Genomic DNA, 41,496 nt, shown 5'->3' with positions numbered 1-41,496 from the left:
TGCTCGCGCAGCGCGGCCATGACCCTGCGGTCCACCACATGGGCCTGCGGCGAATCGCTGAGCACGTTGACCAGGTGACCGATGGCCCTGCCGGCCGCAAGGGGGACCGGCCCGTGGCGGCCTGCCCCTTGGGCCTCCACCACCGGGTGGAAGACGTCGCCATCTGCGGCCAGCAGCAGGTGCTGGTAGTCGGTCTCCAGGGAGAAGCTCGTCTGATGCGCGCTGGTCAGACGCTGAGCCAGGCTGATGCGCAGCTGCGTCGCGGCGGCCGCCAGGTTCGGAAGCGGCACCACTCGGCCCGCGGCACGCAGTGCGCGACCGTCCCAGGACGCTGCGGCCGCCGGGACCTCCAGCGCCGAGACCAGCACCAAGGTCTGGCCGCACAGCAGCACGTGGTCCACCGTCGGGGACTTCGCGCGACGCCTGCTGGACTTTGCCGCCGGCGGGACAGTCAGCCGCACGTCATTGAACAGTCTGGCCGCCGGAAGCGCAGAGAGCACATGCTTCTCCAGGATCTCCACTGTCCGCTGGTGGCGGCGAGCGGTCTTGGACCGGCCGAACAGACCGTGCGGGGCGAAGTGGCCGTGGACCCTCTGACTGGTCAGCGCCAGGCTCAGCGGCTCGGGACTCTCCAGGGGCGGTACATAGACCGGCGGCTGGTCGGGCTGCGCCGCTCGGCGCGGCCGACGACGCTCCCGGGAGCGTGACCCTGCCCGGCCGCTGGTCCGTGCCGCGCCGCTGCGCGTATAGGTGAAGCCCGCCCCTTCTTCGGTGGGCTCCGGACTGGGCGCCGACTCCGCCGCGCCGCCGCGCCGCCTGTCATAGTCCTGCCGGGACTCTTCGCTGCCCAGCACTTCCCAGGCCTCCTGGACGCGGTGGAACGCATCGGCGCTGCCGCCCCGGTCTGGGTGATGCTGCCGGGCGGCACGGCGGTAGGCGGCCCGGATCGCGCTCGCATCAGCTCCGGGCTCCACCCCCAGCACAGCGTAGTAGTCCAGCTCTCTCATCAGGGGCCAAGCCTACCGCTGAGGCGTAGAATCTCTCGGGTGAGCCGCTACTTCGACCACGCCGCGACCACCCCGGTGCGCCCCACGGCAGTGCAGGTGCTCACCGAACTGATGCCACAGCTGGCGAATCCGTCCTCCCTGCACGGGTCCGGACGCCGCGCCCGGCTGGCGGTGGACTCCGCCCGCGAGCAGCTGGCCGCAGCGTTGGGGGCCCATCCTTCAGAGGTGGTATTCACCTCCGGAGGAACCGAGGCCGACAACCTGGCGCTGAAGGGACTGTGGTGGCAGCGCCGTGCCGAGGACCCGCAGCGGCGCCGCATCCTGCTGACCGGCGTGGAGCACCATGCGGTGCTGGACACCGCCGAATGGCTGGAGGCTCACGAGGGTGCGGAACTGCAGCTGATTCCGGTGAACGAGACCGGGATAGTCGACGTCCACGCCCTGGAGAAGATGCTTGCCGATCGGCCGGAGACCATCGCGCTGGCCACGGTGATGTGGGCCAATAATGAGGTCGGCGCCGTTCAGCCGGTGCCCCGCATCGCGCAAGCCTGCGCGGCGGCCGGAGTCCCGTTCCACACCGACGCAGTGCAGGCCCTCGGATCCGTGCCGCTCAGCTTCGCCGAATCCGGGGCCTCTACCATGGCCGTCACCGGGCACAAGATCGGCGCTCCGGTGGGTCTCGGGGCGCTGCTGGTGCGCCGGGACGTGAAGCTCACCCCCGTGCTGCACGGCGGCGGGCAGGAGCGCGACGTGCGCTCAGGAACCCTGGACGCGGCGGGGATATGCGCCTTTGCCGCCGTCGCCGAGGAGGTGGTCGCCGGACGTGAGGAGGAAGCCGCGCGGATCAGCGGCCTGCGCAACCAGCTGCTGGAGTCCGCCGTCGGATGTGACGGAGTCACCCTGCGCGGCCCGGACCCCAGGAGCCACGCTGAGCTGAGACTGCCCAATAACCTGCACATCACCGTCGACGACGCCGAGGGCGACTCTCTGCTGTTCATGCTGGACATGGCTGGATTCGACACCGCCACCGGGTCGGCCTGCACCGCGGGAGTGCCGCGCCCCTCGCATGTGCTGCTGGCGATGGGGCTCAGCGAGGCCCAGGCGCGCAGCGCGCAGCGCTTCTCGCTGGGCTGGACCACCACGCAGGAGGATGTCGCCGCCCTGGCCCAGGCGCTGCCGGACATCATCGAGCAGTCGCGGTCGGCCGGAATGGCGGCCGGAGGCCGCTGAACCCCGCGCTGCGGTAGTTTGCTGCCATGAGCACTCCCACCCATCCTGCAGTCGCCCGGGTGCTGGCCGACCTGGCCGCCCACGGCCTGCACCCTGAGATCACCTGGTTCGACGACGCCGTGACCACCGCGCAGCGGGCGGCAGAGGCTCTGGGGGTCGACGTCGGGCAGATCGCCAATTCACTGGTCTTCACCCTGGACGAGGAACCGGTGCTGGTCCTCACCAGCGGGGCGCACCGGGTGGATACCGACTGGCTGGGCGCTCAGCTGGGCGGCAGCATCGGACGGGCCTCCCGCGACGTGGTGAAACAGGCCACCGGCCAGGTCATCGGAGGAGTCGCACCGGTGGGGCACCCGCAGCCGGTGCGCACTTTCGTGGACACCGCCCTGAATCAGTACTCCGACGTCTGGGCCGCAGCAGGCCACCCCAAAACAGTCTTCCCCACCAGCTACGACCAGCTGGTGCAGGTCACCGGCGGAACTCCCACTGACGTGGCTCCGCCGGAGCCGGCCGGTGCGGGCGGCAGCGAGATCCGCGATGACTGAGATCCGGGCGGTGCTTTTCGACTTCGACGGCGTGATCCGGCACTTTGATGCGGGCTTCGTGCCCGAGCTGGAAAGCACCTATGGGCTGGCGCCGGGCACTATCGCATCCACGGCGTTCGCCCAGCCGCTGATCACCGAGCTGACCACAGGCGCGATACCGCGCCGCGAGTGGCTGCGCAGAATCGGGGAGACGATCGGTTCTTACGAGGCTGCGGCGGTGTGGGGAAGCCAGCCCACGCATGCCGATCAGGACGTCTTGGCTCTTGCAGACCAGCTGCGGGCCTCTGGACTGCTCACAGCGGTGCTGACCAACGGAACCGATGAGGTCCGCGCCGAGGCCGAGGAGCTGGGCGTCGTGGAGCACTTCGACGCATTCTTCAACACCGCCGAGATCGGGTGGATCAAGCCGGACCGGCGCGCGTTCCAGCATGTGCTGGACGAGCTGTCGCTGACTGGTCCCGAGGTCTTCTTCACCGATGATTCGCTGGGCAAGCTCTCCGGCGCGGCCGAGCTGGGCATGACGGTGCATCACTACACCTCAGTGGTCAGTCTCTGCACGGCGCTGAACCCGCTGGTGCCCTGCGTTCTGGAGAATGCTGAAAGTTCTCAGCACCCGATGTAGAAAGTTCTCACCGGCCGATGCAGGAAGTTCTCAGTACGCAGAGTGCGGAAACTCCCGGGTGGCGTCCCTACGCCGCCGCTCGGTCAGCGAGAGCCTCGGCGGTGTCCCGCAGCCGGGTGAGCGTGCGCATCGCAGCAGCTTCCCCCAGCTGCGCCGACAGGTGCCGGTGAGCAGCGCCGAAGGCACCGACCGTGAAGGACGACAGCGATGACGCAGGCATGCCCAGCGCCTGCCACGGCTGGACCAGCCGGGCCGCCAGCTGCGAGACCTCCGGCAGAGCCCCCGGCTCCTCGGGATGCAGCAGCGACGCGACGATCTGCGCTCCGTCCTCCACCAGGACCGCGGCGCGCTCCCAGTCAGCCGAGGTGGCCCGGTGGACCGGGAGCGCGAAGCCGTCCACCTCAGCCCCGCGCTGGGAACGGAAGTCCTCAGTGTGCTCATTCTCCGCCCCAGAGCCGAAGTCGAGCATCAGCTCGTCCGCACCGGCCTGCCGCAGCGCCTCGATGACGACGCCGAGCATCCCGCGGGTCTCATCGCGCGGCAGCGAGCGGATGCTCTGATAGCCGCTGACGGTGGGCACCGACCCTGTCCGGACCCGGTGATAGTCGGGCTCCAGCAGCGTCACCCGCAGGCGCTGCGGGGCCACTGAGCGCCGCACATGCGCCACATGGTCGGCCGCGCCCGCTGCCAGAGACTGGGCCAGATCCCGACGGGCGCCGTGGTCGATGAGCACCTTCTCTCCGCCGGGAAGGTGCAGCAGCGCGGCCAGACTGACCGGCCCCAGGATCTCCAGGCCCACGGCGTCGGTGATGGCCTGCCCCGCTTCGGTCCGCTCCCCGCGCACCTCGGCCAGGGTGTCCACATCGGAGCGCAGCAGAGCGCGGGCGCGCTGATCATCGGCCCCGGGACGGGCCACCAGGCGCCAGCCGTAGGAGGTCAGCTCCGTATAGAGCTCCTGAAGCTGGGCGGCGGCGCGTCCGAGCAGACGGCCGTGATGGCCGCGGTCCGGCAGCTCGCACAGCGCCGCGAGGTGGGGTGCGGCGAGCTCGGAGGCCACCAGTTCGGCAGCGCGGCGAAAGTCCCGCCCGGGGAGCGTTCCCGGGACTGCGCAGCGAACCGTCATCGAGTCTCGCTCGCCCAGTCGAAGGGCGCGTCCGGGTCGGCGGCCGGACGCGAGGACTCGGAGATCGCCTGGTGGTGGCGGATCACCTCTTCGATGATGAAGTTCAGGAACTTCTCGGCGAAGTCAGGGTCCAGCTGCGCCTCCTGGGCCAACCGCTTCAGCCGCGCGATCTGCGCCTTCTCCCGGCCAGGATCAGCCGGGGGAAGCTTGTGCTTGGCCTTGAGCACACCGACCCGCTGGGTGGCCTTGAAGCGTTCAGCCAGCAGGTGGACCAGGGCGGCATCGATATTGTCGATGCTCGAGCGCATGGACAGCAGCTCGTCGAGGATCTCGGGATCCACGTAGTCGGCGGCATCCCCGGCACGAGGGTCGGTGCTCATGATTCCACCCTAGCCGGTGACTGCGCCGGTGCGCGGCAGCATACTCATATCATCCGGTGCAAGGCCCCACTGGGCGCGGGGGGTGCTCGCTTCAGGCCGCGGTGGGCGCCTGCTGCGGGGTGTAGTGCTTCGAACGGGCGGTGTCGATCGTGGCCTGCCCCAGCACGCGGGTGTCCTGATACATCACCGCAGTCTGTCCCGGGGCCACACCGGCCAGCGGCTCATCCAGCTCCACCACCAGGCGCTGGCCCGCCTGCTCATCGGGCTGCACCCGTGCCCGCGCGGGGACAGGATCGGCATGGGCGCGGATCTGCAGCTCGATGCTGAACCACTGCCCGGCCTCGGCCTCCGGCACCGGCCTGCCCGCCCAGCTGAGCCGGATGCCGGTGATCCGGTCGATCTCCAGCAGCTCCTTGGGCCCGGCCACCACGGTGTTCTCCTTCGGGCGGATCTCCAGCACAAACCGGGGTTTGCCGTCGGGCGCGGGCCGGCCCAGCTTCAGGCCGCGGCGCTGACCGACGGTATAGGCCTGGGAGCCCTCATGCTCGCCGATGTGGTTGCCCTCAGCATCGACGATCGGACCGCGCTGCATATCGATCTGCTCGGCCAACCAGCCGCGGGTATCGCCATCGGGGATGAAGCAGATGTCATGGGAATCCGGCTTCTGCGCCACCTCGAGTCCGCGCTCAGCCGCCTCAGCGCGCACCAGATCCTTCGACGGCGTCTCGCCCAGCGGGAAGTAGCAGTGGGCCAGCTGCTCCTCAGTGAGCACTCCGAGCACATAAGACTGGTCCTTGGTCCACGTTGCCGCCCGGTGCAGCTCGCGGCTGCCGTCGTGACGCTCCACGATCTTCGCGTAGTGGCCGGTGGCCACCGCGTCGAAGCCCAGCGCGATCGCCTTGTCCAGCAGCGCTTCGAACTTGATCTTCTCATTGCAGCGCATGCACGGATTCGGCGTGCGGCCCTGACTGTATTCGCTGATGAAATCGTCGACGACGTCGGCTTTGAACCGTTCGGAGAAGTCCCACACATAGAAGGGGATCCCCAGCTTCTCGCAGGCGCGCCAGGCGTCGGAGGAGTCCTCAATGGTGCAGCAGCCCCGCGAACCGGTGCGCAGGGTTCCGGGCATGCGTGAGAGCGCCAGGTGCACGCCCACCACTTCGTGGCCTGCGTCCACGGCACGGGCTGCGGCGACGGCGGAGTCGACGCCGCCGGACATTGCGGCAAGAACCTTCATCTCTTCTACGGTACCGGCTGAGACGGCGCAGGATGAAGGCGGCTACAGCTTCCCGGCCGCCTTGAGCCGGATATAGCAGTCGGCAAGCGCCGGCGGAAGCTCCTCCGGCACCGCCTGGATGACCTCCACGCCCCGGGCGGCCAGCTCCGCGGCGACCGCTTCGGCTTCGATCATCGCCCGTTCGGCCGCCGCAGCCAGGTACACCTCTCCGGCGGAGTCCCGACGCCGGGCTGCGGCCTGCAGCTGCGGATCCCGCACTGAGGCGACGACGACGCGGTGCCGAGCGGTCAGCGCCGGCAGCACCGGCAGCAGCCCCTCCTGCAGCGAGGGTGAGTCCACCGCAGTCAGCACCACCACCAGGGACTTCTGGGTGCTCACCGAGGCGATCTCGCCCGGCAGCTGAGAGAAGTCAGCCTCCACCAGCACCGGCTCCACAGCCGAGGCCGCAGTGCTCAGCACATGCAGAAAGTCCCCGCGCTCGGCCGATGATGCGCGGGCCACGGTCTGCCGGTGAAAGGCCAGAAAGTCCACCCGGTCCCCGGCCTGGGAGGCCAGCGCCCCCAGCAGCAGGCAGGCCTCAATGCCGGCGTCCAGTCTGGGCTGATCGGCGATCCGGGCTGCCGAGGTGCGGGAGGCATCCAGGCAGAGGATGACCCGCCGGTCGCGCTCGGGACGCCAGGTGCGCACCACCAGGTGCTGGCCGGCGGCATCCTGCCGGCGTGCGGTGGCGCGCCAGTCGATGGAGCGCACATCATCCCCGCGCACATAGTCGCGCAGGGAGTCGAACTCGGTGCCGGCCCCGCGCAGCTGCACTGCGGTGGCCCCGTCCAGCTCGCGCAGCCGCTGCAGCGCCGAGGGCAGGTGCTTGCGAGATCGGAACTGAGGAAGCACCCGCAGCAGATGCGGAACCCGGTGGGTGACCTGCCGACCGGCCAGGCCCAGCGGACCCACCGACCGGACAGTGAGGTGCTGGCTGGTCAGCCGCCCGCGGCGGGACGGGCTCAGCCGGACGGTGACGGTGGCCTCACCCCCGGGCGGGACCTCCAGCTCCTGGACGGCATCGACCGCTCCCGCGGTGGGCTGCCAGCCATCCTTCACCGCGCCGCGCAGGCGTCGTCTGCCCAGGTTCTGCACTGTGGTGGAGACGCTCACCGACTCGGCGAGCCGCACAGCTGGGGCGGGAACGCGCTCAATGCGCAGCCGCCGCGGTGAGGCGCACAGCACGATATCGGCCGCCGCTGAGAGAGCCAGCAGGCCCAGCAGCCACCAGAACAGGCCCGGGGCCAGCAGCACCACCAGGGTCAGCCCCAGGGCGGTCCACAGGAAGCGGTACGTCAGCACGGCAGCCCGATCAGCGCGGCACCGGGGTGGAGGCCAGGATCCCGTGGAGCACGTCGTCAGCGGCCGTGCCGTCCATAGCGGCCTCCGGGGTCAGCGCGGTGCGGTGACGCAGGGCTGGCAGCGCCAGCGCCTTCACGTCGTCGGGAGTCACATAGTCCCGGCCGGAGAGCCAGGCCCATGCCTTGGCGGCGCTCATCAGTGCGGTGGCCCCGCGCGGGGAGACCCCCAGCTGGAAGCTGGGCGCGGCCCGGGTGGCCCGGGCGATGTCCACGATGTAGCCGACCACCTCCGGGGAGATCTGCACCGCGCTGACCGCCTGTCTGGCCTGCAGCACATCGTCGGCCGAGGCCACCGGGCGGACCCCGGCGTCGGCCAGGTCGGAGGGATTGAAGCCTGCAGCGTGCCGCCGAATGACCTCGATCTCCTCCTGTCGGTCTGGCAGGTCGAGGGTGACCTTCAGCAGGAAGCGGTCCAACTGCGCCTCCGGCAGGGGGTAGGTGCCCTCATACTCCACCGGGTTCTGGGTGGCGGCCACCAGGAACGGGTCGGGAAGTCTGCGGCCCAGGCCGTCGACCGAGACCTGCCTCTCCTCCATGGCTTCCAACAGGGAAGCCTGGGTCTTCGGCGGGGTCCGGTTGATCTCATCGGCCAGCAGCAGATTGGTGAACACCGGTCCGGGGCGGAAGGAGAAGTCTCCGGTGGTGGAGTCATAGACCAGCGAGCCGGTGACGTCTCCGGGCATCAGGTCCGGGGTGAACTGCACCCGTGAGGACTCCAGCTGCAGGGCGGCGGAGATGGTCCGCACCAGCAGCGTCTTGGCGACGCCCGGCACGCCCTCCAGCAGCACATGGCCGCGCACCAGCAGCGCGATCATCACGCTGGTGACTGCCGCATCCTGTCCCACCACCGCTTTGGCGACCTCCTGGCGCACGGCGGTCAGCCGCTCTCGCAGCTGCTCGTCGCTCAGCCGCGCTCTCTCAGCACCCGGCCCGGGCTGGCGGGCAGGCTGCTGCTCTGCTGCGCCGTCGTCGCTGATCCCCGGCTCACTGCTCACCTGTGTCTCCTTCGTCTCATACGGGTCGTCTCCCTCAGATCATCCTCCAGCTGCGCCAGCTGCTGAGCATAGGCGCTGAGCTGCCTGCTGGTGCGCACCTGCGGGTCCAGCAGCAGCGAGCGAACGCGCTCGTCGTCTCCGCCGAGCTGCGCGGCGGCGGCCTCGGCCACCAGGTCAGCGGCCGGGCGCGGTCCCAGGCGCAGCAGCCGGGAGATCCGCAGCAGATGGGCGCTGCGCAGGATTCGGGCGGCTTCTGCGGCGGCGTCTGCGCGCTGGTAGAGCCGGCCCCGGCCGTAGGCCGTCTCATGGGCGGGCACACTGACCGGCAGCGGCTCGGAGACCACCGGTCCGCGGCGCCGGCCGGCCACCACCATGGCGATCAGCCCGCAGATCAGCAGCCATGCGGTCACCGGCCACACCCACCCGGGCAGGTGGTCCCATGGTGAGTCCCACTGCTGGATGCCGGTCGCATCGGCTCCCGAGGGGGTGTACCAGATCAGATCGGTGGGGCCAGACCCGGGGTGGGCGCCGAGCAGCCCCAGAGCCACAGCGGCGTGACCCTGGGAGGCGATGTGCTGATTGGTGAAGGCCGACGGGGCGGAGAAGGCCGGGCCGTAGCTGGTCTCTGCCAGCGCATAGGCCGGGCCGCCGGAGTCAGGGGAGCCGTAGGGGAAGCAGCCGCGCTCAGCGGTCAGAGTGGCGCCCGGGGCCTGCAGGGACTCTCCGGCCAGTCCGGCTTCCAGGCGGCACTGGTCACCGGCCTCTGTGGGCTCAGCGGTGCCGGCGGGCCCGGCCGGGATCTGCGGGCCGGCGCCGACCTGAGGGCCGAGTGCGGCGCTCAGCAGCTGGGGGTCATCGGAGATCCACAGCACCTGTCCGCCGTCGTGGTGATGCTCACGCAGCCGGTCCAGAGTCTGCTCATCGGGCTGGAAGCCGCGCATCAGCACCGCAACCTGCGCCTGCGGGTGGCCCTCGACCAACTCGGCGGCAGCTTCGGCCGAGGTGGCCCGGTGGATCCGTACGCCTTCGTCCTGCAGCACCTGCGCCAGCGCCGCATAGCCGTCCAGGTCCGTATTGCCCAGCCCGTAGACCTCAGTGTCCTCAGCGGCGAGCAGCTGCGCGGCGATGGCGGCGAAGGCGCCCACCGCCAGCAGCACAATCCAGAACTGCCAGCGGGAGAACGCCGAAGCGGCCGCGGCGGAGGAGCTGACGGCGGTGGCAGTCACTGCGGCACCACCAGCCGCGGTGACCCCGGATCCGCCGAAGAGATCGGCTGGGCGGACTGGAGCCGCTCGTCCAGACGGCGCATCTGCTCGTCATCCTGCCGGCTCAGCCGGTGCCCTCCGTAGCGGGAGAGATTGAACTGTGCCGCCGCCGCGCTCAGCCCCAGGTGACCGTCGCCGTCGAGTGCGCCGAAGACTCCGGTCAGCTCCGCGGCGATCTCGGTGGCGGTGCGCCCGGCAGTGCGGCGCAGCACCCCGCGCTCCTCACCGGAGCGCACCAGGGCCCGGAACCGGTCGCAGGCGGCGGCATCATAGTCCCCGGCCGCGGCGTGCTGATCTGCGCGCTGGCGCAGCATCTGGGAGGTCATCCCCTCCTCGATGTCCATCGGCTGCCGCGCCGGGTCGCCGCGCTGCAGCCGGGGCCGGACCAGCAGGATCGCCACGGCGACCGCGGCGGCGATGCCCAGCAGCACAATCAGCGGCCCGGCCGGGATCTGCAGGCCTCCGATGCTCAGCGCCTCCTGCTGCAGCCAGCGCAGCAGCCGGTCGATCGCCTCCCGCAGCGGTCCGGAGAACTGCTGCTGGTAGGCCGGATCGGCCAGCTCCTCTTCGAGCATTCTGCGGGCGGTATCACGGTCATACATATGCATCACGCGCCTGCTGCCTGTACAGGTGCCCGGTCAGATGCTCGGGGGAGCCGGGGATCATCTGGTCGGTGTCTGCAGCGGACCCGGCCGCGTGCAGCAGCACCACATCCAGGGCCTCCTGCCGGAACCGTGCGTTGAGATAGAGCGCCGCGATCGCTGTGGCGGCCAGGGCCACCATGACTGCGGCGACCACCGCGTCGTAGAGCTGCCCCAGTCCCAGCACCGCCAGCGCCAGCCAGTCGTTCTGCCCCTGCGGGGACTGCCAGGCCAGCTCCGCGCCCAGGCCCAGCACCAGGCTCGCCGGCAGGGTGGCCACCATCATGGCGATGCCCCCGATCAGATACAGCAGCGCCACCGCACCGATGTGCCGCCACCACAGCCCGCGGTTGAGCCTGAAGGAGCGGGCCACCGCACTGAACGCATTGCGCCGCTCCACCACAATCACCAGGGGGCCGAACATGAAGGCCGCCGTCACCCAGCACAGCAGCAGAAACAGCGCCGGAAGGACCACCACGACGCCGACGAACAGCGTCAAACCCACCAGCAGCGCAGCAGCCACCAGCACCACCAGCGCACCGGCGCCCAGCGCCAGACCCAGCAGCACCAGGTGCAGCAGCAGCCAGCCGATGGTCCCGGCTCGCAGCCGAAGGGTCTGGCCCAGAGTGGTCGGCAGCCCGTAGGCGGCCCGCAGCGACGGGATTCCCAGCAGGCCGAAAGACAGCGCCAGAAGCAGCGTGCTCACCGAGCCGGTGAGCATCAGCAGCAGCCACAGGCCGACGTCGCCCATGGCCGCCCACACCAGCTCCGGATCTTCGAAGGCGGTGGGATCGGTCATCATGCGCACCAGATGGTTGGAGGGGAGCACCAGCAGCAGCACGGCGGTGACGGCAAAGTTCAGCAGGCCGGCCACCAGCGGCAGGCCCAGCACCGCCCGGGGGCTGCGCCGGATGACAGCGATGGCTGCGGAGAACACTTCATCCTGAGACATCACCCGCAGCGGGAACACCGCCGCGCCCCGGGCAGCCTCCGCGCTTTCGCCCGCTTCCGGCACGGCCGAGCCGGCGCCCACAGCCCGCACGGAGCGGGAGCCGGGGCTGGGCGCCGTCGTGCTCCAGCGGCTGGCTGTGCTCACCACACCCTCCTTGCGTCAGGCCACGGGAACACCCTATAGCGGCGCGCTGACCGGCGCATCGCAGCCGAAGTCCGCGCGGTGGCGCCCGCGGTCCGGGTATGTGCATATATCCTTGGGAAACGCATGAGGCGCGGCAGGCGTGCAGCATTGACAGCGGTGAGGAAGGACGAGTCATGAAGGCCCGCATCCTGGTGGTCGACGACGACGAGGCTCTCTCGGAGATGATCGGCATCGTGCTGCGGAACGACGGCTTCGAGCCCACGTTCTGCGGCACCGGCGACGGCGCCCTGGAAGCATTCCGCGCAGCCGACCCGGACCTGGTGCTGCTGGACCTGATGCTGCCCGGGATGGACGGCATCGAAGTCTGCCGGCTGATCCGCGAGGAGGCCACCACGCCGATCATCATGCTCACCGCCAAGTCTGACACCGCCGATGTGGTCCGCGGACTGGAAGCCGGCGCCGATGACTATGTGCCCAAGCCGTTCAAACCTGCGGAGCTGGTGGCGCGCGTGCGTGCCCGGCTGCGCCCGGCCGACAACGGATCGAGCCGCAGCGAGACCGAGACGCTGACCATCGGGGACCTGACCATCGACGTGGCCGGCCATGAGGTGCGCCGCGGCGAGACCAAGATTTCGCTGACCCCGCTTGAGTTCGACCTGCTCTCCACCCTGGCGCGGAAGCCGTGGCAGGTGTGGAACCGGGAGATGCTGCTGGAGGAGGTCTGGGGCTACCGCCACCAGGCTGATACCCGTCTGGTCAACGTGCATGTGCAGCGGCTGCGCTCCAAGGTGGAGAAGGACCCGGAGAACCCCGAAATCATCCAAACCGTCCGCGGCGTCGGATACAAGGCCGGGGGCTAAGGAGCGACGGCGGCCATCACTGAGCAGACCACCTCGCAGCAGCCGGAGAGCCCGGCCGCCCAGGGCACCCGGGCCCCGGAGAGCCGTCCAAGTGCCGGCACGCTGCGCAGCCTGAGCCGGCGCCTCAGCCGCCTGCCGCGCCTGTGGGCGCGCTCGCTGATGGTGCGCGCGGTCTTCTTCACCGGCCTGCTGACCCTCATCGGCACCGGCCTGATCGCCTACTTCCTGGTCCAGCAGGTCACCACCGGCTTCTACCAGGAGCGCTTCGACCAGGTGGAGGCCGAAGCCACCAATGAGCTGATCCAGATCCGCAACAGCTTCGACGCGCTTCCCCCGGTGGACCGCGCCGAGGTGGAGGCCCAGGTCACCGGGGTGCTGGACAATATCGGCGACGGCTCAGCTCTGCCCCGCCGGTTCCTGCTGCTGCCCCTGGAGCAGCCGGAGGACCTTCAGGTCGCGCCGCGCAATTCGGGAGGCATCTCGGAGAACGTGATCAGCGAGGAGCTGCGGGAGGCGGTGCTGACCAGCGGGCAGGAGGCCCAGCACTGGCAGCCGGTGGCCATCGAGGACCCGGAGGGCGGCTCGGCCCCCGGCGTCGCCTTCGGCATCTACGTGCAGATGCCGCCCGGGGAGCCCTACGGGCTGTTCTTCGTCTACGACTTCACCTCAGTGGAGGAGAACGTCAACTTCGTCTACCGGGTCTTCCTCGTGGCCATCGGCGTCATCCTGCTGATGAATATGGGAATCGCCGCCTGGATCACCCGCACCGTGGTCAAACCGGTCTCCCAGGCCGCAGAGGTCTCAGAGCGCATCGCCGACGGCCAGCTGGACCAGCGTCTGGCAGTGGTCGGGGAGGATGAGATCGCCCGGCTGGGACTGTCCTTCAACCGGATGGCCTCCACGCTTCAGGAGCAGATCACCCAGCTGGCGAACCTGTCGAAGATGCAGCAGCGCTTCGTCTCCGACGTCTCCCACGAGCTGCGCACTCCACTGACCACGGTCAGCATGGCGGCCGGAATGCTGTATGAGTCCCGCGACGAGTTCGACCCGATCAGTCAGCGCTCCGCGGAGCTGCTGCACCACCAGGTGGAGCGGTTCCAGGCCCTGCTGGCCGACCTGCTGGAGATGTCACGGTTCGACGCCGGCGCCGCCGAACTGGCTCCCAGCGACGTAGATCTGCGCGCCCTGGCCGAGGAGGTGCTCGCCGCCGCCGTTCCGCTGGCCGACCAAGCCGGGGCTCAGCTGAGCATCGTGGTGCAGGGGGAGGACTTCATCGCGGAGGTGGATCGCCGCCGCATCGACCGGATCCTGCGCAATCTGGTCAACAACGCCATCGAACACTCAGAGGGCCGGCCGGTGGATCTGATCATCGCCTCCAGCCCCACGGCGGTGGGCATCGCCGTGCGCGACCACGGCATCGGCATGAGCCTCGAGGAGGTCTCCCACGTCTTCGACCGGTTCTGGAGGGCCGATCCGGCCCGGGCGCGCACCACCGGAGGATCCGGGCTCGGGCTGTCCATCGCCACAGAGGACACGCGTCTGCACCAGGGCAGTCTGGATGCCTGGGGGCAGACCGGCCAGGGGTCCTGCTTCCGGCTGGTGCTGCCCCGCCGCCAGGAGGAGCCCTACCGGGCCGCGCCCCTGGCGCTGCCGCCGAGCTATTCGCCCGATGAACGTCAGCCGATCACCGTGGACTCCGAGCGGATCACCGCAGAGGTGTTCCACAACCGGATCAGCGAGCAGTCCCTCTACCGCCAGGAGCCCGACTCATGAGCCGCTCCACGCTGAAGCGCGCCGCGGCCGCCGTCGTCGTGATGGTGATGCTGGCCCTCACCGGATGCTCGCCCACCCTGCCCACCGACGGGCCGGTCGGTCGCGCCGAGGCCCCGCCGCCGGAGGACTACGACTACGCCCGCGAGCCGGTGCCGCCCCAGCCCGGCGACGCCCCGGAGGACATCATCCGGGGGTTCATGCAGGCCGGCGCGGGACCGCAGAACGACTACGAGGTGGCCCGGCAGTACCTCACCGAGGAGGCCGCCCAGCAGTGGTCGGCCGATGCGCGCACCTTCGTCTACGCCAGCGATCCCACTATTCAGCCGGCTGAGGGTGAGGCCTTCAGCGTGGATATTGAGGTCGACCGCTATGTGGACGGCAACGGCAGCATGTCCCGGCCCGGGGGAGTGGAGACCTTCCACTTCGAGGTGGAGGAGGTCGACGGCGAGTGGCGGATCTCCGACGCCCCGGAGGGCAAAATCCTTGACACCGGAACCTTTGACGAAGTCTTCACCGACTACACGCTCTACTTCTACGACACCCAGGAGCGCTACGCCGTACCGGATGTGCGCTGGTTCATCAGCCGCCAGGGGCTGGCGGCCGAGATCGCCAACCGCATCCTGCAGGGGCCCGCGCCCTGGCTGGAGGAGGGCGTGGTCTCCGCATTCGGGCCCGGGGCCACCATGGGCAGCCCGTCGGTGCCGGTCTCCGAGCTGACCGCCACAGTGGACCTGGATGCCGCGGCCATCGCTGGAGCCTCCGACCGTGACCTGGCTCTGATGCGCCACCAGCTGAACCTGGCGCTCTCCCAGCTGTCCACCGTGCGGGAGACCGAACTGACGGTCAACGGCAGCCCGCTGCAGGTGCCCGAGCCCGGGGACCTGCCGGAGGATGAGCAGCTGGACATCGAGACCCAGCCGCGGGCAGGGGAGTCCCAGATCGGGGTGCGGGACGGCACGCTGGTGCGCCAGACCGGACGCGCCACCAGCTCCATCACCGGGCTGCCCGACATCTCAGATCTCGATCCGCGCTTCCCGGCGGTGCCCAGCTCACCGCCGGAGCCGGTCTTCGCCTTCATGGACGGGGACCTCACATCCCTCTACCACGTCCGCCCGGACACCGAGGAGCCGGAGCTGCTGGTTGAGGCCGAGCGTCTGACCCGCCCCTCGATGGACAACTTCGGATGGACCTGGACTGTCGCCCATGACGACGGCGAGCCCACTATCCGGGCCTTCTCCTATGAGGCCGACTCCGAGCCGGCCCGCGCAGAGATCACCGCCGACTTCCTGGGCGGACGGGAGGTGACCTCGCTGCGCATATCGCAGGACGGCACCCGTGCCGCACTGGTGGTGGAGGACGCCGGGGTGCGCACTCTGTTCATCGCCTCTGTGGTGCGCGACGGCTCCACCGGTGTGCCCCGGGGCCTCGGCGGGCACTACATCCTGAATGCTGATGTGCCGGTCGAAGAGGTCCGCTGGGCGGAGAACGACGCCGTGATGGTCTGGGAGCCCTGGGACCCAGACGAGGAGGAGGCGCCCGCTCCGGCTGAGGTGCAGCGCATCAACCTCTCCGGAACCCTCTCCGAAGAGGAGGAGGCCGTCAGCGGCCTGCTCAACGTCTCCGTGGGGGAGGGCCAGTCCAATATCTACATGGAGCAGGCCGGAGACCGGGTCTACTCCCGAGTCGGTGAAGGCTGGCAGGCCGAGGACGAGATTGACGTGCGGGACCTCTCCTATCCCGGCTGATCCCGGCTGAGAGTTATCCCCAGATCCGGCGCACTCTCCCCAGCCCGGCTGCGAGGCTGAGCGGCGGCGGCCGCGGCGGGTGAGGCTGAGACCATGCTGCGCCGTCTGGATGCGATGTGGTTCTCCCCAGCTGCCCGGAGCCTGCGCGCCGCCGTCGGCCGTGCAGCCGATCTGGTGATGCCCGCCTGGTGTGTGGGATGCCGCGCCGAAGGGTGCGATCTGTGCCCGGCGTGCGACGAGGAGATCCGGCTGCGCACCCGCCGACCCTTCCGCGCCGAAGCCGCAGCCGAAGCGCTGCCGCTGCTTGAGGATCTGCAGGTGCTGCCGGTGTACAGCGCCGCGGAGTACTCCACGCTGATCGCGGAGGCGATGCTGGCCTTCAAGGAGCATGAGCGGATCCGGCTGGCCGGGGCGCTGGCGCCGGGACTGGGCCGCGCTCTGGCCGCGGCGGCACAGAGCTGCCGCAGCGAGCAGCCGCTGCTGATCTGGCCCCCGCCCTCACCCAGGTCCCAGCTGCGCCGCGGCCGGCACCCGCTGGGCGAGCTGCTGGCCCGTGCCCGCGTCCCAGAGCATCTGCGCCCTGCTGCGGGCCTGCTGCGGCACCGAGTCAGCGCCGCAGATCTGGCGCCGGCAGGACGCGGCCAGAAGACACGGTCCAAGTCAGCCCGGAGGCAGGCCGCAGACCGGTTCCGCCTCACCGCGCAGGGGGCCGAGCAGCTCCCGGGGGCCGAGGTGATACTGGTCGACGACGTGCTGACCACCGGCTCCACCCTCGCCGCCCTCTACCGCGTGCTGACCGAGGCCGGGGCTGCGGTGCCGGCAGCGGCAGTCCTGGCTGCATCCCCTGGAACGCCACAGGACACCGGAGTCGATGCAGGTCAGGAATGAATTGCCGACAGCCTCTTCCGGGACTCTGCTTTTCGGCATAGCCTGAAGTATGGGTACTTGAGAAAGAGTCCCATCGCAGCAGCGGTGGGCTCGCCGCAGAGTCCTTCATCCCGTTGCTGCGCATACCAGCACGGACGCCAAGGAGGACACTTATGGCTCTGCAGACCACCTATACCGGCCGCAACATCACCATCCCTGACCGGTTCAAAGAGCACGTCGACTCCAAGAGCGAAAAGATCGAGCACCTCGCCGACAAGGGACAGCGGCTGGAGGTCAAAGTCTCCAGTGAAAGCTCGCACCGCCGGGCCGACACCACCATCACCGTGGAGCTCACTGTTGTGGGACGGGGCCGCGTCATCCGCTCCGAAGCCCAGTCCGAGGACAAATTCGCCGCCTTCGAAACAGCATTCAACAAACTTCTGGAACGTCTCCGCCGGGCCCGCGACAAGAAGAAGAGCCGGGCCCGCAGCGACAGCGTCAACGGCCACCACACCCCCTCGGTCGGCGAGGCGCTGGCAGGCCTGACCCCGGCCGACTCGACCCGCCCGCTCTACGAGCAGGTCCTCGACGCCGAAGCTGCCGATGACACTCCGCCTCAGGAGGACGAATGGGATGAGCCGATCCGCATCCGGCGCAAAGTCTTCCCCGCCCAGCCGATGAGCGTGGACGCCGCCGTCGACGCTATGGAGCTGGTCGGTCACGACTTCTACCTCTATATCGACGCTGAGACCGGCCTGCCCTCGGCGGTGTACCGCCGGCGCGGCTGGACCTACGGAGTCATCTCCCTGGACCCGGAGATGACCGCCGAGACGCCCGCCACCGAGGAGCGTGCCTACCGCGCCACCAACGGCACCACGCGGGCCCACGTGCAGGCCGCCTGAGCCGGCCGAGCACACCCCGGCCCGGAGGCGGCAGCCGCAGCATCAGGCCGCAGCTGCCGCTTCCAGGGCCCTCGGCCCCGGGACCGGTGTTTCGCCGCAAGACTCAGGTTGGCCGTACACTGGCAGATGGTCTGGTGTGTCCCAAGCACGCCCGATGACGCTGAACGTACCTGACGGAGAAACCGACTGTGCCCACCCTGCTGGAAAAAGTCCTCAAGACCGGGGAGAAGAAAGTCCTCAAGCGGCTGCGCGGCTACGCCGATGCAGTGAACCTCTTGGAGGAGGAGTTCAAGGAGCTCTCCGACGCGGAGCTGCGGGGAGAGACCGACCGGTTCAAGGAGCGCCTGGCCGACGGCGAATCCCTGGACTCGCTGCTGCCGGAGGCCTTCGCCGCCGTCCGGGAGGCCGCCGACCGCACCCTGGGTCAGCGCCACTACGACGTGCAGATCATGGGCGGGGCGGCGCTGCACTTGGGAAATATCGCCGAAATGGGCACCGGTGAGGGCAAGACGCTGGTGGCCACCGCCCCGGCCTACCTCAACGCACTCTCCGGCGAAGGCGTGCACGTGGTGACGGTCAACGACTATCTGGCCAAGTACCAGGCAGACCTGATGGGCCGCGTCTATCGCTTCCTGGGGCTGACCACCGGTGTGATCACCAACAACCTGAGCCCGGCCCAGCGCCGCGAGGCGTATGCCGCCGACATCACCTACGGGACGAACAACGAGTTCGGCTTCGACTTTCTCCGCGACAATATGGCCCAGTCCCTGGATGATCTGGTCCAGCGAGGACACCACTACGCGATCATTGATGAGATCGACTCCATCCTGATCGACGAGGCGCGCACTCCGCTGATCATCTCCGGCGCCGCCTCCGGGGACATCTCCCGCTGGTACACCGACTTCGCCAAGCTGGTGCAGACCCTCACCCGCGACGAGGACTACGAGGTCGATGAGAAGAAGCGCACGGTCGGGGTCCTCGAAGCCGGCATCGACAAGGTGGAGGACTACCTGGGGATCGAGAACCTCTACGAGACCCAGAACACGACCCTGATCCAGTACCTGAACAACGCCATCCGCGCCAAGGAGCTCTACAAGCGCGACACCGACTATGTGGTGGTGGACAACGAGGTGCACATCGTCGACGAGCATACCGGGCGTGTGCTCAAGGGGCGCCGCTACAACGAGGGCCTCCACCAAGCGATCGAAGCCAAAGAGGGCGTGCGCATCAAACCCGAGAACCAGACTCGGGCCACGGTGACCCTGCAGAACTACTTCCGCGGCTACGAAAAGATCTCCGGCATGACCGGCACCGCGGAGACCGAGGCAGCGGAGTTCATGTCCACCTACAAGCTAGGTGTGGTGCCGATTCCGCCGAACAAGCCGCGCCAGCGGATCGATCACAACGATCTGGTCTACAAGAACGAGGTCATCAAGTTCGACGCCGTGGTCAAGGACATCATCGCCCGGCACAAGAAGGGCCAGCCCATCCTGGTGGGCACCGCCTCAGTGGAGAAGTCGGAGTATCTCTCCAAGCTGCTGGCCAAGGCCGGCATCCGGCATGAGGTGCTCAATGCGAAGAATCATGAGCGCGAAGCCGCCATCGTCGCGCAGGCCGGCCGCCTGGGCGCGGTGACCGTAGCCACCAATATGGCCGGCCGCGGCACCGACATCATGCTCGGCGGCAACGCCGAGTTCAACGCCGTGCGCGAGATGGAGAAGCTTGGCCTGGATCCCGAAGCGGATGCCGAAGAGTACGAGGCGAAGTGGGACGAAGTCTTCGCACAGGTCAAGGCAGAGGCCGATGCAGAAGGCGAGAAGGTCCGCGAGCTCGGCGGACTCTACGTGCTGGGCACCGAACGCCACCAGTCCCGGCGCATCGACAACCAGCTGCGCGGCCGCTCAGGACGCCAGGGCGACCCCGGTGAGTCCCGGTTCTACATCTCGCTGACCGACGACCTGATGCGGCTGTTCAACCAGGCGGCCGCCCAGCGGATTATGAACTCCCCGGCCATGGATGATGAGGTGCCGGTCGAGCACAAGCTGGTCTCCGGGGCGATCGCCAATGCCCAGCAGCAGCGCGAGTCGCAGAACACCGAGACTCGCAAGAACGTGCTGAAGTACGACGACGTGATGAACCGTCAGCGCGAAGCCATCTACTCCGACCGCCGCCGCATCCTGGAGGGCGACGACGTCCACGAGAAGGTCCAGCACTTCATCGAGGATGCCGTGGGGCTGATGATCGATGAGAAGACCGCCGCCTCCTCCGCCGAGGACTGGGACCTGGAGGGGCTCTGGGAGGAGCTGAGCGGCCTGTACCCCATCAGCCTGGAGATCGAGGACCTGGTGGAAGAGGCCGGCGGAATCGACCAGCTCACCGTCAAGCTCCTCAAGCGGGAGATCGTCTCCGACGCGAAGATCGCCTACGAGAAGAAGGAAGAGGAGATCGGCTCGGAGCCGCTGCGCCACCTGGAGCGCCGAGTCCTGCTGTCCGTCATCGACGAGAAGTGGCAGGAGCACCTCTACGAAATGGACTATCTGAAGTCCGGCATCGGTCTGCGCTCCATGGCCCAGCGCGACCCGCTGGTGGAGTACCAGCGGGAGGGCTTCCTGCTGTTCCAGGCGATGGCGGAGAGCATCCGCGAGGAGTCGGTGCGCAAACTGTTCGCCGCCGAGGTGCAGGCCGTCACGCCGAAGCCCGAGTCGCCCGCCCTTCCGGGGGTCAAAGACGGACGGGTGGCAGCCGCCGGCAAAAAGATCGCAGTTCCCGGCCTGAAGGACGCCAAGCCCTCCGACTGAGACCTTTGGGCCCTGAGCCCCGGGTCAGCCCAGCTCCATGGCGGTGACCCGCCATCTGCGCCGGTGGGCCTGCAGCCGCAGGGCGCAGGCCCGGGTCCGCTGCTCGTCGTGGAACACCACGGCAACCTCCCAGACCCCAGGTCGCAGCCGGCTGGCGCGCTCCGCCCCGAAGCGCAGCGGCCGGATGCGCACCGGGGAGTCATCCCGGTGGCGGGCCAGCATCTCTGCGCGCTGGCGCACCTTGTGCAGCACTTCATCCTCCAGCCACCGGCTCATCTGCGGGACCGGCCGCAGACCGGCCAGCACTTCGGTGGTGGCCTGACAGACGATCCGGCTGATCGCCACCATTTGGCGCCTTTCCTGCCGGCACGAGGCCAGCTCGTCGGGACGGCGCCCGTCCCCGGCAGCCGAAGAGGCCGCCGATACCGAGTCCGCCGCGCCCATGGCGGCCAGCACTCGTGGGATCTCCGCTTCGCGCTGCAGCCGCAGCCGCGGAACCGGACGGTCCTCAGCCGCACTGAGCTGCGCCTCGGCCGCCTGGACCGCATCCACCATGGGATCAGCGGCGCGCAGCGGCCGGGGGCCCCGGTGCGCTGCCGGCAGAGTGCCTGCATCTGCAGCCGCGCTCATGACCAGACTCCTGCCTCAGTTTCACTGCTGGTCGCCGCCGTGACGGCCGGGCCGGGCCGGCGCAGCAGCGTCCCTGCCCGCAGCGCGCCCGGCTCCGGGCCGATCGTGTGGCGGTTCGCCCGATACCAGCGAGGCCACTCGGCAGCCACCTCCCAGTCAGTGGCCATCGGACCCGCGTAGTCCGCGGCGATGCTCCACAGGGTCTGGCCCGGCCGCACGGTGACGGTGGCCTCATCGTCGGGCACGGTGCGTGTGCTGGTGCCGAGATGGCGAAGAGATGCTCGCTCAGGCCTGCGGGGAACGAAACTCATCATCAACCTCCACTCTGACGAACAATCCGATATGAGTACGTTTGATGTGGGTTGGTGACAACAGAGAGTACACGATGGCGGCGCGGGGCGCCAGGGTGGAGGTACTCTGATCCTGCCGAGGGCTGGTGAGCGCCCCGGCGGAGGGGAGGCAGCGCTGATGCGCTGGGAGTCGCTGTTCGCAGACCTGGAGGCGCAATGGGCCGCCAGAGAGTCGGAAGATCTGGACCAGCAGATCGCAGAAGCGCTGGAGCTGGAGCGCTCACGGATGCTGATGGCCGACCGGCTGCGTGCCGCCGTCGGCGGTGATCATCCGGTGCGGCTGCGTGGGGGCTTGGGGCTTCAGCTGCGCATCAGCGAGGTGGGCGCTGACTGGCTCTGGGGTCACGTCGCCGGACAGGCCGTGCTGGTTCCGCTTCAGGCCCTGGAATCAGTGGGCGGACTGGCGCTGCGGGCGGCCGCCGAGCCGAGTCGCACCCGTCAGCGGCTGGGGATCACCGCGCCGCTGCGCGCACTGGCGCGCGACGGCCAGCACGTGGTGGTGCACGGAGCCCAGGGCCCGCTGGGCGAAGGACTGCTCACCCACGTGGGGCGGGATCATATCGATGTGCGCACTGGAAGCCCGCCTGAGGCGGGCGACGGCGCATCCGGCGGTGAGCAGGCGCCGGGCAGCGGCGACCGGAACCCCGGCGCCCCGACGCTGACCATTCCGCTGAATGCGGTGGTGATGCTGCGCAGCCGGTGAGCTTCAGGAAGGCTGTTCGGCCTGACTGCGCCGGGCCTCGCGCTGAGCGGCGTACTGACGGTCGATGTACTCGTCCAGCTTCGCCTCCTCCACGCGCCACTGACCGCGTCCGCCGATCTGAATGCCCTCCAGATCGCCGCTCTTGATCAGAGCCCGGGTCTGTGACATCGAGATGTTCAGCGCCTCGGCCACATCCGGAAGGGTGAGGAACCTGCGCATCGATCCATCCTCTCGCAAATGTTTGGTGACGTTTGGTCCATTATGGCATCTCCACTGTGAATACCGTGCATTCTCGCACGTTCTCCACAGGGCGGTGCCGCCCCGGCACAGGTTCGACTACTGTGAAGAACGTGAGTCAGGTCACCCAAGAGAAGACAGCAACGTCATCGGCCCTGCGCCTGCGGCGCCCCTCCTGGCGGGACCCGCGGCTGCTCGTCGGTCTGCTCATCGTGCTGCTCTCCGCGGCCGGAGTGATGGGTCTGCTGGTATCCCAGGACCGCACAGTCGCCGTCTACGCGGCCGAGCGGCCGCTGAGCACCGGAGACCAGCTCAGCACCGAAGACCTGCGCACTGTGCGCGTGCGTATTCCCGACGCCGCCCAGCACTACCTCTCCGGCGAGCAGGAGGTGCCCGAGGGTATGCGGCTGACCCGGCGGGTGGAAGCCGGCGAGCTGCTCCCAGCCTCCGCGCTGGCCGAAGAGGACCCGTCCGGCCGGCAGGCAGTCACCGTGCAGGTGGACCACGACCTGGCCCGGGCTGTTCAGCCGGGCCGCCTGGTGGACGTCTGGGCGGTGACTCCAGCAGCTTCGGCCGAGCAGGAGCCGGACGTGGCCCTGCTGGCCGCAGGCGCCGAAGTCACCGATATCCGCGAATCCAGCTCCGCATTCGGCACTTCCGGGTGGGTCACCGTGGAGATGCTGGTCACCGCCGAGGAGCTGACCGATCTGCTGGCCGCCACGGGCAGCGGGGCAGTGGTCTCGGTGGTGCCGGCCGGAGAGGACGCCGTCTGATGCAGCGCTGCTCAGTGCTGGCCACAGGTCAGCTGGAGACTGATCACGTCACCGCCCTGGAGCGTCTGCACACCCCGGTCACCGTGGACCGCCGCTGCGCAGATCTGGCCGAACTGATCGCCGCAGCCCGCACCTACCGAGCCGATGCCGTGCTGCTGATCGGCTCCACGGAGAAGCTCACCGCCTCAGTGATCGCCGAGCTGCTGGGCCAGCGGCTGCGCGTAGTGGTCATCTCCGACGCGGCGGCCGAACGGGACCGGCTGGCCGCGCTGGGGGCGGTCACCTGTGCAGACAGCGTCGAGGCTGAGGCCCTAGCCCAGCTGCTGGCCGGCACCGGGGACGGCTCCGCAGGTGAGGGCACCGATCAGTTCCGCGAGGCTGACCACCGCGACGTCGGCCGCCGGTACCCCGCACCTGCTGGGGGACAGGAGGAGCCGGCCGGCAGCGGCACCGACGAGCAGTTCGAACAGCTGATGGAGAGCAGCGGCCTGGCGCCAGCGGCCGAACCGGTCGCTGAGGCGCAGCAGCGCGGGGACGCGACCGGTCCGGAGCGAGGGCTCAGCGCCGTCCGGCTGCAGGGCATCACCGCTGTCTGGGGCGCGGCCGGATCACCGGGACGCACCACAGTAGCGGTGAACCTGGCCGCAGAGCTTGCGCTGACCGGAGCCCGGACGCTGCTGGTGGATGCTGACACCTATGCCGCCTCCGTCGCGGTGCATCTGGGACTGATGGAGGAGTCAGCCGGGCTGGCCCAGGCCTGCCGCGCAGCCGAAGTGGGACGGCTGGACTCGGCGGCACTGGCGTCCGCGGTGACCGGGGTGACTCTTCAGGGACGCCGCCTGGATGTGCTGACCGGCCTGCCCCGCCCGGAGCGGTGGACCGAGCTGCGCCCCCACGGCCTGCAGTCGGTGCTCACCCAGGCCCGCGCCGACTACCAGCACATCGTGGTGGATATCGCCCCCTGGATCGAACCCGACGCCGGCGTCGATCCGGACTCCAGAGCCCCGCAGCGCAACGCCGCCGCCCGTACCGTGCTGGGGACGGCAGACACGGTGCTGACCCTGGGCAGCAGCGATCCGGTGGGATTCTCGCGGCTGATCAAGTCCGTTCAGCAGCTCGGCGAGCTGCTCCCGGAGGCCGCAGACCCCACCCCGGTGGTCACCCAGCTGCGGCGCGACGTCGTCGGACGATCCCCGCGCGGCCAGCTCGCCGAAGCGTGGCAGCACCTGGGGCCAGCCCCGGCGCTGCACGCCTATCTGGCCTGGGACCCCGCATCCTGCGCAGCCGCGCTGCGGGCAGGTCAGGTGCTCGCCGAGGCGGCAGAGGACTCCCCGCTGCGGCGGCAGATCGCCGCGCTGGCCGGCATCGAGATCCCGCCGCGGCGCCGTCTGCGGCTCCGGCTGCCCAGCCTGGGCAGGACACCCGGCCGCCCAGTCGAATCGACCGTCTCCAAACGGTAAGGTGATGGGTGTCTCACCGCCGAGGAATAAGGATGATGGCACCCCATGGCTGATCTGCCCCCCACTTTGTGGACCCGCGACGATGCGGAGCTCGACGATCTCGCAGACGCCTACTTCGCACATATCGCCGAGGAGGACCTCGCCAAGCTGGACCAGGAGCAGCGCCGCCGCCAGCTGGAGGCACACGTGAGCCTGGCCGGCTCCCGCACCGACTCCGACCCGGCGGTTGCGGTGAATACTCTGGGGCGGCGCAGCGTGGTGCAGGTGGTCACCGACGATATGCCGTACCTGGTGGATTCGGTCACCGCGGAGATCACCCGCTGCGGCCACGCCATCTCCCTGGTGGTCCACCCCATCCTGCTGACCACCCGCTCCACCTCCGACCGGGGGCTGAAGACGGTCAAGGCCGTGCCCACCCAGGCGCGGTCGCTCTCCTCCGGCGACACGCAGACCATGCCGTCACTGAGCTCCCTGCTCGATGAGAACGACCGCACACAGGTGGAGTCCTGGATCGCGGTGGAGCTGGACCGAGTCATCGAGCCCGAAGCGGCCGAAGAGCTCATCGCCGGGCTGCACCGAGTGCTCAACGACGTCCAGCTCAGCAATAGCGACCAGGAACGGATGATCACACAGGCGCATCGGGCCGCCGCAGAGATCCGCAAACTCGACAATGTCACCGACCGCGACGAGTCGGCTGAGCTGGTCGACTGGATGGGCGACGGCAATTTCCTCTTCCTGGGCTACCGCGAATACTCACTGACCTGGCCGGAGGACGGCTCCGCCGATCGCGCCCGTCTGGAGCCGGTGCCCGGCACCGGGCTGGGCATCCTCTCCGATGTCAAGGGCACCCCGAAGCCCAAGAGCTTCTCCGAACTCTCAGCCGCCGGCCGCGCCCGGGCCAGGCAGCCGAAGCCGCTGGTGATCACCAAAGCAAACTCCCGCTCCACCGTGCGGCGGCGCACCTACATGGACTATGTGGCGGTGAAGGTCTTCGACGCCGACGGCGAGGTCACCGGGGAGCGCCGGTTCCTGGGTCTGTTCTCCCAGCGGGCCTACACCCAATCCATCGCCACCATCCCGCTGCTGCGCTCGCGGGCCAAGCAGCTGCTGGCCCGGTCCGGCTTCAGCCCGGACTCGCACTCCGGCAGCGACCTGGTGCAGATCCTGGAGACCTATCCGCGCAATGAGCTGATGCAGATGGACATCGGCGAGATCGAAGACGTCGCATGGCAGATCCTGCAGCTGCAGGAGCGCCGCCGCGTGAAGCTCTTCCTGCGCAAAGACCACTACGGCCGGTTCATGACCGCGCTGCTCTACCTCCCGCGCGACCGCTACAACACGGCGGTGCGCCGTCGCGTGGAGAACGAGCTGATGGCTCATATCGACGCCGAGTCCATCGACTTCAACGTCCGACTCTCCGACTCAGTGCTGGCCAGAGTCTTCTTCCGCATGCGGCTGCGCGACGACGCCGGGGAGCTGGAGCTGACCACCGACCAGCTGCAGGCCAAACTGGCCCGCGTGATCCGGTCCTGGGGCGAGGGCATCGCCGAGGAGGCCGCAGAACGGTACTCCGACGCCCACGCCCAGCGGATCTCCCACCGCTGGGGAGAGGCCTTCCCGCCGGACTACCGGGTGCTCTACGAGGTCCCCGACGCGCTGCACGACGCCGCGGAGTTCGAAACCCTGGAGGCCCAGCCGGAGCAGGGCCCCCGGCTGTACTTCTACGCCCCAGAGGGCGATGACCCCGCCGATATGCGGCTGAAGCTCTACCTCACCGAGTCCAAGACGCTCACCGACACCCTGCCGATCATCGATGACTTCGGCCTCTCCATCCTCGACGAGCGGGCCTACACGCTCACCACCGGCGACTCCGTCCAGTTCTACCTCTACGACCTGGGCCTGTGCTATCCCGAGTCGGTGGACCCGCACGCCACCATCGAACTGTTCAAAGAGGCCTACCAGCATGTGCTCACCGGCCGGGTGGAGTCCGATGTCTTCTCCCGCTTGGTGCTGCGGCTGCGGCTGACCATCCGTCAGGTCACGGTGCTGCGCGCCTACGCGAAGTACATGCGCCAGCTGGGCAGCCCGCACTCCTACGACTTCCTCGCCGAGGCGCTGCTGGCCCATCCGGAGGTCTCCCGGGCGCTCATCGGTTACTTCACCGCCAAATTCGACCCGCAGCTGGGCAGCTCCGCCGCTGGAACCGACACCGGCGGGGACTCGCGCGCCGACGCCGTCGCCGCCTGCCGGCAGAAGGTACTCGAGGCGCTGGAGCAGGTCACCACCCTGGATGCCGATCGTGTGCTGAGCACCTTCCTGAACCTCATCGACGCCACCGACCGGACCAACCTCTACCAGGGCCACGACTGGGTGTCGCTGAAGCTGCGTCCTGCCGACATCGACTCCGCGCCCCAGCCGCGACCAGCCCACGAGATCTGGGTCTACTCCCCGTATGTGGAGGGCACCCATCTGCGGTTCGACAAGATCGCCCGCGGCGGACTGCGCTGGTCGGACCGCCAGGAGGACTTCCGCACCGAGGTGCTCGGCCTGGTGAAGGCGCAGATGGTGAAGAACTCGGTGATCGTGCCCTCCGGCGCCAAGGGAGGTTTCTACGCCAAGCAGCTGCCGGACCCCCGCACCGACCGTGCCGCCTGGTTCGAAGCCGGCCGCCAGGCGTACAAGACCTTCATCCGCGGACTGCTGGACATCACCGATAAGCAGGTCGCCGCAGATTCCGACGACGGCACCAGTGTGCAGGTGGTGACCCCGGAGGACGTGGTCGCCCACGACGGCGGTGACTCCTATCTGGTGGTCGCCGCCGATAAGGGCACTGCCACCTTCTCCGACACCGCCAATGAGATCAGCGCGGAGTACGGCCACTGGCTGGGCGACGCATTCGCCTCCGGCGGCTCGGCCGGCTATGACCACAAGGAGATGGGGATCACCGCCCGCGGCGCGTGGGAGTCGGTGAAGTCCCACTTCGCCAGCCTGGGCCATGACACGCAGAGCCAGGACTTCACCGTGGTGGGCATCGGCGATATGGGCGGCGATGTCTTCGGCAACGGCATGCTGCTCTCCGAGCACATCCGTCTGGTGGCCGCCTTCAACCATCTGCATATCTTCATCGACCCCGATCCCGACGCCACCCGCTCCTTCCAGGAGCGACGCCGGCTGTTCGAAGCCGAGAAGTCGGGCTGGGACGCCTATGACCAGGACCTCATCTCAGCAGGCGGCGGAGTCTTCTCACGCAACGCGCGCAGCATTGAGATCACTGACCAGATGCGTGAGCGGTTCGGCATCGAAGCCGAAACCCTCACTCCTCCGGAGCTGATCTCCGCGCTGCTGAAAGCCCCGGTGGACCTGCTCTACAACGGCGGCATCGGCACCTACGTCAAAGCCGAGCACGAGACCCATGAAGAGGTGGGGGACCGGGCCAACAACGCCATCCGCATCAACGGCAGCCAGCTGCGCGCCAAAGTGGTCGCCGAAGGCGGAAACCTGGGGCTGACCCAGGCCGGCCGGATCGAGGCCGCGCAGCACGGTGTGCTGATCAACACCGACGCCATCGACAACTCCGCCGGTGTGGACTCCTCTGACCATGAGGTCAATATCAAGATCCTGCTCTCCGGGCTGATCGACTCCGGGCACTTGGAGGCCTCCGCCCGGGATGCGCTGCTGCAGGAGATGACCGATGAGGTCGCCGAGCACGTGCTGCGCAATAACCGGGACCAGAATGTGCTGCTGCTGACCGACAGGCAGCGGCTCTCCGACTGGTCGCCCAGCTTCGGGCGGCTGATCACCTGGCTGGAGGAGCATGCCGGTCTGGACCGCGAGCTGGAGGTGCTGCCCAGCGATGAGGATATGCAGCAGCGGCTGTCCGACGGCGTCCCTCCGCTGACCGCCCCAGAGCTCTCAGTGCTGGCCGCCTACGCCAAGATTCAGCTCAAGGGCGCTCTGGTGGCCTCGGATCTGCCCGCGGACCCATGGTTCGCCCAGGTGCTGGAGGAGTACTTCCCGCAGCAGATCACCTCGCGGTTCGCCCAGCAGCTGTCGCGGCACCCGCTGCAGCACCGCATCATCGCCAATGTGATCGCCAACGACGCCGTCAATATGGGCGGATCCACCTTTGTCTTCCGGACGATGGAGGAGACCTTCGCCTCAGAGGAGCAGGTGATGCGGGCCTTCCTGATGGCCCGGGAGATCTTCCGGCTCGACGAGTTCGACGCCAGCATGCGCCGGCTGCCGGTGGACTTCCCCACCTCATCCTGGGCGCCGGTGTACGTGGATATGCGGCGCCTGCTGGACCGCGCGGTGCGCTGGTTCATCAATAACCACATCCCTGCCGGCTCGCTGGCCGAGGACATCGCCGGCTACGCCGCCCACATTGAGCCGCTCTACGGCAGGGTCACCGAGCTGCTGGTCGGTGCCGACGCAGAGCGGGTGGCTGCCAAACGCGCAGAGGCCGAGGCCGAAGGCATGGACCCCCAGCTGGCCCAGTGGTACTCCGAACTGTTCGAGGCCTTCTCCCTGCTGGATGTGGCCGCCCTGGCCGAGAAGCTGCAGCTGGATTCCCAGCAGGTGGCCGAGGTCTACTATGCGGTCTACGCCGATTTCGACGCCGACACCGTGCTGGAGTCCATCACCGGACTGCCGCGCAGGGACAAGTGGCAGGCGCTGGCCCGCGGGGCCCAGCGGGACGAGCTCTACCATGCGCTTCGGGAGATCACCGAGGCGGTCCTGACCACCACTGAGTCCGCCGAGGCCCAGCAGCGGCTGGAGAGCTGGAAGCAGGACCACGCGCCTTCGCTGCGCCGCTCGGAGCGGCTGCTCGCCGAAGTGCGCAGCCGCGATGAGCACAGCATCGCGTCCATCACGGTGCTGCTGCGCCATCTGCGCGGGCTCATCGGAGCCTGACCGGGGCGGCCATGGCGTCCTTCAGCGAGCGGCTGGACAGGAACCCCCACCTGAGACGCAGCGACGTCGAATGGTTCCACGCCCTGGTCAGTGACTGGCAGCTGCTCTCCGACCTGGCCTTCTCCGACCTGGTGCTGTGGTTCCCGCACACCGACGACGGCATGGTCGACCCAGCCGGGCGGTCATATGTGGCGCTGGCCCAGGCCCGGCCCTCCACCACCCAGACGCTGATCCACCGTGACGTGGTGGGCGACCGGATCCGCGCTGACCTGCGCACTATGGTTGAGCGGGCCTGGGTGTCCCAGGTCGAGACCAACTCCTCCGACCAGGGACAGCCTTCCCCGGCGCGGATGCGGGTCACCGCTATTCCGCTGGTTCGCGCCGGACGCACGGTGGGAGTGGTGACCCTGCACTTCTCGGTGGCGGCGCTGCGCACCCCCTCCCGCCTGGAGCTGACCTACCGCCGCTGCGCCGCGGACCTGATGAGCATGGTGGCCAGCGGGGCCTGGCCGGACACCAGCCAGGAGTTCACCGGATACTCCGGCGCCCCGCGTGTAGGTGACGGGCTGCTGCGGCTGGATGCCGACGGCAAGATCACCTTCGCCAGCCCCAACGCCGTCTCGGCCCTGCTGCGCCTGGGGATTCAGGAAACTGTGGAGGGCCGGTCGCTGGCCGGCATCGGTGCTGAGCTGCAGCGCGCCACCGGGGTGGCGGTGGACGAGTCCCAGCCGATGATGCTCACCGGCCGCAGAGCGATGCGCGCAGAGCTGGAGGCCCACGGCGCCGTCGTGACCCTTCGCTCCATCCCGCTGTTCCGCGGCGCCGAGCGCTTCGGGGCGCTGGTGCTCTGCCGCGACGTCACCGAGCTGCGTCGGCGCGAGAAGCAGCTGATGAGCAAGGACGCCACCATCAAGGAGATCCACCACCGGGTGAAGAACAATCTCCAGACCGTCTCCGCCCTGCTGCGCATGCAGTCGCGGCGCATGGAGTCCGCTGAGGGCCGCGAGGGGCTGCGACGGGCCCAGCGGCGAGTGGAGACCATCGCCATGGTCCACGACTCACTGTCCCAGGGACTGGAGGAGAGCGTCGACGTCGACGAGCTGATGCGCCGCCAGATGCGCCTGGCCGCAGAGATGGCCCTGGCATCGGAGTCCGCCGGCGCCCAGACGCTGGCCCATACCCAGCTGCACGGCAGCTTCGGTCAGCTGCCTCCGGATATGGTCACACCGCTGGCGCTGGTGATCACCGAGATCGTGGCCAACGCCGTTGAGCATGGGCCCGGGGACGGCCAGCAGCCGCTGCAGGTGGACCTGTATGTCCAGCGCCATGCCGACGCCGCCGGGCGGCAGCGTCTCGACGTGGAACTGACCGACGACGGCGTCGGAGTCCCCGCCGACGGCTGGGAACCCGGTCTGGGCCTGCAGATCGTGCGGACGCTGGTGCGCGGGGAGCTCTCCGGCTCCATCGAGTGGCAGCCCAGAGATCCGCAGGCTCCACGTCCCGGAACCCGAGTGGTCCTGCGCGCCCCCATACTGGGCCAAACAGCACAGCGGCCGCCCCTTCCCGAAGGAAAGGACGACCGCTGAGAGCTGATGAGGGGAGGGTCAGGGGCCGGTTGAGTCGCTTAGGATGCGCGCCTGGCCCTGGCGGCACGCCGCTTCAGGGCTCGGCGCTCGTCCTCGCTCATTCCGCCCCAGACGCCGGCGTCCTGCCCGGTGTCCAGTGCCCACTGCAGGCAGGTGTCCATCACAGGGCAGCGGCGGCAGACGCTCTTGGCCTCTTCGATCTGAAGCAGCGCGGGTCCGGTGTTGCCCACCGGGAAGAAAAGCTCAGGGTCCTTGTCCAGACACGCTGCTCGGCTGCGCCAATCCATGGCGATCACTACTCCTTGAGCCCGACGCCGTGAAGAGCGCGTCAGGCGTGGCTTGGGTGCATCGGCGGCTACGGTGAACGGGCCGGGATCTGGACTCTTCTGCGCGAGTGACTGCGAGGCTCCGGATCATACCGGTATCAGGTCCGCTCAGTTCCGTACTCGCTTGGGTACATATCAAGGCTGGCATGTTACGGCAAAGCAAACAAGACCTCTCACCCGGTAAATTTTGCGGAAACTATGTGTGATTGATCACATTCTCAGGCGGCGTTCGGGGAGAAACCTATACGCACAGCAGCGTTGATGCCCTTATCCAGGACCGTCTCGGCAGCGGTCACCAGCTGCTCCAGCTGCGCGGCGGAGCCGGCGCCCGGTGCCAGGGACAGCACGCCGGCCGCGATCCGGCCCGGCAGGTCAGCCGCCTCTGCGCCTGCCGCCTCCCACAGTTCAGCCGCCAGGACCGGAACATCCTGATACCCGGAGGCATCGAAGCTCGGCAGCGCCGTCAGATGCGCGAAGAAGATGGCCAGATCATCTGCCCGGTTCCCCGGCCCGATGGTATCCGCATCAATCAGTGCTGCCGGACGGGTCCCGTCCTCCGTGAGAAAGAGATTGCCCGGATGAAAATCACCATGGGTAGGCACTTCAGAACTCGGGTCAGGGTCCAGCGCCGCATCAATCCGGTCGCTCAGGCGCGCCAGGCGTGCCGGATCGGCGCCCATGGCGGAGAGCGCCGGGGCGAAGCTGCGGTGCCGCACCGCCGGCGCGGGGCGGGGGCGGAACTGCAGGGACGACGGCGCGAGGCTCTCCAGGGCGGTGAGCACTGCCTCCGGTGCGATCCGCACCCCCGGGGCAGGCGAGGTGGGGCGGTGCAGCAGATCGGTGACGCTGCGCCCTGCGGCCTGCTCGATCACCGCCACGCCGTCACCAGCGTCGGCGGCGCGCGGAGCCAGCCGGCATGCCTGGTGCCGCGCCAGCAGCTCGCCTGCTCGGCGGGGGCGCACCACCTTCAGATACATGGTCCGCTCGCCGAGGGCGGAGATCACCCGCACCCGGTAGACAGCCCGGCGCAGCGGCCGCAGCACCAGCATCTGCACCGCCGCCACCTCGACCTCCACGCCCAGCAGAGGGCCCAGGCGCTGGGCCAGTGCAGAAGGGTCCTCCGCCACGGCCAGTCCGGGCAGCTCAGGGTCGACCGGGTGGGCCCAGACGTGCAGCGTCCCGGTCGGGGACTCGCAGCGCACCGCTCCCAGTGCGTCACGCTGATCGTCGCTGAGTTCACGGGTGCTGGCGATCAGGGTGACCTCCGCCCCCTGGGTGCGCACTCGGAAGCGGGCGGAGACTTCAGCGGTTCCGTGTTCACCAGGGCGGGAGTAGACCCGCTCCAGGGCCCAGTCCTGCAGGTCCAGTCCGGAGGAGGCCAGGGCAGCAGCCAGCAGCTCCCCGGCCTGCTGGCTGCGCAGCAGCCGCTCCAGCTCCCAATTCATGGCGCCATTCTGGCACGTGATCGATGAGAAAACTCTCATGGCTTTTGCCGAGCAAAAATGGGGTCATCAATGAGAAAATGTCATGCGTGACCGCGCCCGCCAGCCCTGAGGATCAGCAGACGACTGAGCCGCTGCCTGCAGCTGAGGACCGCCCGGGCCGGTGGCGGCGGCTGCGCAGCTTCAGCGTGCGGGTGCGTATCCTCGCCGCCGTCATCGGCTTGGCTGCTCTGGCGCTGGGGGTGGCGGGCTACACAGCTTTCATCATCCAGCAGATCCAGGTGGAGGCGCGGATCGACGCGGAGCTGCAGGCCGATGCTGAGCAGTTCCGCCAACTGCATGAGGTGGGAGTGGATCCCGCCACCGGGGAGAGCTTCGCCTCGCCGGCAGACCTGGTCCGCACAGCCATGGAACGGATCATTCCCACCCGGAATGAGGGCATCGTCGGCATGGTCGACGGCAAGGTCCGCTTCACCTCTCCGGTGTCCCGGGTGTTCCTGGAGCGGGACAGGGAACTCGTGGAGCACCTGTATGACTATGCGGTCTCCGAACGGGCCAGCTACACCACCGTCACCACCGGGACGACCACCTACCGTGTGGCGGTGGTGCCGGTGCACGCCGCCGGCCAGGCCACCGATATCGATGGCGTGGATCACGAGGTGGCGGCCTTTGTGATGGCCTATGACCTCTCCGCAGAGAAAGGTGTTTTCTCCGAAGGCTTCCTCACCTATGCGCTGGTGGCTCTGCTGTCGCTGGTGGTAGTGGGGATTGTCGGATGGCTGGTCGCCGGACGGCTGCTGCATCCGATCCGGGTTCTGGCCACTACGGCCCGCCAGATCGGTAAGGAGGATATCTCGGAGCGGATCCCGGTCACCGGCAGCGACGATCTGGCGGCGATGACACGCTCGGTCAATGAGATGCTCGACCGGCTGGAGGGCGCCTTCCGCGCCCAGGACCAGCTGATCCACGACGTCAGCCACGAGCTGCGCACCCCCCTGACGATTGTGCGAGGCCACCTGGAGGTGCTCGACGCCGGCGACCGCGACGACGTCATCGCCACCCGCGAGCTGACCCTGGATGAGCTGAAGCGGATGAACCGCGTGGTCGACGACCTGACTACGCTGGCGCAGGCAGAGCACCCCGAGTTCGTGCACCCCTCACCCGTGGAGCTGGGGACCCTGACAGATGAGGTCTATGACAAGGCCCGCGGACTGGGAGATCGGCGCTGGCTGATCGACGCTCGCGCCGAAGGGGAGGCCCTGCTGGACCGTGAACGCATCACTCAGGCCTGGCTGCAGCTGGCGGCCAACGCGGTGAAGTTCTCCCCACCGGGATCGGTGGTCGCTCTGGGCTCGGAGATCAGCGACGGCGAAGTGCGCCTGCGGATGCGCGATCAGGGCCGAGGCATCGCCGAGGAGGACATCCAACGGATCTTCGACCGGTTTGAGCGCACCGACACCTCGACCCCCGGATCCGGACTGGGTCTTCCCATTGTGGATGCGATCGCCCGCGCCCATTCTGGAACTGTGGAGGTGGAGTCCGAAGTGGGCGCAGGAACCACCTTCACTATTGTGCTGCCCCACACTGCCGTTGACGGCCCGAGCCGGGAGGAGTCCACCGGATGACCAATATCCTGATCATCGAAGACGAGGACCGCATCGCATCCTTCGTGGAGAAGGGGCTGCGCGCTGCCGGATACGCCACCGTCCGGGCCGCCACTGCCGGGGAGGGCTTCGAATACGCGCTCAACACCAGCGTGGACCTGACGGTGCTGGACCTGGGTCTGCCCGACGAGGATGGTCTGCGGCTGCTGTCCCGGCTGCGGGCGAGGAAATTCACCGCGCCGGTGATCATCCTCACCGCCCGGGACGCTCCGGCCGACACCGTGGCCGGGCTGGAGTCCGGGGCTGATGACTATATGGCCAAGCCGTTCAGCATCGATGAGCTGCTGGCCCGGATCAGGCTGCGCCTGCGCGGGGGCTCGGCAGAGGAGCCCACCACGCTCAGCGCTGGTCAGCTGGTGCTGGACCTGCACTCACGCAAGGTCAGCGTCAACGGAGTGGAGCATGAACTGTCCTCCCGGGAGTTCGCCCTGGCAGAGACATTTATGCGTCACCCCGGTCGGGTCCTCTCCCGCGAGCAGCTGCTGGAGATGGTGTGGGGCTACAGCTTCGACCCGGGATCGAATCTGGTGGACGTCTATGTGCGCTACCTGCGCGCCAAGGTAGGCCCCGACGCAATCCGGACCGTCCGCGGCGTGGGCTACCGACTGGAGGTCTGAAGCAGCAGGCTCAGCTGTCTGCAGAGGGCGCAGACGCTGCTGACCAACTCTCCGGCGTGACCGGAGCCCAACCCGAGGCCGTGCTCAGCGGCGCGTGGTACGTCGACGGCGGCGCAGGGTTCACCGTGGTGGGGGGCGGAGCCTGGGTGGTCTGCGGCGGCGGAGGTGCCTGGGTGGTCTGAGGTGCCGCAGAGATCTCCGGACTCTCCGGGGTGGGAGCGGAGGTCGGCGTCGGTGAGGTGCTCGGCGCGGCAGCCGTGGTCGCAGTGGCTGCTGTGGTGGCCGAAGCAGCTGTGGTCGGCGCCGCAGTGCCGGCGGGGGAGGCACTGGTCTCAGCGGCGGTGGTGACCTCCATGGCCGGCCCGAGGTCCAGATCTGTGCTCTGATTGGTGGCGCTGACGATCGCGGTCCCGCCGCCGAGGGCCACAATGCTCAGCGCGCCGGTGATCACCCAAGGGGCCTGTCGGGGCATGATGTTCTCCGCTCCTGAATGCCTAGTTCTGCTGACCGTACGTCTCTACTCTGGACGGCTTCGGTGAGACATTGAGGAGAACACGATGAGAGAGCTCTCATCTGGTTGAATGGTCACCATGTCTGAGACCGCCCCCGGCACGCAGCGCCCGGCTGCTGTGTGGATCATCTGTGTGATTCTCCTTGCGCAGGGGGCCGCTGTCATCCTCTTGACCCTTGCCGAAGCGCTGGCGTCCCGCGCGCAGGTGCTGGACGCGGCCGGACAGATCGCGCTGGTGGTGATCTATGTGCTCTCCGGTGTGGTCCTGATGCTGCTGGGGTTCCGGATCCTGGCCGGCGCCCCGGCCGCCCGCACGCCGGCCATGGTGCTGCAGCTGCTGCTGGTGGTGCTCTCCTTCAGCTTCTTCGCCGGCGGTGCGGTGCTGGTCGGCGTGATCTTCCTGCTGCCTGCTGCCGCGGTGCTGGTGCTGCTGTTCACCCGGCCGGTGCAGCAGTGGCTGCAGCGGCCGGCGGCATGACACCCCAGGTCAGTCGCTGACCAGCCGGCGCAGCCGGGCGGCCACGTCCGCGTACTGCGGGCGGACCGCGTAGACGAAGCCGAGCCGCAGCAGCGCCGCCTGCTCATAGACCGCTGCAGAACCGCGTGGGACGCTGAGCTGTTCGGCGGTCTCGTCCACGCAGAAGCTCACCGTTTCGGCCTGCTGCCGGGACCAGAGCCCCTGCAGCTGCCGGAGAGCGGCGTGCGCACGCAAGTTGCCCAGATCCAGGGCAGGATCGGCCAGGCAGGCGGTGTCCACGTCCAGCAGGCCGGGACCAGCCTCGCGGCAGTAGAGCAGCTGCTTATCGTGCAGGTCACGGTGAGCCGGCCGAAGTTGCTCCTCGGGCAGATTCCGCAGCAGCCCCACGACGCGCTCGACCGTCCGTTCGGCTGCTGCGGCGTCGGGAAGCCAGGGTGAGACCAGCTGGTGCCAGTGGCGCAGCACCCCTGCCTCAGCCTCCGCGCGGTGCACCAGCGCCTTGGTGCCCCGCTGAGGCTCAGCTGAGGCTCCAGTTCGCCATGCCTCGGTGACTGCACACCAGGCCTGGGTCCATTCCTGATGGGTGAACTCCTCGGCATGGTGCAGGCTGCGGCCCTCCACGGCGCTGAAGGTCACTGTGGAGTCGGTGGACTCCAGCACCTCGGGGGTGCGGAAGGGACCCTGGAAGGCTGCCGCTCGGGCGATGCCGTCGGTGATCCCGGAGGCCTTCCCCCGCCGGACCACCTTGACGTACCGCGTGGGGGGATCCAGCCTCACCACCGCTCGTTTGCCGGGACGGTGGGAGATCACCGTGCCCTGGTCGGCCCAGTCGGCCAGGGTGCGGAGCTTCGGGTCCTGGCCGGGCTGCAGCAGCTGCAGCTGAGACCGGGACCACCAGCCTGCCCGGATGGTGCCGTCCTCCTGCTCAAGCTCCACAGCCAGCACGGCCTCGTCAGCGCCGGGCACCGGCCAGGCCCGCCGCAGCCGCATCACTCCCTCCTCAGTGGGGGTCTCGGGGTCCGGCAACGGCTGGGCGGCGCAGCGGCGCGGGATGGGGGCGGTGTCCATGGGGGATGCTGTCATCGGTTGAGTGCCTCCTCAGCGAAGGTCAGGGACCGGGCGGTCAGCGCGGGCCACGCCGGATCGCGGCGGCGGAAGAAATCGGCGGCGCTGGCCAGGTGGGCGTAGGCCTCCCAGGTGTTCAGCTCGGCACGGTCCACCTGTGCGTGCTCGGCATAGCCGGCCAGGAAGGCCTCCAGCAGCTCCGGCTGCTGATCTCGTCGGCACGCGGCGGCCCAGCTGCCCACATCACGCATCGGCCGTCCGGCACCTGCACGGTCGATGTCGATCAGACGGATCTTGTGGCTTCCCTCCGCTGCCAGGATCACCTGGTCCGGGGAGAGGTCCCCGTGCACCTCGGCCGCCGGCAGCTGCTCGAGGGGGGTCAGCCGCTCGGCAAGGCGCGCGGCCAGTTCCTCGGCATGCTGTGCCGCCCAGGGGGCGACCCGGGCGACTCCGGCGGCGGCCGGTCCAGGGTCGGCCGGGGTGCGGCGAAGCTCGGCGGGAGCTTCGGCGGCGTGCAGCCGGGCCAGGGCGGCGCCGGCGGTGACCGCGGCTGGTGGGTGCGGGACGGCGGCCAGGTCGCCTGTGCCCCACAGCGGGGTGGACACCGCTGTGCCGCGGCGGCCCAGCGCTTTGGCGTTGGTGACCGGTATGCCCAGATGGCGCCACCGGGCCGCGATGCTCAGCAGGGCAGCGGTGCTGTCGGAGAGCACACGCACCACTTTGGGGCTGCCGGCCCCTTGAACGCAGGCCACCACGCGGCGCCGGGGATTGAAGCGCAGGATTGACCACTGCGCCTGCTCCCCAGTCGCTTCCCGTGCGGCGGCAAGCTCCTTGGCAAGATCCGTGTCGGCCCACACGTCGCCGGAGTACAGCATTCCCGGCTCGGTGCGGTGGACCAGGATGTCCAGCGCGTGGTCGGCCGCGCGCTTCAGCGCCTTGCCGTATTTGTCCGGGTCATTGGTGAGCATGGTCCAGCCGGCCCGGCCGGACTGGTCGGTGTGGGCGGCCACCACCGAGTGGCCCGGTTTGATCCGCAGATGGGTGATGCGCACCGGCCGCTGCAGCAGCTCGGAGAGAGCGTCCGGGTCCAGCACCTCATGGGCAAACGGCAGACCTGCCGATTCGGCGGCCAACGCATCGGCGGCAGCAGCACTGGGAATCGTGGTGATGCTCATCTGGTGCTCGCCTTCCGTGCGGGGATCAGGACGTCATGGGCGCCGGGCAGGGGTCGGGCGTCGCTGCCCTGTGACTCGCCGGCCCTGCGCTGCGCAGCAGCCCACTGCGCCAGCTTGGACTGGGGGTCGGCCAGCAGCCGCTGCGGCTCCCCGTCCTCCACCACGGCGCCGTCCTGCAGCCACAGCACACGGTCCAGGCCCTGGATCATGGACAGATCATGGGTGATCGCCACAGTGGTCCGTCCGCGGGTGAGCTCCCGGATGGAGGACTCCACCACCGATTTCGAGGCAGGGTCCAGCCCGGTGGTGGGCTCATCCAGCAGCACAATGGGCGCGTTGCGGACCAGGGCGCGAGCGATCGCAATGCGTTGGCGCTGACCGCCGGAGAGGGTGTCGCCCCGGTTGCCCAGCACTGTCTGGTAGCCCTCGGGCAGCCGCATGATGAACTCGTGGGCTCCGGCCCGGCGGGCGGCGGAGACGACGTCGTCCTCCGTGGCGTCCTGACGTCCGTAGCGGATGTTCTCCGCGATGGTGGTGGAGAACAGCACCGACTCCTGCAGCAGGATGGCGATGTTCCGGCGAAGATCGACCTTGGCGACGCTGCGGGTGGAGTAGCCGTCCACCAGCACGGAGCCGGAGTCCGGGTCGGCCAGGCGCAGCAGATAGCCGGCCAGTGTGGACTTGCCTGCTCCTGAGGGCCCCAGCAGCCCGACCCGCTGGCCGGCAGGAATATGCAGATTGAGGTCCTTGAACAGCGGCACGCCGCGTCCGTCGGCCGCGCTGACTTCCCAGAAGCGGACCTCTCCGGAGACCTGACGCATCGGCATCGGGTCTTTCGGATCGGTGATCTCCACCGGCTCGTCCAGCAGTTCGGCGATCCGTTCGCCGGAGGCGGTGGCGCGCGCGATCCGGCCGGTGTACTTGGCCATATCGCGCAGTGGCTTCATGGCGACCTTCAGGTACATCAGGAACAGGACCATATCCCCGGGGGTCATCATGCCCATCAGCACCTGCCATCCGCCGAAGCCCAGCACCACCGCGGTGGCGATGCCCACGAACAGATCCGTGGAGCGCTCCAGCCGGGCGGCCAGGCGGCGGGCCCGGATGCCGGCCTTCAGCGCCTTGGCGTTGCCGGCGGAGAACCCTTCGGCCACTGTGTCCTCCAGCCCGTAGGCCTGCACCACGCGGATGGCGGCCAGCGCCTCAGCGGCATCGCCGACCAGCCGTCCCTCACCCTTGCGGGTGGCCCGGGATGCCGAGGTGATCTGCGGACTCAGCGCCCGCGAGGCCAGCATGTAGCCGCCGGCGGTGACCAGGACGATCACCGACAGCATCGGGTTGAGCACGATCACCACGATGAACAGCGCCACCAGAGTCAGCAGATTGCCCATCAGCGGCAGCCCGGCGGTGACGGCCACCTCCTGCAGTCGGCCCATATCGCCGACCAGGCGTTGGGAGGTGTCACCGATGGAGGCCTTGGAGTGGTACCGCAGGGACAGCGACTGGATGTGGTCAAAGACCTTGGTGCGCAGCGCCGCGGCCACCTTCACCCCGGTCTTGGCGAAAGCGATGGTGGAGGCGTAGTTGCACACGGCCCGGCCGGCGACGATCAGTGCCAGGGCCACTGCCCAGAAGGCGATGAGCCGGCCGACGTTGTCATCGGTGGCGGCCACACCGGCGACTTGAGCGCCCAGCGCCTCTGAGACGGTGTCCACCGCGTACTTCACCGGCCAGGGCTCCAGAATCCGGAAGACGACGTCGCCCAGCAGCGCGAGGAAACCGAGGCCGACCAGCAGCTTGTGCTGGTCGAGGAAGGGCAGGACCATCTTCAGCGTGCGCAGCAGCGCCTCGCGGTGAATCTTGGTGTCCTTCTTCTTCTGGTCAGACATTTAGGCGCGCACCTCCTGTATTCCCGCGCGGGAGGGCAGTGCGGCCAGCAGCGCTGCGGCTCGGCTGCCCCAGCTGTGGTGGGCCTCGGCTTCAGATCGAGCGGCCGCCCCCATAGCGCGGCGCCGCTGCGGTGAGTCGCCCAGCTCATCCAGCGCTTCGGCCAGGGCCGAGATGTCTGAGCCGGGGACCAGCAGGCCGGTGACGCCGTGGCGGATCAGGCCCGGCAGCTCTCCCACGGCGGAGGCCACCGTGGGAAGCCCCGCGGCCATGTATTCGTAGACCTTCAGCGGGGAGAAGTAGTGGGTGTCCCCGGGCTGGGGCGCCGGGTAGGGGGCGACGCCGGCATCCCAGCCGCGCAGCACCTGTGGAACCTGCTCCGGCGGCAGGGCGCCGTGGAAGTGCACCTGGTCGGCGACGCCGAGCTGGACGGCCGAGGACTGCAGCTGCTCAGCGCGCGGACCGTCGCCCAGGATCTCCAGGCGCCAGCTGCTGCGGTTCTGTGCGCCCGCGGAGGCGAAGGCCTCCAGCAGCGACTCGGTGCCGTGCCAGGGCTTCAGGGTACCGAGGAAGCCGACCGTGAACCGATCCCCTGGGCCGGCGCTGGGCGTGAACCGGTCGGTGTTGACCCCGTTGGGGGTGACCATCACGGCAGGTCGGGCCTGCTGAGGCTCGGGTGCCAGCAGGCAGCGCACCCAGTCGGCCACCGGCTCGCTGACGCAGGAGACCAGTGCGGCCTCGGTGACGCTGCGCAGTGTGGCGTCCATGGCCCCGGTGGTGTCGTGCAGGCTCCGGTGGGCGGCCTGCTCAGCCAGCAGGGGTGCGTTGACCTCCAGCACCAGCGGTGCACCGCTGCGCTGGCTGAGCTGGGCTCCGGCGGTGGAGAACAGCGAGTACCGCTCGTAGAGGAGGTCATAGCCGCCGTCGGCCGCCAGCGCGGCCATGCGGGCCGAGGCCCGGGCCACGGTCTGCTCCCGCTCAGCGGCTCCCTTGGCTCCAGTGACCGGGACCTCAAAGACCGGCAGGGTGCGCAGGTCCGACGGGACCGCCTCAGTGGAGGGGTCACCGGCACGGTTGCCGCGCTTGGTGCAGTAGACGGTGACCTCGTGGCCCAGCTGCCGGAAGGCCCGGATCATCTCCTGGGCGTGGACGCTGGCTCCCTTGGTGCCGAAGATCCCGATGCCTGGGTCGG

Annotated in this window: 35 protein-coding genes and 1 pseudogene (1 of these 36 cut by a window edge); 17 read left to right on the top strand and 19 right to left on the bottom strand. The window is 69.0% G+C overall.

Annotated elements, in window-relative coordinates:
* Positions 1 to 1,007, bottom strand: a 1,007-nt coding sequence (locus tag Q1K09_RS05200) for a J domain-containing protein (RefSeq protein ID WP_300343813.1), incomplete at its 3' end; no start/stop codon positions are given.
* A gap of 39 nt (positions 1,008 to 1,046) precedes the next feature.
* On the opposite strand from Q1K09_RS05200, the gene Q1K09_RS05195 reads away from it, so the two are divergent.
* Genes Q1K09_RS05195 through Q1K09_RS05185 form a run of 3 tightly spaced genes read left to right on the top strand, consistent with a single transcriptional unit; the run spans position 1,047 to position 3,404 of the window.
* A complete protein-coding gene (locus Q1K09_RS05195) occupies positions 1,047 to 2,237 on the top strand; it encodes a cysteine desulfurase family protein (protein WP_300343812.1) in 1,191 nt (396 codons plus the stop codon).
* 26 nt (positions 2,238 to 2,263) lie between these two features.
* On the top strand, positions 2,264 to 2,782 hold the full coding sequence (locus tag Q1K09_RS05190) for a YbaK/EbsC family protein (RefSeq protein ID WP_300343811.1): 519 nt from the start codon (positions 2,264 to 2,266) through the stop codon (positions 2,780 to 2,782).
* Positions 2,775 to 3,404 carry an HAD-IA family hydrolase gene (locus Q1K09_RS05185; RefSeq protein WP_300343810.1) on the top strand — a complete coding sequence of 210 codons (630 nt, stop codon included), beginning with the start codon at positions 2,775 to 2,777 and terminating at the stop codon, positions 3,402 to 3,404. The genes Q1K09_RS05190 and Q1K09_RS05185 overlap by 8 nt, the downstream gene beginning before the upstream one ends.
* A 67-nt stretch (positions 3,405 to 3,471) precedes the next feature.
* On the opposite strand, the gene Q1K09_RS05180 is transcribed toward Q1K09_RS05185, so the two are convergent.
* The 8 genes from Q1K09_RS05180 to Q1K09_RS05145 form a co-directional block, all read right to left on the bottom strand.
* Positions 3,472 to 4,527 carry a hypothetical protein gene (locus Q1K09_RS05180; RefSeq protein ID WP_300343809.1) on the bottom strand — a complete coding sequence of 352 codons (1,056 nt, stop codon included), beginning with the start codon at positions 4,525 to 4,527 and terminating at the stop codon, positions 3,472 to 3,474.
* Positions 4,524 to 4,907 (bottom strand): chorismate mutase, encoded by a 384-nt coding sequence (locus tag Q1K09_RS05175; RefSeq protein ID WP_300343808.1) that lies wholly within the window; start codon positions 4,905 to 4,907, stop codon positions 4,524 to 4,526. Before Q1K09_RS05175 ends, Q1K09_RS05180 begins: the two co-directional genes overlap by 4 nt.
* A 91-nt stretch (positions 4,908 to 4,998) precedes the next feature.
* On the bottom strand, positions 4,999 to 6,144 hold the full coding sequence (mnmA, locus tag Q1K09_RS05170; RefSeq protein ID WP_300343807.1) for a tRNA 2-thiouridine(34) synthase MnmA: 1,146 nt from the start codon (positions 6,142 to 6,144) through the stop codon (positions 4,999 to 5,001).
* A 42-nt stretch (positions 6,145 to 6,186) separates the two neighbouring features.
* Positions 6,187 to 7,485 carry a DUF58 domain-containing protein gene (locus Q1K09_RS05165; RefSeq protein WP_300343806.1) on the bottom strand — a complete coding sequence of 433 codons (1,299 nt, stop codon included), beginning with the start codon at positions 7,483 to 7,485 and terminating at the stop codon, positions 6,187 to 6,189.
* A 10-nt stretch (positions 7,486 to 7,495) separates the two neighbouring features.
* Entirely contained in the window at positions 7,496 to 8,452 is a 957-nt protein-coding gene (locus Q1K09_RS05160; protein ID WP_300343816.1) for a MoxR family ATPase, read from the bottom strand.
* Positions 8,453 to 8,535: 83 nt separating this feature from the next.
* On the bottom strand, positions 8,536 to 9,765 hold the full coding sequence (locus tag Q1K09_RS05155) for a DUF4350 domain-containing protein (RefSeq protein ID WP_300343805.1): 1,230 nt from the start codon (positions 9,763 to 9,765) through the stop codon (positions 8,536 to 8,538).
* Positions 9,762 to 10,406, bottom strand: a complete 645-nt coding sequence (locus Q1K09_RS05150; RefSeq protein WP_300343804.1) for a DUF4129 domain-containing protein — start codon at positions 10,404 to 10,406, stop codon at positions 9,762 to 9,764. The genes Q1K09_RS05155 and Q1K09_RS05150 overlap by 4 nt, the downstream gene beginning before the upstream one ends.
* Positions 10,399 to 11,541, bottom strand: a complete 1,143-nt coding sequence (locus Q1K09_RS05145; RefSeq protein WP_300343802.1) for a hypothetical protein — start codon at positions 11,539 to 11,541, stop codon at positions 10,399 to 10,401. The genes Q1K09_RS05150 and Q1K09_RS05145 overlap by 8 nt, the downstream gene beginning before the upstream one ends.
* Positions 11,542 to 11,714: 173 nt before the next feature.
* Between Q1K09_RS05145 and mtrA the strand changes: the two genes are divergently transcribed.
* The 6 genes and pseudogenes from mtrA to secA all read left to right on the top strand — a co-directional run.
* Entirely contained in the window at positions 11,715 to 12,401 is a 687-nt protein-coding gene (gene mtrA / locus Q1K09_RS05140; RefSeq protein WP_300343800.1) for an MtrAB system response regulator MtrA, read from the top strand.
* 102 nt (positions 12,402 to 12,503) lie between these two features.
* Positions 12,504 to 14,174 (top strand): MtrAB system histidine kinase MtrB, encoded by a 1,671-nt coding sequence (gene mtrB / locus Q1K09_RS05135; protein ID WP_366909023.1) that lies wholly within the window; start codon positions 12,504 to 12,506, stop codon positions 14,172 to 14,174.
* Positions 14,171 to 15,919 (top strand): LpqB family beta-propeller domain-containing protein, encoded by a 1,749-nt coding sequence (locus Q1K09_RS05130; RefSeq protein WP_300343798.1) that lies wholly within the window; start codon positions 14,171 to 14,173, stop codon positions 15,917 to 15,919. The genes mtrB and Q1K09_RS05130 overlap by 4 nt, the downstream gene beginning before the upstream one ends.
* 93 nt (positions 15,920 to 16,012) lie before the next feature.
* On the top strand, positions 16,013 to 16,807 hold the full coding sequence (locus tag Q1K09_RS05125) for a phosphoribosyltransferase family protein (protein WP_300343796.1): 795 nt from the start codon (positions 16,013 to 16,015) through the stop codon (positions 16,805 to 16,807).
* Between the two features lie 152 nt (positions 16,808 to 16,959).
* Positions 16,960 to 17,688, top strand: a complete 729-nt coding sequence (raiA, locus tag Q1K09_RS05120) for a ribosome-associated translation inhibitor RaiA (RefSeq protein WP_300343794.1) — start codon at positions 16,960 to 16,962, stop codon at positions 17,686 to 17,688.
* Positions 17,689 to 17,876: 188 nt separating this feature from the next.
* Positions 17,877 to 20,462 (top strand): annotated as a pseudogene (gene secA / locus Q1K09_RS05115) (preprotein translocase subunit SecA); the annotation flags it as partial.
* Positions 20,463 to 20,510: 48 nt separating this feature from the next.
* Here secA and Q1K09_RS05110 read toward each other — a convergent pair.
* Positions 20,511 to 21,116: an Rv3235 family protein gene (locus Q1K09_RS05110; protein ID WP_300343792.1), complete on the bottom strand. Its 606-nt coding sequence runs from the start codon at positions 21,114 to 21,116 to the stop codon at positions 20,511 to 20,513.
* Positions 21,113 to 21,427 carry a LysM domain-containing protein gene (locus Q1K09_RS05105; protein WP_300343790.1) on the bottom strand — a complete coding sequence of 105 codons (315 nt, stop codon included), beginning with the start codon at positions 21,425 to 21,427 and terminating at the stop codon, positions 21,113 to 21,115. The genes Q1K09_RS05110 and Q1K09_RS05105 overlap by 4 nt, the downstream gene beginning before the upstream one ends.
* A 157-nt stretch (positions 21,428 to 21,584) precedes the next feature.
* Between Q1K09_RS05105 and Q1K09_RS05100 the strand changes: the two genes are divergently transcribed.
* The gene (locus Q1K09_RS05100; RefSeq protein WP_300343788.1) at positions 21,585 to 22,169 is read left to right on the top strand and encodes a hypothetical protein; all 585 of its coding nucleotides are present in this window, start codon (positions 21,585 to 21,587) and stop codon (positions 22,167 to 22,169) included.
* 3 nt (positions 22,170 to 22,172) lie between these two features.
* Here the strand turns inward: Q1K09_RS05100 and Q1K09_RS05095 are convergent, their stop codons facing one another.
* Positions 22,173 to 22,388, bottom strand: a complete 216-nt coding sequence (locus Q1K09_RS05095; protein WP_300343786.1) for a helix-turn-helix domain-containing protein — start codon at positions 22,386 to 22,388, stop codon at positions 22,173 to 22,175.
* A gap of 131 nt (positions 22,389 to 22,519) precedes the next feature.
* Here Q1K09_RS05095 and Q1K09_RS05090 point away from each other — a divergent pair, with 131 nt between their 5' ends.
* Genes Q1K09_RS05090 through Q1K09_RS05075 form a run of 4 tightly spaced genes read left to right on the top strand, consistent with a single transcriptional unit; the run spans position 22,520 to position 31,139 of the window.
* On the top strand, positions 22,520 to 23,179 hold the full coding sequence (locus tag Q1K09_RS05090; RefSeq protein WP_300343784.1) for an SAF domain-containing protein: 660 nt from the start codon (positions 22,520 to 22,522) through the stop codon (positions 23,177 to 23,179).
* Positions 23,179 to 24,639, top strand: a complete 1,461-nt coding sequence (locus Q1K09_RS05085; protein WP_300343782.1) for a chromosome partitioning protein — start codon at positions 23,179 to 23,181, stop codon at positions 24,637 to 24,639. Before Q1K09_RS05090 ends, Q1K09_RS05085 begins: the two co-directional genes overlap by 1 nt.
* Before the next feature lie 45 nt (positions 24,640 to 24,684).
* A complete protein-coding gene (locus Q1K09_RS05080) occupies positions 24,685 to 29,553 on the top strand; it encodes an NAD-glutamate dehydrogenase (protein WP_300343780.1) in 4,869 nt (1,622 codons plus the stop codon).
* An 11-nt stretch (positions 29,554 to 29,564) separates the two neighbouring features.
* On the top strand, positions 29,565 to 31,139 hold the full coding sequence (locus Q1K09_RS05075; RefSeq protein ID WP_300343778.1) for a sensor histidine kinase: 1,575 nt from the start codon (positions 29,565 to 29,567) through the stop codon (positions 31,137 to 31,139).
* 38 nt (positions 31,140 to 31,177) lie between these two features.
* On the opposite strand, the gene Q1K09_RS05070 is transcribed toward Q1K09_RS05075, so the two are convergent.
* Both Q1K09_RS05070 and Q1K09_RS05065 read right to left on the bottom strand, forming a co-directional pair.
* Positions 31,178 to 31,426, bottom strand: coding sequence for a WhiB family transcriptional regulator (locus tag Q1K09_RS05070; protein ID WP_028463811.1), 249 nt, complete (start codon positions 31,424 to 31,426; stop codon positions 31,178 to 31,180).
* Between the two features lie 257 nt (positions 31,427 to 31,683).
* A complete protein-coding gene (locus Q1K09_RS05065; RefSeq protein ID WP_300343776.1) occupies positions 31,684 to 32,910 on the bottom strand; it encodes an aminoglycoside phosphotransferase family protein in 1,227 nt (408 codons plus the stop codon).
* An 86-nt stretch (positions 32,911 to 32,996) separates the two neighbouring features.
* Between Q1K09_RS05065 and Q1K09_RS05060 the strand changes: the two genes are divergently transcribed.
* Positions 32,997 to 34,532 (top strand): HAMP domain-containing sensor histidine kinase, encoded by a 1,536-nt coding sequence (locus Q1K09_RS05060; protein ID WP_300343774.1) that lies wholly within the window; start codon positions 32,997 to 32,999, stop codon positions 34,530 to 34,532.
* On the top strand, positions 34,529 to 35,188 hold the full coding sequence (locus Q1K09_RS05055; RefSeq protein ID WP_300343773.1) for a response regulator transcription factor: 660 nt from the start codon (positions 34,529 to 34,531) through the stop codon (positions 35,186 to 35,188). Before Q1K09_RS05060 ends, Q1K09_RS05055 begins: the two co-directional genes overlap by 4 nt.
* Positions 35,189 to 35,198: 10 nt before the next feature.
* On the opposite strand, the gene Q1K09_RS05050 is transcribed toward Q1K09_RS05055, so the two are convergent.
* Positions 35,199 to 35,660 carry a hypothetical protein gene (locus Q1K09_RS05050; protein WP_300343772.1) on the bottom strand — a complete coding sequence of 154 codons (462 nt, stop codon included), beginning with the start codon at positions 35,658 to 35,660 and terminating at the stop codon, positions 35,199 to 35,201.
* A gap of 118 nt (positions 35,661 to 35,778) precedes the next feature.
* Between Q1K09_RS05050 and Q1K09_RS05045 the strand changes: the two genes are divergently transcribed.
* Entirely contained in the window at positions 35,779 to 36,177 is a 399-nt protein-coding gene (locus Q1K09_RS05045) for a hypothetical protein (protein ID WP_300343771.1), read from the top strand.
* Between the two features lie 9 nt (positions 36,178 to 36,186).
* On the opposite strand, the gene Q1K09_RS05040 is transcribed toward Q1K09_RS05045, so the two are convergent.
* The 4 genes in view from Q1K09_RS05040 to Q1K09_RS05025 are tightly spaced (each overlapping or abutting the next) and all read right to left on the bottom strand, a layout consistent with a single transcriptional unit that may run on beyond the window.
* Entirely contained in the window at positions 36,187 to 37,260 is a 1,074-nt protein-coding gene (locus tag Q1K09_RS05040) for a hypothetical protein (protein WP_300343770.1), read from the bottom strand.
* Positions 37,257 to 38,417 carry a phosphotransferase gene (locus Q1K09_RS05035; RefSeq protein ID WP_300343768.1) on the bottom strand — a complete coding sequence of 387 codons (1,161 nt, stop codon included), beginning with the start codon at positions 38,415 to 38,417 and terminating at the stop codon, positions 37,257 to 37,259. Before Q1K09_RS05035 ends, Q1K09_RS05040 begins: the two co-directional genes overlap by 4 nt.
* Positions 38,414 to 40,306: an ABC transporter ATP-binding protein gene (locus Q1K09_RS05030; RefSeq protein ID WP_300343767.1), complete on the bottom strand. Its 1,893-nt coding sequence runs from the start codon at positions 40,304 to 40,306 to the stop codon at positions 38,414 to 38,416. The genes Q1K09_RS05035 and Q1K09_RS05030 overlap by 4 nt, the downstream gene beginning before the upstream one ends.
* A protein-coding gene (locus tag Q1K09_RS05025; RefSeq protein ID WP_300343766.1) for a glycosyltransferase family 4 protein crosses the window boundary here: on the bottom strand, positions 40,307 to 41,496 show its 3' portion. Its footprint extends 22 nt past the window's final position; only the last 1,190 of its 1,212 coding nucleotides appear in the window; its start codon lies beyond the right edge, outside the window — the gene reads right to left on this strand; it ends in the stop codon at positions 40,307 to 40,309.

Source organism: Nesterenkonia sp. (assembly GCF_029265375.1).
Lineage (GTDB): Bacteria > Actinomycetota > Actinomycetes > Actinomycetales > Micrococcaceae > Nesterenkonia.
Note: the sequence above shows the minus strand (reverse complement) of the source record. Positions and strands in the feature narration are given on the sequence as shown.

What these genes read in the sequence shown, in the direction of transcription:
- Q1K09_RS05080 (WP_300343780.1), top strand. Translation starts at nt 24,685, where the DNA reads ATGGCTGATCTGCCCCCCACTTTGTGGACCCGCGACGATGCGGAGCTC.
- Q1K09_RS05110 (WP_300343792.1), bottom strand. Translation starts at nt 21,116, where the DNA reads ATGAGCGCGGCTGCAGATGCAGGCACTCTGCCGGCAGCGCACCGGGGC.
- raiA (WP_300343794.1), top strand. Translation starts at nt 16,960, where the DNA reads ATGGCTCTGCAGACCACCTATACCGGCCGCAACATCACCATCCCTGAC.
- Q1K09_RS05185 (WP_300343810.1), top strand. Translation starts at nt 2,775, where the DNA reads ATGACTGAGATCCGGGCGGTGCTTTTCGACTTCGACGGCGTGATCCGG.
- Q1K09_RS05030 (WP_300343767.1), bottom strand. Translation starts at nt 40,306, where the DNA reads ATGTCTGACCAGAAGAAGAAGGACACCAAGATTCACCGCGAGGCGCTG.
- Q1K09_RS05125 (WP_300343796.1), top strand. Translation starts at nt 16,013, where the DNA reads ATGCTGCGCCGTCTGGATGCGATGTGGTTCTCCCCAGCTGCCCGGAGC.
- Q1K09_RS05075 (WP_300343778.1), top strand. Translation starts at nt 29,565, where the DNA reads ATGGCGTCCTTCAGCGAGCGGCTGGACAGGAACCCCCACCTGAGACGC.
- Q1K09_RS05055 (WP_300343773.1), top strand. Translation starts at nt 34,529, where the DNA reads ATGACCAATATCCTGATCATCGAAGACGAGGACCGCATCGCATCCTTC.
- mnmA (WP_300343807.1), bottom strand. Translation starts at nt 6,144, where the DNA reads ATGAAGGTTCTTGCCGCAATGTCCGGCGGCGTCGACTCCGCCGTCGCC.
- Q1K09_RS05045 (WP_300343771.1), top strand. Translation starts at nt 35,779, where the DNA reads ATGTCTGAGACCGCCCCCGGCACGCAGCGCCCGGCTGCTGTGTGGATC.
- Q1K09_RS05085 (WP_300343782.1), top strand. Translation starts at nt 23,179, where the DNA reads ATGCAGCGCTGCTCAGTGCTGGCCACAGGTCAGCTGGAGACTGATCAC.
- Q1K09_RS05040 (WP_300343770.1), bottom strand. Translation starts at nt 37,260, where the DNA reads ATGACAGCATCCCCCATGGACACCGCCCCCATCCCGCGCCGCTGCGCC.
- Q1K09_RS05050 (WP_300343772.1), bottom strand. Translation starts at nt 35,660, where the DNA reads ATGCCCCGACAGGCCCCTTGGGTGATCACCGGCGCGCTGAGCATTGTG.
- Q1K09_RS05035 (WP_300343768.1), bottom strand. Translation starts at nt 38,417, where the DNA reads ATGAGCATCACCACGATTCCCAGTGCTGCTGCCGCCGATGCGTTGGCC.
- Q1K09_RS05130 (WP_300343798.1), top strand. Translation starts at nt 14,171, where the DNA reads ATGAGCCGCTCCACGCTGAAGCGCGCCGCGGCCGCCGTCGTCGTGATG.
- Q1K09_RS05190 (WP_300343811.1), top strand. Translation starts at nt 2,264, where the DNA reads ATGAGCACTCCCACCCATCCTGCAGTCGCCCGGGTGCTGGCCGACCTG.
- Q1K09_RS05100 (WP_300343788.1), top strand. Translation starts at nt 21,585, where the DNA reads ATGCGCTGGGAGTCGCTGTTCGCAGACCTGGAGGCGCAATGGGCCGCC.
- mtrA (WP_300343800.1), top strand. Translation starts at nt 11,715, where the DNA reads ATGAAGGCCCGCATCCTGGTGGTCGACGACGACGAGGCTCTCTCGGAG.
- Q1K09_RS05095 (WP_300343786.1), bottom strand. Translation starts at nt 22,388, where the DNA reads ATGCGCAGGTTCCTCACCCTTCCGGATGTGGCCGAGGCGCTGAACATC.
- Q1K09_RS05180 (WP_300343809.1), bottom strand. Translation starts at nt 4,527, where the DNA reads ATGACGGTTCGCTGCGCAGTCCCGGGAACGCTCCCCGGGCGGGACTTT.
- Q1K09_RS05150 (WP_300343804.1), bottom strand. Translation starts at nt 10,406, where the DNA reads ATGTATGACCGTGATACCGCCCGCAGAATGCTCGAAGAGGAGCTGGCC.
- Q1K09_RS05065 (WP_300343776.1), bottom strand. Translation starts at nt 32,910, where the DNA reads ATGAATTGGGAGCTGGAGCGGCTGCTGCGCAGCCAGCAGGCCGGGGAG.
- Q1K09_RS05175 (WP_300343808.1), bottom strand. Translation starts at nt 4,907, where the DNA reads ATGAGCACCGACCCTCGTGCCGGGGATGCCGCCGACTACGTGGATCCC.
- Q1K09_RS05105 (WP_300343790.1), bottom strand. Translation starts at nt 21,427, where the DNA reads ATGAGTTTCGTTCCCCGCAGGCCTGAGCGAGCATCTCTTCGCCATCTC.
- Q1K09_RS05070 (WP_028463811.1), bottom strand. Translation starts at nt 31,426, where the DNA reads ATGGATTGGCGCAGCCGAGCAGCGTGTCTGGACAAGGACCCTGAGCTT.